The organism is Pseudomonas lactucae (assembly GCF_036688725.1).
Lineage (GTDB): Bacteria > Pseudomonadota > Gammaproteobacteria > Pseudomonadales > Pseudomonadaceae > Aquipseudomonas > Aquipseudomonas lactucae.
Window position 1 is genome coordinate 57672 of record NZ_JAQQPT010000023.1, and the last position, 55879, is coordinate 113550.

Sequence of the window (55879 nt, forward strand, 5' to 3'; positions counted from 1 at the left end):
GCCACTCATCCCGGCCGGCCGGGTTGTACTGTGCCGGGTTGATGAACAGGCAACGACCGAACAGGTTCTGCCAGGCAGTCTGGGTGGTCATTTTGACGGCCAGGTAGTGGTCTTCGGCAGCCCCTACGTGAACGTGGGAAACGAAGTGCTCTTGCGCGTTGTTGAAGGCTTCTACGCGGTTCCACAGGGCATCGAACTTGTCGGCCGGGAACTTGCGGTTGATCGGGCCCCAGGCGATGGCGTCCTGGGTGGAAGGCTCTTCAACGATGAAACGGTCAACCGGCGAACGACCGGTGCGGTGACCGGTTTCCACGACCAGCGCGCCAGTATCGGCAAGCACGCCTTCACCGCGCTGCAGGGCTTCTTTGACCAGATCGTCAACACTCAGATCGGTGTATACGGCGTTATTGGCTTGCGTCATGAGGTTCCCCGTCGGCCTGTGGCCGAGTGCTCCAAACGTTTTGTAGTAGAAAGTTGCGCACTACTACCGCGAAAAAAGTGGGCCGGATTATGCCAGAAAAGCCCAAAAAGAGTAGGGCCCTCCCGTCAGAACACCTCTAATCCGGCATTTGTCAGGTGATTTACCTGTGCTTAAACGTTTTAGTGGCGGGTGTCGGAAGGCGTGTCGATGCCAGCGCCGGCGAACAATTGAGCGACATCAGCCGCATCGAACAGGTAGCGCTCGTTGCAGAACTGGCAGTCGATCTCGATATGGCCACCGTGTTCCACCACCAGATTTTGCGCATCTTCCAGGCCCAGGCTGACCAACGCATTGGCCGAACGCTCGCGCGAGCAGCTGCACTTGAAGCGCAGGCCCTGTGCATCGAACAAGCGCACGGCTTCTTCGTGGTACAGGCGATGCAGGATGGTTTCGTTGTCCAGGCCCAGCAGTTCTTCGGCTTTCAGGGTGTCGGCCAGGGCAATGATGTGCCGCCAGCTTTCAGCACGGTCATCGTCGTCCTTGATACGGTCGGCCGGCAGCTGTTGGACCAACAGGCCACGGGCGCGCTTGCCGTCGGCGTTGAGCCAGAACTTGGTGCCCACCTGCTGGGACATCACGAAATAGTTGGTGAAGCAGTCCGACAGCGTTTCGCCGTCAAGGTCGACGATGCCCTGGTAACGCTGGCCTTCCGTCGGGTCGACCGTAATGGCCAATACACCATTGGCCATCAGGTCGCTGAGCGTGGCGTCCGGAGCGATCCGGTCGGCCTCATAACGAGCCAGTCCACGGATCTCACGCTCGCTGGAGCACTCGATCATCAGCATCGGCACCGGTCCTTCGGAGCGGGCCTGCAGGATCAGCAAGCCGTCGAATTTCATGGTGCCGACCAGCAGCGCGGCGGCCGCCATCAGCTCACCAAGCAGCTGTGCGACCGGCTCCGGATAGGGGTGCTTGGCAAGGACTTCGGCATAGCTGCGCTCCAACGAGACCATCTCGCCGCGGGCGTCGCTCTCGTCGAAAATGAAGCGTTGGGTGAAGTCGGTATCCGGTAAATCAGTCATAGGTCTGGTATCTGAATTGATGACAAATTGGTTACAGCGTTTATAAAATTAAACGCTTTAGCACCATTCTGGTGCGGTTTTCTCTTGGAAACAGAGAACTTAATAGAGCGAAGAGGGACAGTTTATGAACAATCCGGGTTTGTTCCAAGCCAAGTGGAACCTCCGGCGATGGGCTCTTTGCAATCTACTCGCTATCGGACTGCTGTGTTTTTGGCTGTGGCCCACGGGGCAGATGCTGTGTGTGATTTTCGACGAGTGGCTGTTTCATCTGCTCAACGACCCGCTGGCGACCAATGCAACATGGCTGCATCTGTGGGCTGTCGCCAGTTTGCGGCCGTTTGACGCGGTGGTCGGGGTGATTCTGCTGACCCTGCTGATTCGCGGCGACTGGGTATTCAAGGCCGTGCAGGTGCGCCAGGGGCTGTTAGGTTTTGTCGGCATTTTGTTGCTGCTGTTGTTCATTCGCATGCTGTTTTCCAAGCTGGCCGCGCAGATGGGCTGGCAACACAGCAGCCCCTCGATGGTGATCGGTGGGGCGGTGCAGATGAGTGACTTTTTCCCTGGCCTGGAAAAGACCTGGGAGCTGAAGGACCGTTCGAGCCAGAGCTTTCCGGGGGATCATGCGTCGGTGCTGTTGATCTGGGGAATGTTCATGACGGTATTTGCCCGGCGTGTCGGCCAGGTGCTGGTGATCTGGGGGCTGGCAGTGTTGTTCATGATGCCGCGCCTGGTGGCAGGCGCGCATTGGGGCCAGGACGATTACATCGGCGGGGTGCTGCTGGCGCTGTTGGCGTTGGGTTGGGGGTATTACACGCCGTTTGCGGCGGTGGTGTCGGGGGCGCTGCTGAGGGTGACGACGCCGATCTTCGAGTTACTCGGCAAGTTGCCGGTGATCGGACAATTGAGCATCGTGCGCACAGCCCCTTAACGCCCCCTCCCACAGGGGGATCTGCGCGATCAGTCATCATTGCCACTGCCGCGAAACTTGAACAGATCGCGGCGCTGCTTCTTGCTTGGCTTGCCATCGGTGGTCAGACCTGAAGCCCCCGCCTTGCGCATCGCCGCCGCATTTTCGCGCTTGGCGATGCTGGCTTCGGTCTCGGTGTACAACGCCTGCGCTTCAGGTGCGCCCCGGCGCACGATGGACAGCGCCTGGACCACAATGGTCTTTTCGTCGAAACCGGTACGAATCTGCAACTCGTCGCCGATGCGCGGCTCCTTGCCCGGTTTGCAGCGCTCACCGCGATGATGCACCTTGCCACTCTCAATGGCGGCCTTCGCCAGGGCACGCGTCTTGTAGAAACGCGCGGCCCACAACCACTTGTCCAACCGGACCTTTTCTTCCTCTTCCTGCTTTTGAGCCACTTGAATTCCTCGCTCTGAAAAATGTCGCAACTTTACCGTTGAAACCCTTCGACGCATAAACCCCAAGGCTCACCTAAGATACGCCAGGTAGCATTCTGTTTTCGCGAGGACATGCCGTGACCGACTTTCCGATTTCACTGACCTCGCCAAACCAGCGATGCGTGGGATGCCAGCAAAGCGAGCCCCTGGGGTTCGATTTTGCTTTCGCCTACCAGCCCATCGTAGACCTTCGTGACCATTCGATCTTCGCCAACGAAGCCTTGGTGCGCGGTGTCAACGGTGAAGGGGCGCTGTCGGTGCTCGATCAAATCACCGAAGCCAATCGTTACCGCTTCGACCAGCGCTGCCGTACCCAGGCGATCGCCGGCGCTGCGGCATTGGGGATGCAGACCTACCTTTCGATCAATTTCATGCCCAATGCTGTCTACCGTCCGGAGCTGTGTATCCGCAGCACGCTGGAGGCGGCCCGTGCACATAATTTCCCAGTGGACCGGCTGATTTTCGAGACCCTCGAAAGCGAGCATGTAGATAACTATCGCCATTTGACGAATATTCTGCGTGAATACCGCGAATTCGGTTTCAAGACCGCCATCGATGATTTCGGCGCGGGCTATTCGGGGCTGAATCTGTTGGCCGATTTCCAACCTGACCTGATCAAACTCGATATGGCGCTGATTCGCGATGTCGACCAGGACCGTGTCCGTCAGGTGATCGTCCGGGGGATTGTCACAATCTGTGAGCAGTTGGGCGTTACTGTCATTGCCGAAGGCGTCGAAACGGCCGGCGAGCGAGACTTTCTGTCCGGCTGTGGAATATTTCTGATGCAGGGTTACTGGTTCGCCAAGCCCGCATTCAATGCCCTGGCCAAGGTATCACCTCAGGCCTGGGCGAACTGATCGGTTACCCATATTGAAGACATTTGACCATTTGACCGTTGTGGGTCTGCGTGAGTGGGTGGCACTTCCCGACCTGGGAGTGGCAGGCCTGCGCGCGAAGATCGACACCGGTGCCAGCACCTCCAGTCTGCACGCCACCGATATCGAGCCCTTTGAGCGCGACGGTGAAAAGTGGGTGCGCTTTACCGCACACCTGGGCAGCGTGGTGCAGCTGCGTCATCGCCGCTGCGAAGCCCCACTGGTGACAATGAAAACCATCAAGAGCTCCAACGGCCATGCGCAGGTGCGCTATGTGATCAGCACCACCCTGGCGCTGGGGGATGGGGTATGGCGGGTGGAATTCACCCTCGCCTGCCGCAAGGCCATGCGTTACCGCTTATTGCTGGGCTCCAAGGCGTTGATTGACGGCCAGTTGGTAGTCAATCCCGGCCTCAAGTACGTTCAAGACAAGCCGGTGTTCCCGGTCTCTACTATTTCTGCCCCAGGTGCTGCATGAAGATTGCTGTGCTGTCGCGAAACCCGCGTCTGTATTCCACCCGCCGCCTGGTCGAGGCCGGCACCGAACGTGGCCACGAAATGGTGGTGATCGACACGTTGCGTGCCTACATGAACATTGCCAGCCACAAGCCGCAGATCCATTACCGCGGTAAGCCGCTGGAGGGCTTTGATGCGGTGATTCCGCGTATCGGCGCTTCGGTGACGTTTTATGGCTGCGCGGTGCTGCGCCAGTTTGAAATGATGGGGGTGTTCCCCCTGAATGAATCGGTCGCCATTGCGCGCTCGCGAGACAAGCTGCGTTCGCTGCAATTGCTGTCGCGTCGAGGCATCGGCCTGCCGGTCACCGGTTTCGCCCACTCCCCCGACGACATCCCCGACCTGATCGAAATGGTCAATGGCGCGCCCTTGGTGATCAAAGTGCTGGAAGGCACCCAGGGTATCGGTGTGGTGCTGTGTGAAACCGCGACGGCCGCCGAGTCGGTAATCGAGGCGTTCATGGGCCTCAAGCAGAACATCATGGTGCAGGAATACATCAAGGAAGCCGGGGGTGCGGATATTCGCTGCTTCGTGGTGGGCGACAAGGTGATTGCGGCGATGAAGCGTCAGGCCAAGCCTGGCGAGTTTCGCTCCAACCTGCACCGCGGCGGCAGTGCCAGCCTGATCAAGATCACCCCGGAAGAACGCATGACCGCGCTGCGGGCGGCCAAGGTCATGGGGCTGGCCGTGGCGGGTGTGGATATCCTGCGGTCAAACCACGGGCCGCTGGTGATGGAGGTGAATTCATCACCGGGCCTGGAAGGGATCGAGACCACCACGGGCAAGGATGTGGCGGGGATCATCATTCAGCATCTGGAGAAGAATGGTGGGCCGAATATGACCCGGACCAAAGGCAAGGGCTAGAAAAGCAGTGGGTAGCCTCAAGCTGTAAGCTGCAAGAAAGGGCAAAAGTGACATACCTTTCTCTTGCAGCTTTAAGCTTGCGGCTTGCAGCTGTTCCTAGACCGCGTCTCTAGGCAGCATCAAGCCTAACGGCAAGCGCACCCGCGCCTCCAGACCACCGCCCTCGCGGTTGCGCAGTTCGACATTGCCGCCATGCATCGAAGCAATCCGCCGCACAATCGCCAGCCCCAGGCCGGTGCCTTTGCCACCCCGCGCACGATCACCACGGGTGAACGGGTTGAAAATGCCTTCCAGCTCGGCCGGATCAATCCCCGCGCCACGGTCCATCACACTCAACACCACATAAGGTGCCGCATTGTCGCCGGATACATACGCCGCCACTTCCACATCGGAGCCGGCATGGTGCAAGGCGTTGCCAATCAGGTTGTTCAGCAGGCGCTTCATCGAGATCCGACGCAACGCAAACGGCTGAATCGGCTCAAGACGCATACGTACCTGTTCGCTACTCTGGTTGTAAGGCGCTACCACTTCACGCACCAGGTCGGTCAGGTCGACTTCTTCCACTACTTCGTCACGGCCATCGCGGATAAACGCCAGGAACTGGTCGAGAATCGCGTCCATGTCCTCGATATCGCGGACCATGTCGTCGGTCAGGTCGGTATGGTTGTCCATCAACTCCAATGACAGGCGCAAACGCGTCAATGGCGTACGCAGGTCATGGGACACGCCCGCCAGCATCAGCTCGCGTTCGCGCCCGGCCTGTTCGACGTCTTCCGCCATCTGGTTGAACGCGCCATACACCTCGGTCATCTCACTGGGCGTATCACTGACCGGCAGGCGCACGCTGCGCCCCTGGCCCAGCTGGCGCGCGGCAAACACCAGGCGTTTGAGCGGCTGGTTGAGCTGACGCACGAAAATCCAGGCGGAGGCCGTCGAGAGCAAGCCGATCGCCAGGAACCAGCCCAGCACGTTCCAGATCTTCTGCCCCCGCAACGGATGCGGATACAACGGCACCTTGATCCAGGCATCCCCCAGGCTCGGTGCCCTCACCCAGAGCGCGGGCGAAACATGCATGCGCAATCGCACCTCGGTATCCTCGCCCAGCTCGGCCTGCATCTGGCGCTGGTAAATCTCGCTGTAGGGCCAGTGCTGCTCGCCTTCGGGGACGCCGGCGCCGTCGACCCGGGTCAACGTCGACGCCTTGGCCACCTTTTCGCGGTTCTCGGGGTCTACGGCCCAATAACCACGCAACGTCAACGCGACACCATGGCTGTATTGCCGATCCACCAGCACGTCCTCGTTCATCAATAGATAAACCAGTGTGAGTGCCTTGGAAAACAGAACGACGATCAACACCAGCCAAAGGGTGCGCGAGAAGAAACTTTGAGGGAACCACAGCGGGGTTTTCATAGATGACAGCTGGACACCTTGCAGGAACGAGCGGTGCTCGCAGAATTGCAGACGCCGGGCATCGCGTCGACCCTTATAAAGTCAAACGCGAAAATGCCCGCCTCGGCAAATCATTGGTCACTTGGTTGCGGTGCCATCCGGCACAAACACATACCCCACGCCCCATACCGTCTGGATATACCGTGGCTTGGACGGGTCCGGCTCGATCATCCGGCGCAGACGGGAAATCTGCACGTCGATGGAGCGCTCCAGGGCGTCCCACTCGCGGCCACGGGCCAGATTCATCAGCTTGTCGCGGGTCAGCGGCTGGCGGGCGTTCATCACCAGGGCCTTGAGCACGGCAAATTCGCCGGTGGTGAGCATATGCACTTCGTCGCCACGTTTAAGCTCACGAGTTGCCAACGACAACTCGTAGTCGCCAAAGGTAACGCTTTCGTCTTCGCTGCCAGGTGCACCGGGAACCGGTGGTGCCTGGCGACGCAATACGGCCTTGACCCGCGCCATCAGCTCATCCGGATTGAATGGCTTGGCCAGATAGTCATCGGCGCCCAGTTCAAGGCCCTTGATACGGCTCAGCTCATCGCCCTTGGCGGTGAGCATGATGATCGGGATCTGGTTGTTCGCGCCGCGCAGACGCTTGCAGGCCGTAAGGCCGTCTTCGCCGGGCAGCATCAGGTCGAGCACGACCAGGTTGAATACTTCACGCCCCAGCAGGCGGTCCATCTGCTCGGTGTTCGGCACCGCGCGGGCACGGTAGCCTTTGGAATTGAAGAAACGCTCCAACAGGCTGCTCAGCCCCGGATCGTCATCAACGATGAGAATTTTTTCGCCTTCAGCAGTTTGTGCAGTGCTGCTCATTGGATGCTCCTCTTATCTCGGCGCGCATTATGGCCTAGCTGCCGTTATACGCACCGTGTGCATTGTTAGCAGATTTTTCCTCCACTGCCAGCGAACCCGCGCCCTACAACCCTGCGTGCAGTAGCCCTCAAGGACAGAACGCTGGTTATAATGCGGCGCCTTCGTGCAGGGCAACGTCAGATCGTTACCGTTTACTGCCGGGCTTTTTTTACCCGCTTGTCGTGATTTTTTCGATTTCGAGGGTCAATAGGCTGCCTCTTGACCCAGGTAGCGGCGCCAGTCGGGCCGCTCAACCAGCCGCGCAAGGCCTTGTTTTCCGGGCTTGCGAGCTGCTTTTCAGAATTTCAGGTGGTTTTATGGACAGCATCAACAGCCGCATCGCCGAGGAACTCGGCGTACGCCCACAACAGGTCGAAGCGGCCGTCGCTCTACTGGATGAAGGCTCCACGGTGCCCTTCATCGCCCGTTACCGTAAAGAAGTGACCGGCAGCCTCGACGACACCCAACTGCGTCACCTGGAAGAGCGCCTGCGCTACCTGCGAGAACTCGACGAACGGCGCATCAGCATCCTGGCCAGCATCGAGGAACAGGGCAAGCTGACCCCGCAACTCGAGCGCGACATCAAGCTTGCCGACACCAAGACCCGCCTCGAAGACCTCTACCTGCCGTACAAACAAAAGCGCCGCACCAAAGGCCAGATCGCCCTCGAAGCCGGCCTGGGCGAGCTGGCCGACGGGCTGTTCAACGACCCGTCGTTGACCCCGGAAGCCGAAGCCGCGCGTTTTGTCGATGCCGAAAAAGGCATCGCCGACGTCAAGGCCGCCCTCGAGGGCGCCAAGTACATCCTCATGGAGCGCTTCGCCGAAAACGCCAGCCTCCTGGAAAAACTGCGCACATACCTCAAGCAGGAAGCCATCCTCAGCGCCCGCGTCATCGCCGGCAAAGAGGAAGAAGGCGCCAAGTTCCGCGATTACTTCGAACACGACGAACCGCTGAAAAGTATGCCATCGCACCGCGCGCTGGCGATTTTCCGCGGCCGCAACGAAGGCATTCTCAGCTCTTCGCTGAAAGTCGGCGACGAGTTGCCGGGCACCATGCACCCGTGCGAAGGCATGATCGGTCAACAATTCGGCATCCAGAATCAGAACCGTCCTGCGGACAAGTGGCTCGGCGAAGTCGTGCGCTGGACCTGGAAGGTCAAGCTCTACACCCACCTGGAAACCGACCTGCTCGGTGAGCTGCGCGACGGCGCCGAAACCGAAGCGATCAACGTGTTCGCCCACAACCTGCACGACCTGCTGCTGGCCGCCCCGGCCGGCCCGCGCGCCACCCTGGGTCTCGACCCGGGCCTGCGCACCGGCTGCAAGGTCGCCGTGGTCGACGCCACCGGCAAGCTGCTGGACCACGCCACCGTGTACCCGCATGTGCCACATAACAAGTGGGACCAGACCCTCGCCATCCTGGCCGCGCTGTGCGCCAAGCATTCGGTGGACCTGATCGCCATCGGCAACGGCACTGCCAGCCGTGAAACCGACAAGCTGGCCGCCGAGCTGATCAAAAAATACCCAGCGATGAAAATGACCAAAGTCATGGTCTCCGAGGCCGGCGCTTCGGTGTACTCGGCGTCGGAGCTGGCGTCCAAGGAATTCCCGGACCTTGACGTCTCTATCCGTGGTGCGGTGTCCATCGCCCGCCGCCTGCAGGACCCGCTGGCAGAGCTGGTGAAAATCGACCCCAAATCCATCGGCGTCGGCCAGTACCAGCACGATGTGTCGCAGTTGAAACTGGCGCGCGGCCTGGATGCCGTGGTCGAAGACTGTGTGAACGCCGTCGGCGTGGACGTCAACACCGCCAGCGTGGCGTTGCTGGCGCGGATCTCCGGCCTCAACGCCACGCTGGCGCAGAACATCGTGACCCACCGTGACGAAAACGGCGCCTTCAAAACCCGCGCCGCGCTGAAAAAAGTTGCGCGCCTGGGCGAGAAAACCTTCGAACAAGCCGCCGGTTTCCTACGCGTCATGAACGGCGATAACCCGCTGGACTCTTCGGCCGTCCACCCGGAAGCCTACCCGCTGGTGCAACGCATCGCCGCCGAGACCGACCGCGATATTCGCTCGCTGATCGGCGACGCCGCCTTCCTCAAGCGCCTGGACCCGAAGAAGTACACCGACGAAACCTTCGGCGTGCCGACCATCACCGACATCCTGCAAGAGCTGGAAAAACCCGGTCGCGACCCTCGCCCCGAATTCAAGACCGCCGAGTTCCAGGACGGCGTCGAAGACCTGAAGGATTTGCAGCCGGGCATGATCCTCGAAGGCGTGGTGACCAACGTGACCAACTTCGGCGCCTTTGTGGATATCGGCGTGCATCAGGACGGTTTGGTGCATATCTCCGCGCTTTCGGAGAAGTTCATCAAAGACCCGCGCGAAGCGGTGAAAGCCGGTGACGTGGTCAAGGTCAAGGTCATGGAAGTCGATATCCCGCGCAAGCGCGTCGGCCTGTCGATGCGCATGAGCGACGAGCCCGGCGAGAAAATCGACGGTGCCCGTGGCGCACGCCCTGGCTCCGCACCGCGTCAGTCGCAGAACAACGCACCGCGCAAGGAAACCGCGACCGCAGCGCCAAGCAACAATGCCATGGCCTCGCTGTTCGCCAACGCCAAGCAATTGAAGAAACGCTGATGGAAATGCCCGCCGGGTTGACCCAGAGCGCGTTCAGCGAACTGATCGGCTGCCGCCTGCAACGCCTGGAAGACGGCGTTGCCGAGGTGGCCCTGACCCTGGAGCCGCACCTGCGCAACCGCGCGGGCAAGCTGCATGGCGGGGCTATTTTCAGTCTGGTCGATATCACCATGGGCCTGGCCTGTTCCAGTGCCCATGGCTTTGACCAGCAGAGCGCGACCATCGAATGCAAGATCAACTACATCCGCGCCGTCGAAGACGGTGACGTACTGTGCACCAGCCGGGTGATTCACGCCGGCAGGCGCACCCTGGTGGTCGAAGCCGATGTGTATCAGGACGAAAGACTTGTCGCAAAAGCGCAGGGCACGTTCGCTGTCCTATAGCTCCCCACCCTTGATTTGAGTTAATTTCGGCGCTGCGATAACAGCGTCGGAATTTTCCTGCTGTGCTGTAGCCCAATTCATGGAATGAAGTAGGCTTATTAGTAGCGGGTCAAATCGACTCAAAACCAGGCGATCACGCCAGTTTTAACTTCACCCTTGTAGACCGTCCTGCCCACCCCCATATTGGGGCGACTGACGCGTGAAGGAATCCAACTTGAGCGAACTTCTCAACCGCCGCCTGGCCCTGCTCGGCAAGCGCGAACACCTCTCCCTGCTAGAGCACTGCCTGCACGGCATCGAGCGTGAATGCCTGCGCGTCACCGGTGAGGGTCGCCTGGCACAAACGCCGCATCCCGAAGCCCTGGGCGCCGCGTTGACCAACGAATTGATCACCACCGACTACTCCGAATCGCTGCTGGAGTTCATTACCCCGGCCCTGCCCAACCCGGCCGATACCCTGAGCAGCCTGGACAAGATCCACCGTTTTGCCTATTCCAAGCTCGGCAGCGAATACCTGTGGAGCCCGTCGATGCCATGCCCGTTGCCGGCCGAGGAAGATATTCCGATTGCCTACTACGGCACCTCCAATATCGGCCAGCTCAAGTACGTGTACCGCAAGGGCCTGGCCCTGCGATACGGCAAGACCATGCAGTGCATCGCCGGCATCCACTACAACTTTTCCCTGCCGGAAACGCTGTGGCCGTTGCTCAAGGAGACTGAAGGATTTGTCGGCACCGACCGCGATTACCAGTCCAACGCCTATATCGCGCTGATCCGCAATTTCCGCCGCTACAGCTGGCTGCTGATGTACCTGTTCGGTGCCTCACCGGCGCTGGACGCGGGGTTCCTGCGCGGTCGCTCGCACCAGTTGGAAGTCCTCGACGCAGACACCCTGTACCTGCCCTACGCCACCAGCTTGCGTATGAGCGACCTGGGTTATCAAAGCAACGCCCAGGCCGGCCTGACGCCTTGCTACAACGACCTGGCGAGCTACACCGACAGCCTGCGCGAAGCGGTGGCAACGCCCTACGCGCCCTACGTCGAAGTCGGCACGCACAAGGACGGTGAGTGGGTGCAGCTCAACACCAACATCCTGCAGATCGAAAACGAGTACTACTCCAACATCCGCCCCAAGCGCGTGACCTACACCGGCGAACGGCCGATCCAGGCGCTGATGGCCCGCGGCATTCAGTACATCGAAGTGCGCTGCCTGGACATCAACCCGTTCCTGCCGATGGGCATCGACCTGCCGGAGTCGCGTTTCCTCGATGCGTTCCTGCTGTACTGCGCTCTGAATGACAGCCCGCTGTTCGCCAATAACGAATGCGGTAACGCCACGTCCAACTTCCTCAGCGTGGTCAAGGAAGGTCGGCGTCCGGGCCTGGAGTTGCAGCGTGACGGTGCGTCGGTGGACATGAAGGCCTGGGCCACCGAGCTGCTGGAGAAGATCGCACCGTTGGCCGCGCTGCTTGACCAGAGCCATGGCATCGGCGAACACAGCCAGGCGCTGGACGCCCAGTTGGCCAAGGTCCAGGACCCGTCCTTGACCCCGTCGGCCCAGGTGTTGGCGGCGATGGCCGAGCGTAAGGAGAGTTTTGCGCAGTTCTCCCTGCATCAGAGCCAGCTGCACGCCGAGCATTTCCGCAAGGAGCCGCTGGCGGCCGAAGAGCAGGCACGCTTTGAAGAACTGGCGCGCGCGTCGCTGGCGCAGCAGGCGGAGCTGGAGCAAAACGAAGTAGGCGATTTCGATGTGTTTGTCGGGTCGTACCAGGCGAGCATTCTGGCCATCAGCAACTAAGGACCTACACGGTCTCCTATGGGAGGGGGCTTGCTCCCGATAGCAGAGTGTCCGTCACCCAATCAGTGACTGAACCACCTATATCGGGAGCAAGCCCCCCCCCACATTTAATCCTCCATCAGGCTCAAGATTTGCTTCAACCTTTCGCCCATAAGCTAATTCGAAAAAGTTATTTATTTTCGAATTCTTAGATCATTTAGTCTCCTCGCATGCCGACCCTCGGCCGCACGATTGAGGAGCTTCCCCTTGAAACTGTTAACCCCTCTGCGCCTCTTGGCCGCATTGTCCCTGGCCGGTGCCAGCCTGTTTGCCCAGGCAGCGGATGTGACCATCGCTTACCAGACCACCGTAGACCCGGCCAAAGTCGCCCAGGCCGACGGCGCGTACGAAAAAGCCACTGACGCCAAGATCGACTGGCGCAAATTCGACAACGGCGCCGACATCATCGCCGCCATTGCTTCCGGCGATGTGCAGATCGGCTACCTCGGTTCCAGCCCGTTGACCGCCGCCATCACCCGCAAGGTGCCGGTGGAGACGTTCCTCGTCGCCACCCAGATCGGCGGTGCCGAGGCTCTGGTAGCGCGCGACGGTTCGGGGATCAACAGCCCTCAGGACCTGATCGGCAAAAAAATCGCCGTGCCCTTCGTGTCCACCGGACACTACAGCCTGCTGGCCGCATTGAAGCACTGGAACATCGACCCTTCGAAAGTCACCATCCTCAACCTCGCGCCGCCGGCGATCATCGCCGCCTGGAAGCGCGGTGATATCGACGCCACCTACGTGTGGGACCCGGCCCTGGGCGTGGCCAAGGAAAACGGCAAGGTGCTAATCACCTCTGGCGAGCTGGCCAAGTTCGGTGCGCCGACCTTCGACGCGTGGATCGTGCGTAAAGACTTTGCCGAGAAACATCCGGAGATCGTCACGGCCTTCGCCAAGGTCACTCTGGATGCCTACGCCCAATACCGCAAAGACCCACAAACCTGGCTCGCCGACAAAAGCAACGTCGACAAACTGGTGAAGCTCTCCGGCGCCAAGGCCAGTGATATACCGCTGCTGCTGCAAGGCAATGTCTACCCGCTGGCCACTGACCAGGTGACCCTGCTGGGCGCACCCACCACCAAGGCCGTGACCGACACGGCTGCGTTCCTCAAGGAACAAGGCAAAGTCGACGCCGTGCTGCCGGACTACGCCCCTTACGTCAGCGCCAAGTTCATCACTCACTGATTCAGGAGTTCATCGCGATGGCCTTGCTACAACTGGAGCGCATCAGCGCACAGTACCCAGGCGCCCCGGAACCGGTACTGGCGGATATTTCACTCGAACTTGGGCCCCGGCAATTGCTGGTCGCCCTCGGCCCGTCCGGCAGCGGCAAGACCTCGCTATTGAATCTGATTGCCGGTTTTGTCGAACCCTGCGCCGGGCGCATCACCCTCGATGGCGTGCCGGTCAAGGGCCCGAGCGCCGAGCGTGGCGTGGTGTTCCAGGACGACGCATTGCTGCCCTGGCAGGACGTCCTGGCCAACGTCGGTTTCGGCCTGGAACTGGCAGGCGTGCCCAAGGCGCAGCGGGAAGTACGCGCACGGGAAATGCTCGCCCTGGTGGACCTGGCCGGCTTCGACAACCGCCGTGTCTGGCAGCTTTCGGGCGGCCAGAAACAACGTGTCGGCCTGGCCCGCGCCCTGGCGGCCGACCCGCGCGTATTGCTGATGGACGAACCCTTCGGCGCCCTCGATGCGTTCACCCGCGAGCAGATGCAGGAATTGCTACTGCAAGTCTGGCGACGCACGGCCAAGCCGGTATTGCTGATTACCCATGACATCGAAGAGGCCGTGTTCCTCGCCACCGAGCTGATCCTGCTGGCGCCCAACCCCGGCCAGATCGTCGAGCGCCTGCAGCTGGACTTCGGTCAACGCTACGCGGCCGGTGAGTCGGCGCGGGCGATCAAGTCCGACCCGCGCTTTATCGAAACCCGCGAACACGTACTGGGCAAGGTGTTCTCGCAACGGCAGGTGTCCGCATGAGCAGCTATGAACTCCCCGCCACTGCCGTCAAGCCGGCGGCGCGCACAGTCATTCCCGTACGGCGCAGCCTGAGCACACGCTGGATCAGCGTGTTGACCCTGGTCGTGTTATTGGCGATATGGTGGGCCGTGACCGCCACCGGTTTGATCGAACCCCTGTTCCTGCCACCGCCGTCTGCCGTGCTGCAAAAAGGCTGGCTGCTGGCGACCACCGGTTATATGGACTCAACCTTGTGGCAGCACCTCGGCGCGAGCCTCAGCCGGATCGGCCTGGGTTTGGGCTTTGCGGTACTCACCGCGGTACCGGTGGGGATTGCCATCGGCTCCAACCGCATCGCCCGCGGCATTCTCGACCCGTTGATCGAGTTCTACCGGCCGATTCCACCGCTGGCCTATCTGCCATTGATCGTGATCTGGTGCGGCATCGGCGAGCTGTCCAAGGTACTGCTGATTTACCTGGCGATTTTTGCGCCAATCGCCATCGCCACCGCGACCGGCGTGCGCACCGTCGACCCGGCCAAACTGCGTGCGGCGCAATCGCTGGGCGCGAGCCGAGCCCAGTTGATTCGCCACGTGATCCTGCCCAGCGCCCTGCCCGACATCCTCACCGGTGTGCGCATCGGCCTGGGGGTGGGCTGGTCGACACTGGTGGCCGCCGAACTGATCGCCGCCACCAGCGGCCTGGGCTTCATGGTGCAGTCGGCGGCGCAGTTCCTGGTCACCGACGTGGTGGTGCTGGGGATTCTGGTGATCGCCCTGATCGCCTTCGCCATGGAAATGGGCCTGCGCGCCCTGCAGCGTAAACTGGTGCCCTGGCATGGCCAGGCACATTGAGTGATGGACATTAAATGACCCGCCTGACCGTTACGCCATTAAGCACCGCCCTGGGCGCCCAGATCAGTGGCGTCGATATCACCCAGCCGCTCAGTGTCGAACACCGCGATGCCATTGAGCAGGCGTTGCTCAGCCACTCGGTGCTGTTCTTTCGCGACCAAGCCATCACGCCGCAGCAACAGGCGCGATTCGCCGCGAATTTCGGCGACCTGCACATCCACCCGATCTACCCCAACGTGCCGGAACAGCCCGAAGTACTGATCCTCGACACCGCCGTCACCGATGTACGCGACAACGCCGTGTGGCACACCGACGTGACCTTCCTGCCAACCCCGGCGCTCGGCGCGGTGCTCAGCGCCAAGCTGCTGCCGGCGTTCGGCGGCGATACGCTGTGGGCCAGTGGCATTGCGGCGTATGAGGCGTTGTCCGAGCCGTTGAAGCGTTTGCTCGATGGGTTGACGGCTACCCACGACTTCACCAAATCCTTCCCGCTGGAACGCTTCGGCAACACTGCCGAAGACCTGCTGCGTTGGGAAGAAACCCGCAGTAAAAACCCGCCATTGTCACACCCGGTGGTGCGTACGCATCCGGTGAGCGGGCGTAAGTCGCTGTTTGTCAGTGAAGGGTTTACTACCAAAATCAATGAGCTTGAACCGGCGGAAAGTGAAGCGATTCTCAAGCTGCTGTTCGCCCACGCGACGCGCCCGGAATTCACCATCCGCTGGCGCTGGCAGGAGAACGACGTGGCGTTCTGGGATAACCGCGTGACCCAGCATTACGCGGTGGACGATTACCGGCCGCAGCGGCGGGTGATGCATCGGGCGACGATTCTTGGGGATGTACCGTTCTGACGATCCGATAAGCGGGCTCGCGGCACTCGAAAAGAAGCCGCTATGCTATCAATGATTTCATTGAGAGCAGGAGGGCATTCACATGGCGAGCCTTACCATTCGTAATTTAGATGACGGTATCAAAGAGCTTCTGCGCATTGAAGCAGCCCACAATGGGCATTCCATGGAAGAAGAGGCTCGTATTATTTTGCGCAAATCACTCGTGAGCGTCGGTAAAGGCCGGGGGTTGGGCAGTAGGATTCAAGCACGCTTTGCACAGGCGGGAGGGCTGGATGTGGACTTGCCGGCACGTAATTCCCCCATCAGGACGGTGGAGTTCGATGAATGATCGTACTCGACACCAATGTCTTATCTGAATTGATGCGACCCGAGCCGGCAGCAGCGGTGCTTCGTTGGATTGACAGCCATGCCGCCGAAGATTTGTTCACCAGTTCAATTACGATGGCAGAGATTCTTCATGGCATTGAGCGGTTGCCCGACGGGAAGCGTAAGCACAGCCTACATAATCATGCATTAGCAATGTTTGAAGACGACTTTGCCGATCGCATCCTTGCGTTCGATGCTTACGCAGCCGTCCACTACTCAAAGCTAGTGACCGCTCGCGAACAATCTGGAAAGCCCGTTGGACTCGCAGACGCTCAGATAGCCGCAATCTGTCGTGCCCAGAAGGCAAAACTCGCAACAAGGAACGTTAAGGACTTTGAAGGCACAGCGGTGGATATCATCAATCCCTGGACGGCAGCAATGGCTAGTTAACCGCGTGCCGACATAGCTCCCCTGCCAGCAATCAAATGTGGCAGGGACTTCTCCCTCCCACATTGACCCAGTGCTATCAGGTTATTCAGCGGTCGATGGCTTTTCCCACAGGTTAATCCCGCCTTCCTGCGCAAACCGATCGATCTCCGCCAGTTCTTCGGCACTGAAGCTCAGGTTCTTCAACGCCCCGACGTTCTCGATAATCTGCTCCGGCCGACTCGCACCGATCAGCGCGCTGGTCACCCGTGGGTCACGCAGCGTCCACGCCAGCGCCAATTGCGCCAGGCTCTGGCCACGGCGCTGGGCGATTTCGTTCAGCGCGCGCACGTGGGCGATGTTGGTTTCAGACAGGTGCCTGGCCTGCAACGAACCGCCGCCCGGGCGGTTGACCCGTGCGTCGGCCGGCACGCCGTTGAGGTATTTGTCGGTCAACAAACCCTGGGCCAGCGGTGTGAATGCGATCACTCCGGCGCCCAGCTCCTCGGTGGTGTCGAGCAGGTCTTTTTCCACCCAACGGTTGAGCAGGTTGTAGGCCGGTTGGTGGATCAGCAACGGTACTTTCCATTCCTTGAGCAGCGCCGCCATTTCACGGGTTTTTACTCCGGAATACGAAGAGATGCCGATGTACAACGCCTTGCCCTGTTGCACGGCGGTGGCAAGGGCGCTGGCGGTTTCTTCCAGGGGCGTGTCGGCATCAAAACGGTGGGAGTAGAAGATATCCACATAGTCGACGCCCAGACGCTGCAGGCTCTGGTCCAGGCTTGCCAGCACGTATTTGCGTGAGCCGCCGCCCTGGCCGTAAGGCCCCGGCCACATGTCCCAGCCAGCCTTGCTGGAGATGATCAATTCGTCGCGGTAATGCTTGAAGTCTTCGCGCAGCAAACGACCGAAATTGATCTCGGCGCTGCCGTAGGGTGGGCCGTAGTTGTTGGCCAGGTCGAAGTGGTTGATCCCCAGGTCGAACGCGGTGCGCAGCAGGGCGCGCTGGGTGTCGATCGGCGTGCTGTCGCCAAAGTTGTGCCACAGCCCCAGGGACAGTGCTGGCAGCACCAGTCCACTGCGGCCTACGCGGCGATAAGGGATAGATTCATAGCGGTTTTCGGCAGCAATGTACGTCATCGAATCCTCTCTGGGCTTGGGGCAAATAAGGCCTGGGAATAAGGTTATTCCCAGACCTTTTAACCCGCTGAATCGCTTAAGTCTGCCCCTTCCTTTTACAGCAAAGACCTACTTGAGAGGAACGGTACGACGCACATCCATGAGCCATTTGCTCAACGCACCAAGTGCAGGAACTGCAGGTGACGCTCGTACTGGTCGAGGATGTCGTTGATGATCTGCTCCTTGGTGTAGCCCACCAGGTCGTAGTCCTGGCTGCCTTCGCTCAAGTGCACTTCCGCACGATAATAGCGGCGGTTGTTGATCTCTTTGGAGCCCATGCCGCCACGGGCGAACGACGGCGTGAAGTAACCGCGCATCTGCACTTGGTAGATGAACGGATGCTCCTCGCCATGGCCGATTTCCAGGCTGACACTGTCGTTGGACGGGTCCGGCTGGGTGACCACGCTCAGGCCCTTTTCGACGAACACGGCGGTCACTTCTTCAATCGCCGGGCGCACTGTCGATTCGAGGAAACGATACACCTCATCGCGCGACGGGAAGTGCACCGCCTGGCTCAGGCGCTGGCGCCAGCCGCCCTTGCCTTTGCGCGAGGCCGAGATCGGCGCCAGCGAATGCAACTGCGCGATCTGCTTTTGCGATTCAAGGTAGAAGGCTTTATGCAGGCCCCACATCATCAGCAGCAGGATCAACGAGAACGGCAATGAAGTCAGCACCACCGCCGATTTCAGCGAGTCGATACTGCCGGCAAACAGCAAGGCACTGGTGACCAGCGCGGTCATTGCGCCCCAGAACACGCGCAGCCATTTCGGCCCGTCTTCATCGGCGTTGCCGCCCTTGGACGACAAGGTCGACAGCACAACGGTGCCCGAATCCGCCGAGGTGACGAAGAACACAAAGCTGATAAACACCGTCACCGCGATGACGGTTTTGCTCCAGGGGTAGGTTTCCAGCAGCAGGTAGAGGCTCATCGAGGGATCATCGATAGCCGACTGACCGAGCGCCGCCATGCCGTGGTTGAGCACCTGGTCGATGGCGCTGTTGCCGAAGATCGACATCCACGCCAGGGTGAAGCCCAACGGGATCAGGAGTACGCCGAACACGAATTCGCGGATGGTACGACCACGAGAAATCCGCGCGATGAACAGGCCCACGAACGGCGACCATGCGATCCACCAGGCCCAATAGAACACCGTCCAACCGCCCAGCCAGTCGCTGGGTTTGTCGTAGGCGTACACATCGAAACTCTTGGTCGGCAAGGCGCCGAGGTAGTCGCCGATGTTCTGGATCAAGGTGTTGAGCAAATGCTGGGTGGGCCCGGCGAACAACACGAACAGCAGCAGCGCACAGGCCAGCAGCATGTTGATGTCGGACATCACCCGCACGCCCTTGTCGACGCCGGCCACCGCGACCAGGATCGCCGCGCCCATCATCAGGGTGATCAGGCCGACCTGGATCCACTGGGTGTGGGCGATGCCGAACAGATAGTCCAGCCCCGAGTTGAGGTGCAGCACCCCAAAGCCCATGTCGGCACCCAGACCGAACACCGTGGCGATGATGCCGAAGCCATCCACCGCGTAGCCGATGGGGCCGTTGATGCGCTTGCCGATCAGCGGGTACAGCGCCGAGCGCAACGCCAGCGGCAGGTTATGCCGGTAGGCGAAATACGCCAGGGCCATGCCGACAAACGCAAACACGCCCCAGCCGTGCAGGCCCCAGTGCAGGAACAGGACCTGCATGGCCTGGCGCGCGGCGTCGGCGTTGAGTGGCGCGCCCTGGGGCGGTTGCACCAGGTGCGTCAGCGGCTCGGACACACAGAAGAAAAACAGCGTGATGCTGATCCCGGCGGCGAACAGCATGCCGGCCCAGGACAGGTAACTGAATTCGGGCTCGTCGTGGTCGGCACCGAGTTTTATCTTGCCGTAGCCCGATAACGCGGTGACCACCACGAAGACCAGATACAGGGTCATCGCCAGCATGTAGTACCAGCCGACCGTATTGGCCGCCCAGTTTTGCGCGGCCAGCAGCCAGGCGCCGGCCTGTTGCGGGATAGCGATGACGGTGATGCCGAACAGCAGGATGAAGGTAGCGGCAAAGTAGAAGACCGGCGCATTCATGCGCACCAGGCCGCTGGCAGGGGTGGACGATGCACTCATGAACGATGCACCCCGAGGTTGAAGGATGTGGCTGTAAAAAACGGACTCAGCAAAGGTAAGCCTCCTGTTGTGAGCGGGCAGCGAACCACCGGGTTTAACTTGAACGAACGTTCAAGTTAAACATGAATAGGCAGTTTTGGACTAATCGCAGGGCTGAGCGGTAGACAATTCCTACGCTAGCTCAAGGATTGGTATGACGGGCGGGGGAGGACAATCGTTCAGCGATTGCAGGGAGAAATCCGGTAAAAATCTGCAATGCAATCAACTGTGGAAGGGAGGCTTGCCCCCTCCCACAGGGGATTTGTGCAGGATCCTTACTTCTGCGCCCCATCATCATGCTGCAAATTCGCCTGGGTAATATTCGCCTCGGCCGGCACGCTGCGGGTCAGCCACACATTGCCGCCAATGGTCGAGCCCTTGCCGATGGTGATACGCCCCAGGATCGTCGCCCCGGCATAGATCACCACATCATCCTCGACGATCGGATGCCGCGGATGGCCCTTCTGCAACTGCCCGTCCTCATCCGCCGGGAAGCGCTTGGCGCCCAATGTCACGGCCTGGTAAATGCGCACCCGCTCACCGATGATCGCGGTCTCGCCGATCACCACACCGGTCCCGTGGTCGATGAAAAAGCTCGGGCCGATCTGCGCGCCGGGGTGGATATCGATGCCGGTGGCCGAGTGGGCGATTTCCGCGATGATCCGCGCCAGCAGCGGCAAGCCGGCGCGGTACAGGTGATGGGCCAGGCGATGGTGAATCACCGCCAGGATCCCCGGATAGCACAGCAGCACTTCGTCCACGCTGCGCGCAGCCGGGTCGCCGTGGTAGGCGGCCAATACATCGGTATCCAGCAGGCTGCGCAGCGACGGCAAGGCCAGGGCGAAATCCTGGATCAGGCGGATGGCATGAGCGCCGATCCGGCTGTCGTCCTCGCCACCCTGGCGCGCGGCGTAGCGCAGTTCCAGGCGGGCCTGGGCGAGCAAGGCATTGAGCGCCACATCGAGAGTATGGCCCACGTAGAAGTCTTCACTTTCTTCGCGCAAGTCCACCGGCCCCAGGCGCATCGGGAACAGCGCACCGCACAACGCTTCAAGGATCTGCGCCACCGCTTCACGCGACGGCAACTCCCGGCCGCCGTGCTCGCCACTCAAGCGTCCATTGCGCGTTCGCCACTGGTCACGGGCGCCGCGCAGCTGGCTGACGATGGTCTGTAATTGCCAATGACTGGAACGCTCACTCACGGTTTTCACTCCTGACGAAATGCCCATCACTCTACGGTATCCACCCAGGCCGGCCTTAAGAACCAATGGTGTGATGCTCAGAACCATCGGGCATAAGCGATTGACGGTTGCCCGATGAAAAGTGCCTGCCTATAGTCGCTCCATCCCTTCAACAACCGTGCGTAGCCATGATCAAGCAACAGCTCGACCGCTTTAACCGTCTGGAACTGCTGGGCGGCGCCACTGCCCTGGAAAAACTCGAACGGCTGTCGACCTGGCTGGGCCGGGACATTTACGTCAAGCGCGATGACACTACGCCCCTGGCCATGGGCGGCAACAAGCTGCGCAAACTCGAATACCTGGCGGCCGATGCCATCGCCCAGGGCGCCGACACCCTGGTGACCGCCGGCGCCATCCAGTCCAACCACGTACGCCAGACCGCCGCACTGGCGGCCAAGCTTGGCCTGGGCTGCGCCGCCCTGCTGGAAAACCCCACCGACACCGACGACGCCAACTACCTGCACAACGGCAACCGCCTGCTGCTGGAGTTGTTCGACGCCAAGGTGGAGCTGGTGGAAAACCTCGACAACGTCGACGACCAGCTCAACGCTCTCGCCGATCGCCTGCGCAGCAGCGGCAAGAAGCCTTACCTGGTGCCCATCGGTGGCTCCAATGCCCTCGGTGCATTGGGGTATGTGCGCGCGGGCCTGGAGCTGGCCGCGCAGATCGAAGACAGCGGCCTGGAATTCGCTGCGGTGGTCCTGGCCTCCGGCAGCGCCGGCACCCACAGCGGCCTGGCACTGGCGTTGAGCGAAGCGCTGCCGAATCTGCCAGTGGTGGGCATCACCGTGTCGCGCACCGACGAAGCCCAGCGCCCGAAAGTGCAGGGGCTGGCCGAGCGCACGGCCGAGTTGCTGGGTGTGGATATCCCCGAAGCGTTCAAGGTAATCCTGTGGGACGAATACTTCGGCCCGCGCTATGGCGAACCGAACGCCGGCACCTTGGCCGCGATCAAACTGTTGGCCAGCCAGGAAGGCCTGCTGTTGGACCCGGTCTATACGGGCAAGGCCATGGCCGGTCTGCTGGACGGCATCGGGCGTCAACGCTTTGAAGATGGGCCAATCATTTTCCTGCACACCGGTGGGACGCCGGCGTTGTTTGCTTATGACTCGGTTTTCAAGTGAATAAACGCGGGCTGAATGGACCTTCTTATATTCATAAAAAGAATATGAATTAAGATTTATATTATTTTCAAGTCTTAAAAACCGCCTTTATCATCGCGCCGAAGGCGAAGACGCGCTTCGCGCTTTAAGGCAGGATACGCCTACCGCGTCACCTGCTTCGCTCAACATAAAAACACAGGGGCTCCTCATGACTATTTCCGCATTCCGTCGCACATTGCTGGTTGGCACATTGGGTCTGGCGCTCGGCGCCGGGTGGTTGGGCCAGGCGGTTGCCGGTGAGCAACTGGGCAACATCAAGAAGGCCGGCGAGATCAAGATCGGCCTGGAAGGCACCTACCCGCCGTTCAGCTTCGTCGATGAGAGCGGCAAGCTCAGCGGTTTCGAAGTGGAGTTGTCCGAAGCCCTGGCCAAGGAGCTGGGCGTGAAGGTCAAGCTGCAGGCCACACCATGGGACGGCATCCTCGCGGCCCTGGAATCCAAACGTCTGGACGCGGTGGTCAACCAGGTGACCATTTCTGAAGAGCGCAAGAAGAAGTACGACTTTTCCAAGCCTTACACCGTCTCCGGTATCCAGGCACTGGTGCTGAAGAAAAACGTCGATACCATCAAGACCGCCGATGACCTGGCCGGCAAGAAAGTCGGCGTAGGCCTGGGCACCAACTACGAACAATGGCTCAAGGACAACCAACCCAAAGCCATCATCAAGACCTATAACGATGACCCGACCAAGTTCCAGGACCTGAAAGTCGGCCGTATCGACGCCATCCTGATCGACCGCCTGGCCGCTCTGGAATACGCCAAGAAAGCCCCGGACACCGCGGCTGCCGGCGACGCCTTCTCGCGTCAGGAATCCGGTATCGCCCTGCGCAAAGGCGAGCCTGAGCTGCTGGACGCGGTGAACAAGGCCCTCGACAAGCTGCGCGCCGACGGCACTTTGAAAAAGCTCTCCGAGAAGTACTTCAACGCTGACGTCACTCAATAATGGAAGCAAGTTTCCAACTCGCGCTGGACTCCGCGCCCTTTCTGCTCAAGGGCGCGTATTACACGGTGATCCTGAGCCTGGGCGGGATGTTTTTCGGTTTGCTGCTGGGCTTCGGCCTGGCCTTGATGCGCCTGTCGCGCTTCAAGCTGCTGCGCTTGCCCGCCCGCGTCTACGTGTCGTTCTTTCGCGGCACGCCCTTGCTGGTACAGCTGTTTTTGATCTACTACGGCTTGCCGCAAGTGGGCATCGAGCTGGATCCGATCCCGGCGGCCATGATCGGTTTTTCGCTGAACATGGCCGCCTACGCCTGTGAAATCCTGCGGGCCGCCATCGCCTCCATCGAGCGCGGCCAGTGGGAAGCCGCCGCCAGCATCGGCATGACCCGCGCGCAAACCCTGCGCCGGGCCATCCTGCCGCAGGCCATGCGCACTGCCCTGCCACCGTTGGGCAACAGCTTTATTTCGCTGGTCAAGGACACGGCGCTGGCCGCCACCATCCAGGTGCCCGAGCTGTTTCGCCAGGCGCAACTGGTGTCGGCGCGCACCTTCGAAATTTTCACCATGTATCTGTCCGCCGCCCTGATCTACTGGGTGCTGGCGAGCATCCTGGCGTATTTTCAAAATCGTCTGGAAGACCGGGTCAACCGGCATGACCTGGAGCCTTGAAGCATGATCGTGGTTGAAAAGCTGACCAAACAATTCAACGGTCAGGTGGTGCTCAACGGCATCGACCTTGAGGTCAAGGAAGGCGAAGTCGTCGCCATCATCGGCCCCAGCGGTTCCGGCAAGACCACCTTCCTGCGCTGCCTCAACTTCCTCGAAGAACCCACCAGCGGTCGCATCAAGGTGGGCGACATCCAGATTGACGGCAGCAAACCGCTCAACCAGCAGCAAAGCCTGGTGCGGCGCTTGCGCCAGCATGTGGGCTTTGTGTTCCAGAACTTCAACCTGTTCCCACACCGCACCGCGCTGGAAAACGTCATCGAAGGCCCCACCGTGGTCAAGAAGATGCCACGCGAGGCCGCCCTCGCATTGGGTCGCACCCTGCTGGCCAGGGTTGGCCTGGCGGGTAAGGAAAACGCCTACCCACGACGCCTGTCCGGAGGCCAGCAACAGCGCGTGGCGATCGCCCGTGCATTGGCCATGGAGCCAGAGGTGATTCTGTTCGATGAACCCACCTCGGCGCTGGACCCGGAACTGGTCGGCGAAGTGCTGGCGACCATCCGCAGCCTGGCCGAAGAGAACCGCACCATGGTCATCGTCACCCACGAAATGAGCTTTGCCCGGGACGTGGCCAACCGGGTGATCTTCTTCGACAAGGGCGTGATCGTCGAACAGGGCGAAGCCAAGGCGCTGTTTGCCAACCCCAGGGAAGAACGCACCCGGCAGTTTTTGAGCAAATTCCTCGCCCACTGAAGCGCCTCCGAGTAGCAGCTGTCGAGCCCTGCGAGGCTGCGTCGGCGGTGTGTCAGGCACGCCGCAAACGCAGCCTCGCCAGGGCTCGACAGCTGCTACGGATGTCGTGTCGACAGGCATGCTCCCACACAAGCGCGTTCCTACAGGAAGTCCTCATTCCACACTGTAAAACATCCCGCCATCTGCGTCTGAAACGCCCCGGCCCAGTCAGAACCTTCTGAATCTTCTCCAACTCGCCGTTTAGCCCTTGGCCGCCATTGACGCCCCCGCGCCAACGCTCTTATCTAACGCCCAGAGGATTGGATCCTATCCCGGCTACTCACTGAATCGTTCCTTTCAGCCCCTGCGCGCACCCGCGCCGAAGGGCTGGAACGATGGCTGCTGGCTGCATCAAGGAGATTACTTATGACGCGCACTGAAACCCCGGCGATGCTCACCGCACCGACGCTGCCCCAGGCCCTTCGAAACGGCATCAATGCCCTGGCCGCCACCCAGTTGCAAGTCGACATCGCCCCCTACCCCGGCATGGATGAGGGCGACCTGATCGAGCTGTTCTGGAACAACTGCTTTGCTGCCTCGCGCCGAGTGACCGCGGGCAAAGTCGGCACGGCCACCCACCTGCGCGTGCCGGAAAGCTTTGTGCAGGATGGCCAGGCGCGGATTCACTACCAGGTCATGCAGATAGGCTATGGCCCCGCGCGCTCGGCGGTGACCACGGTGCGGGTCAAGACCAACTACCCGGGCGGCCAACCTGCGGCGTTGTGCGGCGATGAGAACCAGAACCTTGCCCCTGTCGGCCTGCCCGAAACCATCCGCCGTTATGGCGTCAACAGTCGCCAGGTGCAGCGGGGTATCCCGCTGACCATCGGCCCGTACCTGAACATGACGCGCGGCGACGCCATCACATTGCGCTGGGGTGACATACGTATGGACTTGCCCAGGATCCAGGCCAAAGCGGTTGGCATGGCGGTGCAGGTCTGGGTGCCTTCGAGCGTGATTGTCGACGCTGGCGACGACTGCCGGCTGGAGGTGACTTACTGCATCCTGGACCGCGTCGGCAACAATTCGCGCTGGGCGCCGGCCCGCATGCTCCGTATTGCCGCGTGCGCGCCAACGCGCCCGGCCCAGGCCGCGGCGGTGTATCAACCCCGCCCTCTCGGCTCCCCCTGCGAACCAGGGTGATCGTCCTTCTATGTATATTCCCAAAAGTTAGTTTATTTAATTATTTAACACGTTTAGGGTATATAAACCGGACCACCGGACATCTCTGATTTTTCTGTTTTTATTTCATTGAATGCGAGGTCGGTATGGTCAGGATTACCCCGGTGCACAACGCCAGGGCATTACGTGCAGCCAAGGAGCGGCGCTGATGTCTAACTTGGCTCTAACACCCCCCCAGAGTGATCTGGATATCGCCCCCCTGCTGTTGCCGGCCACCGTGCTGCGCAACGATGCAGAGGCGCTCGACGCAGCCCATGCGCTGGCCCAGGCCGCACGCCTGCAGGCCGCCAAGCGCGACCAGCAACGCCAGTTGCCGTGGGCGCAGCTTGAACAGTTCACCCGCAGTGGGCTGGGCAGTATTTCCATCCCCCGCGAGTACGGCGGCCCACAGGTTTCGTTCGTGACCCTGGCCGAGGTGTTCGCGATCATCAGCGCGGCAGACCCGGCCCTCGGGCAGATCCCGCAGAACCATTTCGGCATCCTGCACCTGTTGCAGGGCACTGCCACCGAACGCCAGAAAAAGCAGCTGTTCCAGAGCGTGCTCGACGGTTGGCGCATCGGCAACGGCGGCCCGGAGCGCGGCACCAAAAACACCCTGCAGCTCAAGGCGCGCATTACCGCCCAGGGCGATGGTTATGTGGTCAGCGGCCAGAAGTTCTACTCCACCGGCGCCCTGTTTGCCCATTGGGTGGCGATCAAGGCGTTGAACGATGACGGCAAGCAGGTCATGGCCTTTGTGCGCCGTGGCACCCAAGGCCTGCGCATCGTGGATGACTGGTCAGGCTTCGGCCAACGCACCACCGCCAGCGGCACCGTGCTGCTGGACCGAGTGCCGGTGGACGCCGAACTGGTGGTCGACAACTGGCGCATCGGCGAAAGCCCGAACATCCAGGGCGCCGTCTCGCAATTGATCCAGGCCGCCATCGATGCCGGCATCGCCCGTGGTGCGCTGGATGACACCCTCGCCTTCGTGCGCGAACGTTCACGGCCATGGATCGACGCCAAGGTCGAACGCGCCAGCGATGACCTGTATGTGATCGCCGATATCGGCAGGCTGAAGATCGAACTGCACGCCGCCGAAGCGCTGTTGCGCAAGGCCGGCCAGGTGCTGGACCAGGTCAGCGCCGCGCCGATCACCGCGCAGTCCGCGGCCCGTGCATCCATCGCGGTGGCCGAGGCCAAAGTGCTGACCACCGAAGTGTCGTTGCTGGTCAGCGAAAAGCTTTTCGAGCTGGCCGGCAGCCGCGCCACCCTCGCCGAATTCAACCTCGACCGTCACTGGCGCAACGCCCGGGTGCACACGCTGCATGACCCGGTGCGTTGGAAATACCACGCAATCGGCGCCTATCGGTTGAACGGCACGCTGCCGGCTCGCCATTCCTGGATCTGACCGACCAGAACACTTTTCCACGAGATTCTGGAGAACACACATGACTTTCTCTGCAAACGTCGCGGTCATCACCAGCGATGAACACGCCCTCGTTGTCGCCAGCGACCTGACCGAAGACTTGCGTCGCGACAGCGCCCAGCGCGACCGCGAGCGGCGCCTGCCACTGCCCGAGCTGGATGCGTTTTCCCGCTCCGGCCTGTGGGGCATCAGCGTGCCAAAGGCCTTCGGCGGCGCCGGCGTGTCCAGCGTCACCCTGGCCAAGGTCATCGCGCTGATCGCCCAGGCCGACGCGTCGCTGGGGCAGATCCCGCAAAACCATTTCTATGCGCTGGAAGTACTGCGCGTGAACGGCAGCCCGGCGCAGCAACGACGCCTGTACGCCGAAGTACTCGCCGGCCAGCGTTTCGGCAATGCCCTGGCGGAGCTGGGGACCAAGACCGCCCATGATCGCGTCACCACACTGACCCGCGACGGCGACGGATTCCGTATCAGCGGCCGCAAGTTCTACGCCACCGGCGCGCTCTACGCGCAGCGCATCCCCACCTCGGTGGTGGATGAACACGGCGTGCAGCAACTGGCCTTCGTGCCGCGCGACAGCGCAGGCCTGAGCGTGATCGACGACTGGAGCGGCTTCGGCCAGCGCACCACCGGCAGCGGTTCGGTGGTGTTCGATAACGTGTGGGTCGCCGCCCACGACGTGATCCCCTTTCAGAGCGCCTTCGAACGCCCGACCACCGTCGGCCCGCTGGCACAGATCCTCCATGCCGCCATCGACACCGGTATCGCCCGCGCCGCCTTTGAGGATGCGCTGCACTTCGTGCGCACCAAGACCCGTCCGTGGATCGACTCCGGCAGCGACCAGGCCACCGAAGACCCACTGACGCTCAAGAGCTTCGGCCACCTGAGCATCCGCCTGCACGCCGCCGAAGCCTTGCTGGAGCGCGCCGGTGAATTTCTTGACCTGGCCCAAGCCGACAGCAATGCCCAAAGCGTCGCCGCCGCCTCGATTGCCGTGGCCGAAGTCCGCGCCTTGAGCACCGAAATCTCCCTGGCCGCCGGCAGCACCCTGTTCGAACTCGCCGGCAGCCAGGCGACCCTGGCCGAGCATGGCCTGGACCGCCACTGGCGCAATGCGCGCGTGCACACCCTGCATGACCCGGTGCGCTGGAAGTACCACGCCGTGGGCAATTACTACCTCAACGATGAACACCCGCCGCTGCGGGGGACGATCTGATGGCGCAGCCTTTGAAAACCAAAAAAAAGATCCTGCTCAATGCTTTCAACATGAATTGCATCGGGCATATCAACCACGGATTGTGGACCCATCCACGGGACACCTCGACCCGGTACAAAACCATCGAGTACTGGACCGACCTGGCGCAAACCCTGGAGCGCGGGCTGTTCGACGGTTTGTTCATCGCCGACATCGTCGGCGTGTACGACGTCTATCAGAACTCCATCGACGTGCCGCTCAAGGAGTCGATCCAACTGCCGGTCAACGATCCGTTGCTGCTGGTTTCAGCGATGGCCGCCGTGACCAAAAACCTCGGTTTCGGCCTCACCGCCAACCTCACCTATGAGCCGCCGTACCTGTTCGCCCGGCGCATGTCCACGCTGGATCACCTGAGCCGTGGCCGGGTGGGCTGGAACATCGTCACCGGCTACCTCGACAGCGCCGCCAAGGCCATGGGCCTCACCGAACAGGTCGAACATGATCGGCGCTACGACCAGGCCGATGAGTACCTGGAGGTGCTGTACAAGCTCTGGGAAGGCAGCTGGGAAGACGACGCCGTCATCAACGACCCGACGCAACGGGTCTACGCGCAACCAGGCAAGGTGCACAAGGTGCAGCACCACGGCGAGTTCTACCAGGTGCAGGGTTATCACCTGTGCGAACCCTCGCCGCAGCGTACGCCGGTGCTGTTCCAGGCCGGCAGTTCGGACCGCGGTTTGCTGTTCGCCGGGCGACATGCCGAGTGCGTGTTCATCAGCGGGCAGAACAAGGCCGCTACCAAGGTACAAGTGGACAAAGTACGCGCCAGCGCGGTCGAGGCCGGGCGCAACCCGGACGACATCAAGCTGTTCATGGGCCTTAACGTGATCGTCGCCGCCACCGAGGAACTGGCCTGGGCCAAGCACGCCGAGTACTTGAGCTACGCCAGCGCAGAGGCCGGCGTGGCGCATTTCTCGGCGTCCACCGCGATTGATTTTGCCCAGTACGCGCTGGACGAACCGATCCAGTACGTCAAGAGCAACGCCATCCAGTCGGCCACCAAGAACCTGCAGAACAATGACTGGACCCGGCGCAAATTGCTCGAACAGCACGTCCTGGGCGGGCGCTATATCACCCTGGTGGGTTCGCCCGAGCAGGTGGCCGATGAGCTGGAGTCCTGGATCAGCGAGACCGGCCTGGATGGCTTCAACCTGACGCGCATCGTGACGCCGGAAAGCTATGTGGATTTTATCGATCTGGTGGTGCCGCAGTTGCAGAAGCGGGGGTCGTACAAGACCGAATATGCGTCCGGAACGCTGCGCGAAAAAGTCTTTCATGGCACGGCGCGATTACCCGAACAACACACCGGCTCAACTTACCGACGCTGATCAGAAACATTGAATCTCCACGGCTTGCACTAATAACTTATGACTGGAAATCAACCATGAAAAAAATACTGCTCTCTCACCCAGTCAAAGCACTGGCCATGGCCCTCGGTCTGTTCAGCTCGGCGGTGTTCGCCGCTGACGCGCCGCTCAAGGTCGGCACCACCGCCGCCTTCGCGATTCCCCTGGAAGCCGCCGTGGCCGAAGCCGACAAGCAAGGCCTGAAGGTCGAACTGGTGGAGTTCACCGACTGGATCGCGCCCAACGTCAGCCTGGCGGCCGGCGATATCGATGTGAACTACTTCCAGCACATCCCCTTCCTGGAAAACGCCAAGGCCGCCGCCGGGTTTGACCTGGTGCCGTTCGCGCCGGGCATCATCAACAACGTCGGGCTGTATTCGAAGAAGTACAAAAGCTTCAACGACCTGCCCGAAGGCGCCAGCGTGGCGATTGCCAACGACCCGATCAACAGCGGTCGCGGCCTGCAACTGCTGGCCAAGGCCGGGCTGATCACGCTCAAGCCGGGCGTAGGCTACAAGGCCACCGAAGAAGACATCGTCGCCAACCCGAAAAAGATCAAGATCCTGCAAGTGGAAGCCGTGCAACTGGTGCGCGCCTATGACGACGCCGACCTGGTGCAGGGCTACCCGGCATACATCCGCCTGTCCAAGACCTTCGATGCCGAGTCGGCGCTGCTGTTCGATGGCCTCGACCACCCGGAATACGTGATCCAGTTCGTGATCCAGCCCAAGAGCAAAACCGACCCGCGCGTGATCAAGTTCGTCGACATCTACCAGCATTCACCAGTGGTGCGCGCGGCATTGGATAAATCCCTGGGCAAGCTCTACCAGGTCGGTTGGGAAGCTAAAAAATGAGCGCCGCCAACGCCCGACTGCGTGACCTGGACACCGCGCCCAGGGACGCCGAGCAGACTGAACTGCATCCGGACTTGAACCGTGCCCACGTGCGCTTTATCAATCTGGGCAAAACCTACGACGGCCAGGTGCACGCGCTGCAAGGCATCGACCTGGCGATCCAGCGCGGTGAAGTGTTCGGCATCATCGGCCGCAGCGGCGCCGGGAAATCCTCGCTGATCCGCACCATCAACCGCCTGGAACAACCCAGCAGCGGGCGTGTGCTGATCGATCAGGTGGACATCGGCGACTTTGACGAAGACCACCTGGTGGCGCTGCGTCGACGCATCGGCATGATCTTCCAGCACTTCAACCTGATGTCGGCCAAGACGGTGCGGCAGAACGTTGAGCTACCGCTCAAAGTTGCCGGCGTGCCCAAGCCCCAGCGTGAACAAAAGGTGCGCGAACTGCTGGAACTGGTGGGCTTGCAGGACAAGCACAAGGCTTACCCGGCACAACTCTCCGGTGGGCAGAAACAACGCGTGGGCATCGCCCGTGCGCTGGTGCACGACCCGGAGATTCTGCTGTGCGACGAAGCCACGTCGGCGCTGGACCCGGAAACCACGCAATCGATCCTCGGCCTGCTGCGTGAGATCAACCAGCGTCTGGGCCTGACCATCGTGTTGATCACCCATGAGATGGCGGTGATCCGCGACATCTGCGACCGCGTGGTGGTGCTGGAGCACGGGCACATCGTCGAGCAAGGCCCGGTGTGGGAAGTGTTTGGCAACCCGCAGCACGACGTCAGCAAAACCCTGCTGGCACCGTTGCAACATGGGCTGCCGCAAGAGCTGCAAAGCCGTCTGCATCCCACGCCGCCGTCGCCTGACGCGGCCGTGGTGCTGCGCCTGCAACTCACCGGCAATGGCCGCGACGAACCGGACCTGGCCGCGCTGTTCGGCGCCCTGGGTGGGCGCGTCCGCCTGCTGCAAGGTGGTGTGGAACGTATCCAGGGGCATGCGCTTGGGCAACTGTTGCTGGCGGTGAATGGCTCAACACACAGCGCCGAGGAATTGCGCACGCGCGCGGCGAACTGGGCACAACAGGTGGAGGTGCTGGGCTATGTGGTTTGATCGTTTAGTACAGGGCGCCATCGATACCTTGTTGATGGTCGGCGTGTCGTCGCTGATCGCGTTGCTGGTGGGGATTGCGCTGGCGGTGTTTCTGGTCACCAGCGACAAGGGCGGCATCTACCAGGCACCGGCGTTGAACCGCGTGCTGGGGGCGTTCGTCAATCTGTTCCGTTCGATTCCATTTCTGATCCTGATGGTGGCGCTGATCCCGTTCACCCGCCTGATCGTCGGCACCACCTATGGCGTGTGGGCGGCCGTTGTACCGCTGACCATCGCCGCCACGCCGTTCTTCGCGCGCATTGCCGAGGTTAGCCTGCGCGAGGTCGACCACGGCCTGATCGAAGCCGCGCAAGCCATGGGTTGCCGGCGCTGGCACATTATCTGGCATGTGCTGTTGCCCGAGGCGCTGCCGGGGATTGTCGGCGGGTTCACCATCACCCTGGTGACCATGATCAACTCGTCGGCCATGGCCGGCGCGATTGGCGCCGGTGGCTTGGGCGACATAGCCTACCGCTACGGCTACCAGCGCTTCGATACGCAGATCATGCTCACAGTGATTGTGCTGCTGGTGGTGTTGGTGGCGGTGATTCAACTGGGCGGCGATCGCCTGGCGCGAGTGCTGAACAAGCGCTGAGCTCCACAAGGTATAGTCGGGCCATCTCCGCATTCGGTATTGCCCGTCATGACCCTGAAACCCGACGACCTCGACCAGATCACCTCCACCACCCTCGGCCACTACAACAAGGTGGCCGAGGACTTTCGCGAAGGCACCCGCGACCACGATGTGAGCCAGAACATCGACGCGTTGCTGCGGCATATCCAAGGCACGCCACCGTTTACCGTGCTGGACTTTGGCTGCGGGCCAGGGCGGGATTTGCAGACCTTCACCCGCATGGGTCACGTTGCCGTGGGCCTCGATGGCTCCGAGCGCTTTGCGCAGATGGCACGCGAAGACAGCGGCTGCGAGGTGTTGCAGCAGGACTTTCTCAAACTGGAATTGCCCGCCGAACGCTTCGACGGGATCTTCGCCAACGCGGTGCTGTTTCACATTCCCAAACAGGAACTGCCGCGTGTGCTCAAGCAACTGCACGCGGCGTTGAAGCCTGGAGGCGTGCTGTTCAGCTCCAACCCACGGGGTGAGAACCAGGAAGGCTGGAATGGGCCACGGTATGGGTCGTATCACGACCTGGCGGCGTGGCAGGCATTGCTGACGACGGCGGGGTTTGTGGAGTTGGAGCACTACTACCGCCCCGCCGGATTACCGCGTGAGCAGCAGCCATGGTTGGCCAGCGTGTGGCGCAAACCTTAGAGACAACGCATTACAAATGTGGGAGGGGGCAAGCCCTAATGCCAGTCAGTTAAGGCTTTGAAGGAGTAAAAAGTGACCTGTGGCGAGGCCGCTTGCTTCCGTTGGACTGCGCAGCAGTCCCATTCTTTATAAACAAAGAGCGGGGCCGCTTCGCGGCCCAACGGGAGCAAGCTCCCTCGCCACAGATACAGTGTTGTCCCTCAACTGACTGGCATTAGGGCATGCCCCCTCCCACATTTTTAACCGCGGGTTTGCTGTTGCTCCTGCTTGGGCTCGCGAATCTTGTACCAGGCCACATACAGCGCCGGCAAAAACAACAGCGTCAGCAAGGTGGCAATGATGATCCCGCCGATCATCGCGTAGGCCATCGGCCCCCAGAACACCTCACGCGCGATAGGAATCATGCCCAGGCTCGCCGCAGCCGCCGTGAGCAGGATCGGTCGGCGCCGGTGCTCGGTCGCTTCCACCACCGCATCCCACGGGGTGTAGCCTGCCAGCTCGTATTCATGGATCTGCGTCACCAGGATCACCGAGTTACGGATGATGATGCCGATCAGCGCCAAAATACCCAGGATCGCCACGAAGCCCATCGGCGTGCCCGTCGGGATCAGCGCCAGCACCACGCCAATCAGGCCCAGCGGCGCAACACTTGCCACCAGGAACATCTTCTGCACGCTGTGCAATTGGATCATCAGGAAGGTCGCCATGAGGAACAGCATCAACGGCACCACGCTGGCAATCGGGCCCTGGGCCTTGCCGCTTTCTTCCACGGTGCCGCCGGTAGCGACTTTGTAGCCCACCGGCAGGCCCGCGCTGAACCTGTCGATATCCGGCTGGAGTTGCTTCACCAAGTCCGTCGGCTGCATCTCATCGCGCACCGACGCCTTGATGGTGATGGTCGGCTTGCGGTCGCGGCGCCACACCAGCGGCTGCTCCAGCTCATAACGCACGGTGGCGAAGGCCAGCAGCGGGATCGAGCCGCCGTTGGGCGTCACGATCTGCAGGTTCTGCAAGGTTTCCGGGGTGCCACGCTCGGCGTCTTCGGCGCGGCCAACCACGTTGATCAGGTAGATATCGTCGTGCACCTGGGTCACCGAGGCACCGCTGACCACGCTGTTCATCAGCTGCGCCACGTCTTCCGACGACAGCCCCAGTTGGCGCGCCTTGTCTTGGGCGATGTCGATACGCAGCACTTTGCCCGGCTCGTTCCAGTCGTAGATGATCTCGCCCAGGTGGGTGTTTTTATCCAGCATGGTCGCCAGCTCGATGGCGTGTTTGCGCACCTGGTCGGTGTCTTTGCCGGACACCCGGTATTGAATCGGACGCCCCACCGGCGGGCCCATTTCCAATGGCTGCACAAAGCTGCCGATGCCGACAAAATCATCACGCAGGCGTTTTTGCAGGCGCGCAATCAAGGCGCCGCGTTCTTCCAGGCCCTTACTCACGATGACCAGTTGCGCGTAGTAGGGATTTTCCAATTGCTGATCGAGGGGCAAGTAAAAGCGGATCGCGCCCTGGCCGATGTAAGTGCTCCAACGGACGATGTCCGGGTCGTCCTTGATGATCGCTTCCAGGCGGTCGACGGCCTTGCGCGTCTCGTTGATCGAGGCGTTTTGCGGCAGGTTCAGGTCGACCAGGATTTCCGGGCGGTCCGACGACGGGAAGAACTGGTTCTGCACGAACTGCATGGAGAACACCGACGCCGCGAACAGCGCCACGGTGATGCCGATGGCCCACCAGCGGTTGCGCATGGCCCACAGCATGCCGCCATTGAAGACCCGGCCAATGCGCCCCGGCTCGGCGTTGTGCGGTTTCACATTGGCGCTGAGGATATGCACGCCGATCACCGGCGCAAACAGCACCGCCACCACCCACGACACCAGCATCGCCACCGCGATGACCGCGAACAGGGTGAAGGTGTACTCGCCCGCCGAACTGGCGTTGAGGCCAATCGGCACAAAACCGGCGACGGTCACCAAGGTACCGGTGAGCATCGGGAACGCCGTCGAGGTGTAGGCGTAAGTGGCCGCCTGTTCCTTGGTTTCGCCTTTTTCCAGGCGTGTGATCATCATCTCCACGGTGATCATCGCGTCGTCCACCAACAGGCCGAGGGCGATAATCAACGCGCCCAGCGAGACCCGCTGCATGGTGATACCGCTGTATTCCATGAACACGAACACCAGCGCCAGTACCAATGGGATCGAGCACGCCACCACCAGCCCGGCACGCATGCCCAGGCTGATAAAACTCACCACCAGCACGATGATCACCGCTTCGAACAAGGCGCTGGTAAAGCCGCCGACGGCCTCTTCCACCACTTCGGCCTGGTCGGACACTTTGTGCACACCGACGCCCACCGGCAGGTCAGCGGTCAGCTCATCCATGCGCGTGTGCAGGGCCTTGCCGAACGACTGGATATTGCCGCCCTTCTGCATGGCGATGGCCAAGCCGATGGCCGGCTTGCCATTGAAACGAAACATCGGCCGCGCCGGGTCGACGTAGCCACGGCTGATGTCGGCGATATCCGCAAGCCGATAGAAGCGATCATTGAGACGCAGATTGACGTTGGCCAAGTCCTTCTCCGAGGCGAACTGCCCCGAGGTGCGCACGGAAATCCGCTCCGGCCCGGCTTCGATCACCCCGGCCGGCGTCACGGCATTCTGCGATTGCAGGCTCTGCACCACTTGGCGCTGATCCACACCCAGCGCCGCCAGTTTGCGCGTGGAGAAGTTCAGGTAAATCACTTCGTCCTGCTGGCCGATCATCTCGACCTTGCCCAACCCCGGCACCGAGCGGATTTCGGCGCGGACCTGCTCCACGTAGTCGCGCAGCTGGCGCATGGACAGACCATCACCGGTAAAGGCGTACACCGAGCCGAACACGTCACCGAATTCATCGTTGAACGATGGCCCTTGCAAGCCCTGGGGGAAGCTGCCGCGAATATCGTCGATCTTCTTGCGGACCTGGTACCAGATCTCCGGGATGGCCTTGGCGCTGGTGGTGTCCTTGAGGAACACAAATACCGTGGACTCACCCGGCCGGGTGTAGCTTTTCACGTAATCGAGGGCATCGAGCTCTTCGAGTTTTTTCTCGATGCGGTCGGTGACCTGCTTGAGGGTTTCTTCCTGGGTCGCGCCCGGCCAGCGAGTCTGGATGACCATGGTCTTGATGGTGAACGAGGGGTCTTCCTCGCGGCCCAGGTTCATGTACGAGAACACGCCCATCAGCAGCGCGACGAACATCAGGTACCACACGAAGGACTGATGTTTGAGGGCCCAGTCGGATAAGTTGAAGCTGCGTTTCATCGCGGACTGTCCTCGTCGATTTTGACTTTCTGCCCGGGTTTCAGGCTGTTCACGCCGGCGGTGACTATCCGTTCGCCGGGTTTGACCCCGGCGTTGAGCAAGGCGTTGCTGGTGTCACGGCTGACCACGCTGACGTCACGCGGTTGCACGGTCTGGCTCTGGGTGTCGAGAATCCAGATGCGGGTCTTGCCGTCGACTTCCTGCAAGGCGCTGACCGGCACCTCAAGGCGCGGCGCGATGGCGCTGCTCAAGGTCACGCTGATCGCCGTGCCCAAGCGAAACGCGGCGGGCGTCTCGCTCAGGCTCAGGCGCGCGCGCCGGGTACGCGTGGCGCTCTGGGCCTGGGGTTCGATCTCGCGCACGATGGCGGTGGTGTTGACGCTGGGGTCCAGTTGCCCGGCAACAAGGAACACCACGTCCGGCGGCAAGCGCTCGGCGAGGCCGGCGGGCAGATCGATCACCGCTTCCTTGATGTCCGGGCGGGCCAGGGTCACCACTTGCTGGCCGGCGCTGACCACCTGGCCGGCCTCGGCGTTCCAGGCAGTGACGATGCCGGCGTGGTCGGTGCGCAGTTCGGCGTAATTGAGCTGATCCTTGGCCTGGTTGACCGAAGCTTGGGCCTGGTCGAGGCTAGCCTGGGTGGTTTTCAGGTCGGTCTGGGCCACATCCAGCTGGGCCTGGGCGCCGACACCGCGATTGAACAATTCCTGCTGGCGCCGCGCGTTGGCCTGGGCATTGATGTACTGCGCCTGGACGCGGGCGAGGTCGCCCTGGGCGGCGCGCAACTGGTTTTGTTGATCGGTGGGATCCAGCACCGCGAGCAAGGCGCCCTTCTCCACTTCGGCGCCCACATCCACGGCGCGGCGGGCGATACGCCCTGGCACACGAAAGCCCAGGTTGCTTTCGTAGCGCGCCTGGATGGTGCCGGCGAAACGGCCAAGGGTTTCCTGGTCTTCGGATTTCACTTCCATGGAGAGCACCGGGCGCACGGGCTCGGGCGGCGGTTCCTGCTTCGAACAGGCAACCAGCAACAGACTGGCCGCCAGTAACACCGTCAGGCGCTTCATGGCTGGGCTCCTGGCTGAGCGATCTCGACGATCATGCCGGGGTGCAGCAATTGCCCACCGGCCACCACGACTTTTTCGCCGCCCTTGAGGCCGTCGCCGATGATGACTTTACCGGTCAGGTAGCGCGCCACGCTGACCTTGTGCAGTTGCGCCTTGCCGTCACCGTCCACCAGCCACACAGCAGGTTCGCTGAGGTCCTTGGTGAGTGCCGACCACGGCAATTCGATGCTCGGTTTGGCCGGCCCATTGGCGGTGGCGCTCACCACCGAGCCCAACTCCATGCCCTTGGGCAAGGCTTGCAGAGCGATCTTCACTTGCACGGTGCCGGTGTTGGCGGCCACGGCGGGGGTGACTTCCCGCACTTTGCCTTGGGCCGTGATCGCAGGGTTATCCAGCAGGCTGACGGTGATCGGCGCGTCGGTCGGCGGTTCCACCAGCAGCGACTCATAGACGTTGAACACCGCATCGCGCTCGCCATCGCGGGCCAGGCTGAAGATCGGCACGGTGGCCTGCACCACCTGGCCGACCTCGGCCTGGCGCGCGGTGATCACACCGGGGGCTTCGGCGATCAACGCGGTATAGCCCAGTTGTTCGCGGGCGTTGGCGAGTTGGGCCTGCGCCGCGGCCAGCGCACTTTGGCTGCTGCGCAAGGCGGCCTGGGCCGAATCGTATTCGCTGCGACTGGTGTAGCCCTTGGGCAGGAGTTTTTGCTGGCGCACAAAGGCCGCAGCCGTCTGCTTGACCCGCGCCTGCTCGGCCACCACCTGGGCCTGGGCGGAATCGACGTTGGTCTGCAAGTCCTTGGGGTCGAGCTTGGCCAGCACTTGCCTGGCGCTGACGCGGTCGCCCACGTCCACCATGCGCTGGATGATCTTGCCACCCACGCGAAACGACAGATCGGTTTGCACGCGGGCCTGGATATCCCCGGTCAGCGTGACGGCCGCGGCGAAATCCGCCGGCTGCACGGTTTGCACAAAAACGCGTGAATGCTGCTTGGGCTCGGTCTTTTCCTGACCGCACGCGCTCAGCAGCATCAACAAGCCAAATCCGAAAATACAAGTGCAAATACGACCGCCCATGCAGGCTCCTTTTGCGCGATGCGATTGTGCCAGTGTGTATGCGACTGTGAGCTTAGTTCAGGGTTCCTTATCTGCATGGAGACTCCCATACTCCAAGGGTTCCCAAACCGACTGAATGCTCATGCTCAAAACCCTCGCGGTGGCCAATTACCGCTCAATCAATAAATTGGTGGTGCCCCTGGGTCGCTTGAATCTGGTGACCGGACCCAATGGCAGTGGTAAGTCCAACCTGTACCGAGCGTTGCGCCTGCTGGCCGAAACCGCACAGGGCGGGGTGATCAATGCACTGGCCCGTGAGGGCGGTCTGGACTCGACCTTCTGGGCTGGCCCGGAAACCATCAGTCGACGCATGCGCAACGGCGATGTGCCGGTGGAGCCCATCGTGCGTCACGGCGTGAAGCGCTTGCGCCTGGGCTTTGCCGGCGAAGATTTCAGCTACGCGATCTCCCTCGGCCTGCCGGAGAAGACCCTGTCCTACTTCTCCCTGGACCCGGAGGTGAAAAAAGAGTGCATCTGGGCCGGCCACCTCTACCGCCCGGCCAGCCTGTTGGTGCAACGCTCGGGCCCTATGGTGCGCGCCCGCGATGGCCGTGCCTGGGACGTACTGGCCCAGCACACCCCGAACTACCACAGCCTTTTTGACCAGGTCGGCAGCCTGCGCGGTTCGCCGGAAGTGCTGCTGCTGCGCGAAAGTATCCGCGGCTGGCGTTTTTATGATCACTTTCGCAGCGATGTGGATGCACCGGTGCGCCAACCCCAACTGGGCACGCGCACGCCGGTGCTGCATCACGATGGCCGCGATCTGGCCGCCGCGTTGCAGACCATTCGCGAAATCGGTGACCCCGAAGCGTTGCAGCGCGCAGTGAGTGATGCGTTTCCTGGGGCGCGGTTGAATATCGAGCCCTTGCAGGGTGGACGCTTCGCCATTGAGCTCTATCAAGAGGGTTTGCTGCGGCCGTTGTCGGCGGCCGAACTGTCGGACGGCACCTTGCGCTACCTGCTGCTGATCGCCGCGCTGCTGACGCCAAGACCGCCAACCATGATGGTGCTCAACGAACCGGAAACCAGCCTGCATCCGGATCTGCTGCCGGCGTTGGCGCGCTTGATCATCCAGGCGTCACAGCAGTGCCAGGTATGGGTGGTGTCCCATGCCAGTCGGTTGATTGCGGCGTTGCAGCAGGATGAGGCGTGCAATTCGATTGTGCTGGAGAAGGTGATGGGCGAGACGCAGATCGTCGGGCAGGGGATTCTGGATGCGCCGGCGTGGCAGTGGCCGGAATAAGGGCTGACCGGGCCGGCCTCATCGGGAGCAAGCCCCCTCCCACATTTGAATGTATTCACAAATCAAAATGTGGGAGGGGGCTTGCTCCCGACAGCGGTATGAGATCAGTTGGGAGTCAGCCCTGCCATTTACCGCCTTCAACAATCACACTCTCAGGCTTGGTCTCATCGCTCAGCTCTTTACGCACATATTGGTCGTACAGCTTGAGCAAAAACTTTTCTTCGCCCAACTTCGCCAACTCGGCATTCACCCAGTCGCGCAGCTCGATATTGCCCTTCTTCACCGCTGGCGCAATCGGTGCTTCGTCGCCGAGTTTTTCTTCGAGCACACGGTAGCCAGGGTTCTGCTTGGCCCAGCTGAACAGCACCAGATTGTCCTGCGCATAGGCGTCGCCACGCCCGGCCGACAGCGCTTGCAGCGACTCGGAGTTTTTCTCGAATTTGAGCAGTTTCCAATCCGGGTGGTTCTTGGTCAGCCAGATATCGGCAGTGGTGCCGGTGGTGACAATGGTGGTACGGATGGCCAGGTCGTTCAGGCTTTTGACCGCGCTGTTATTCGGCACCAGGGCCTGTACCGCGACTTTCAGGTTGGGGTTGGTGAAGTCCACCGCTTCCTTGCGCTCCGGCGTGACGGTCATGTTGGCGAGGATCAGGTCGACCTTGTCGCTTTGCAGGAACGGAATACGGCTGGCCGGCTCCACCGCGACGAATTCGACTTTGTTCTCGTCGCCCAGCAGGTCCTTGGCGAATTGGCGGCCGATGTCGGTATCGAAGCCGACGTAGCGACCGGCCTCATTCACAAAGCCGAACGGCGGTTTGTCGGTGAACACGCCGACAATCAGCTTATCGCGCGCCTTGATTTTATCGATGTAGCTGACAGCCGCAGGTTTAACCGGCTCTTCGGCCTTTTTATCGCAGCCGGCCAGCAAGGCGACGGCCAACAGTGGCAGCAGTAACTTTTTCATATCAGTTCCAGTTCCTTAATCTTTTTGGGCAGTGTTGAAACAAAGGAGAACTTCTCCAGGAACTGCTGCGCGCGTGCGGTTTGCGGGTTCGTAAAGAATGCCTCGGGGGTGTTGTGTTCGAGGATGCGGCCGGCCTCCATAAACACCACGCGGTCGGCGACGGCGCGGGCGAAGGCCATTTCATGGGTGACGATCAGCAGGGTCATGCCCTCGCGGGCCAGGCCCTGGATCACCTCCAGCACTTCCTTGACCATCTCCGGGTCGAGGGCGGCGGTGACTTCGTCAAACAGCATGACCTGCGGGTTCATGCACAACGAGCGGACGATGGCGATGCGTTGCTGCTGCCCGCCGGAGAGCTGGCGCGGGAAGGCGTCGCGCTTGTCGGCCAGGCCCACGCGTTCAAGTAGTTTTTCGGCCTGGGCACGCGCTTCACGGGGGTCGCGCTTTTGCACTTTGAGCGGGCCGAGCAGGATGTTGTCGAGCACGCTCATGTGCGGGAACAGGTGGTAGCTCTGGAATACCATGCCGATGTCCTGGCGCACCTGGCGCCAGTCGGTGGTTTTATCCAGCAGCTCTTTCCCTGCAAAGCGCAGGCTGCCGCTGTGGGCGACTTCCAACCCATTGAGGCAGCGCAGCAAGGTGCTTTTGCCGCAGCCGCTGGGGCCGAGGATCACCACCACCTCGCCGCTGTGCACGCTCAGGTCGATGCCCTTGAGCACCTGCTGCTCGCCAAAGAATTTGTTGAAACCCTGAAACTCGATCAATGCGCTCATGCTTGGGCCCAGCGCCGTTCCAGCACCTTGGAGGCAGCCGACAACGGGTAGCAGATAAAGAAGAAGAACAGGAACAGCGCGCCGTAGATCAACACAGACTCATAGGTACGCTCGATGATTTGCTGGCCGACCTTGATCACGTCCACCACGCCGATCAACACCGCCAGGGAACTGGTCTTGATGATGCGCGTGTAGACGTTGATGGTCGGCGGCGTCATACGCTTGAGGGCCTGGGGCAGCAGCACATAACCGTACAGCTGCGGGTCCGACAGGCCAATCGACAAGCCGGCTTCACGCTGGCCACGGGGCAGCGAGTGCAGGGCGCCGCGTACCACCTCGCCGACCTCGCTGGCACCCCACAGCGACAGCACCAGTACCGCGCACCAGAAGCTGGGGATGCTCAAGCCAAAGAAAATCGGCATCCCGAAGAACAACAGGTACAACCACACCAGCACCGGAATGGCGCGGAACAGCTCCAGATACACCCGCAGCACGGCGTTGATCAGCTTGCTGTTCAGCGTGCGCAAGACGCCATACAACACACCGCCCACCGTACTGAAGGCGATGCTCAGGAAAGAAATCGACAGGGTTTGTGCAGCGCCCTTGCCCAGTTGCGGCAACGACACCCACAACAATTCAAGACCCGAACTGGCCATGCTGGAGCCTCCTTTCCAGGCGGCTGAGCAGCAGCGACAGCGGCAGGAACAACAGCACGCAAATCAGCGTCAGCACGGCGAGCATCTCGTAGGTTTTGTAGTAGAGAGCGATGTAGCTCTTGGTGGTGTAGAGAATTTCCGGCACCGCCACGGCGGACACCACGGTGGTTTCCTTGAGCAGGAAGATGAAATTGGCGAACAGCGCCGGCAGGCTGAGGATGCCGGCCTGGGGCAGGATCACATGGCGCAGTAACTGCCAGTCGGACAGGCCGATGGACTTGCCCGACTCGATCTGTGCCAGCGGCACCGCTTCCACCCCGGCGCGCAGCACTTCGGTGAGGTAGGCACCGCCGAGAAAGGTCATGGTGATGATCGCCGCCCAGAACCCGGAGATATTCAAACCCAGGGCCGGCAAGGCGAAGTACACGAAGAACAGTTGGATCAGCAGCGGTGTGTTACGCGCCAGCTCCACGTACAGCGCCACCAGGCGCGACAGGTAGGGCGTGCGAAACACCAGCAGCGCGGCGTTGATCAGTGCCACCAGCAGCGAGGTGGCAATGGCGATCAGGCCCACTTGCAGCGTCACCCCCACGGCGTTCAGAAACGCCGGCAAGGTGCTGAGGATAAAAGCGAAATCGAAGGTCATGGGTAGTCCATATCGCCGCATGGGTAATGCCGCGAGCGCAGTCCGTTCCGACGTGGGTAACGTCGGGTAGCGCGAACTTTAAAGGTATAAAAAGTAAAATTTAAATACCAAAATAGCATATTGATATCACCCAAAAAGATAACCTCGGAATTCGCGGGATTGGCGGGTGACGGCTATGGTTGGGGGGTCTGCTTTTCGAAGGATTGAACCATGAACAAAGCGAAACCGATTGATCCGCAGGAGTTGGTGAAATGGTTGGTGGCGTTGCGTCGGGCGATCAATAGCCGGGGTCTCTAAACCACCGAAATCGAATATGAGATGAAAATAAAATGTGGGAGGGGCGGTGCGACGATTCGACTTGCTCCCTCCCACATTTTTATTGCATTCCAAATTTCAGGCATAAAAAAACGCCGACGCTATACCAGCCGTCGGCGTTGAAACCTTGAAGGGGTTTTACCGCTCGATCAGAACGCCGGCACGACCGCGCCTTTGTACTTCTTCTCGATGAAGGCTTTGACTTCCGGGCTGGTCAGGGCCTTCGACAGTTTCTGGATCGCGTCGCTGTCCTTGTTGTCCGGGCGGGCCACCAGGAAGTTCACGTATGGCGACTTGGCGTCTTCGATGATCAGCGCATCCTTGGCTGGGTTCAGGCCGGCTTCCAGGGCGTAGTTGGTGTTGATCAGGTCCAGGTCAACCTGGTCCAGAACACGTGGCAGCAGTGCCGATTCCAGTTCCTTGAATTTCAGGTTTTTCGGGTTGCTGGCAATGTCTTTTGGCGTGGCCAGGGCATTGGTCGGGTCTTTCAGGGTAATGACACCGGCCTTTTGCAGCAGCAACAGGGCGCGGCCGCTGTTGGAGCCTTCGTTGGGAATGGCAACGGTGGCGCCGTCCTTGAGCTCAGAAATATTTTTGATCTTTTTCGAGTAACCACCGAAAGGTTCAACGTGCACGCCGACCACGGTCACCAGGTTGGTGCCCTTGCCCTTGTTGAAGTTTTCCAGGTACGGCAGGGTCTGGAAGTAGTTGGCGTCCAGACGCTTTTCGGCGACTTGCACGTTGGGCTGCACGTAGTCGGTGAAGACCTTGATCTGCAGGTCCACGCCTTCTTTGGCCAAGGTCGGCTTGATCAGCTCAAGGATCTCGGCATGCGGGATCGGAGTGGCAGCCACCACCAGTTTCTCGTTGGCTTGGGCGAAGCCGGCAGTCAGGGCAGCAGCCAGTGCGGTAAACAACAGAACCTTTTTCATACAGTGTCCTTATCGGAATTCCGGGTCGTCTGTGACGGCCCTTGTTATGTGGGGTGCCAGCGAAGTGCTATCGCGGCGTGAAGCGGACAATACCTAGATTTTTTATTCCCGAACAATATCTTTTATTCACGTTGATATTCCAATTTGCTCATGTAGGAATTTGCGCAGGCTTTCCTGCTCCGCAGGGCTGGCAGTGTTAAAGAGGCGCTGCACCTGCTCCAACGGCGAACCGGCCACCGGCAGGTTCAAATGTTCGGGCAAAATCTCGTCGCCACTGCTCACCAGCAAGGCAAAGTGAATGACGTTTTCCAGTTCACGGGTATTGCCCGGCCAACTGTGACGCTCCAGTACACGCTGGGCATCGTCGCTGATCAGCGGCACCGGCAGGTCCAGGCGCTGGCTGTAGATGCCGAGGAAATACTCGGCCAGCGACAGAATATCGCCGACCCGCTCGCGCAGCGCCGGCAGATCCAGTTGCCCTTCACTCAAGTAATGGAACAGGCGCTCATTGAATTTGCCCGCCGCCACCGCCTGGGCCAGGTCGATGCTGGTGGCCGCCACCAGGCGCACGTCCACCGGGCTGGGTTGATGGGCGCCAACGCGGGTGACTTCGTGATTTTCCAGCGCGGCGAGCAACTTGACCTGGATCGGCAGCGGCAAGTCGCCGATTTCGTCCAGGTAAAGCGTGCCGCCATTGGCCGAACCGAACCATCCGGCGCGGCTGCTGGCCGTGCCACTGTGGCTACCGGCGGCATAGCCGAACAACTCGGCATCGGCATACGTAGGGCTGATCGCGCCGCAATTGACCGAGACAAACAAACCGGTACGGTCACTGCCACGGTGGATATGCCGCGCCAGCAATTCCTTACCGCTGCCGGTCTCGCCACGAATCAACACGGGCAAGGCGCGGGGTGCAAGGCTTTCGAGGTCTTCGCGCAACTGGCGGGAGCGGGGATCGACGAACACCAGCGCCTTGGCGCGGATGCTCAAAGGGCTTTTTTCGGCGTCGGGAAAGGTCAGCAGTGGCTGGCCGAAGGTTTCATGCAGACTCATGGCAGGCTCCCGCCCCAATCCACTCAGGGACGGGGCGTTGAAAGAAGGTTACGCACTACGCCGGGCGTGATGCTCAAGGCGGTGTTGCAGACGATAGAGGTAGGCGAACCCCTGCTCCCAGCGCTGATGACCGGACTTCACATTGATATGCCCGGCGCCGGAAAGGATGCCGGCTTCGGCGCCCCAGTTACGCGCCAGTTCCAGCGCACGCGGGGTGCTGACGGCACTGTCGTTGTCGGAGCTGACCACCTGGCTGGGAAACGGCAGCAGGTCGGTCGGGATGGGGGCGAAGTTGCGCAAGGCAGGCGAGCAGGCTGGCCGTTCGACATCCGCCGGCGCCACCAACAGGGCGCCGCGCACCTGGCGCAGCACGTGCGCCGGCGCGGTGGCCGCCCAATGTGCCACGGTGATGCAACCCAGGCTGTGGGCGATCAGGATGACCGGCGTGCTGTCGGCGGCGATGGCCTCGGCCAGCGCCGCCACCCAATCTTCGCGGCGCGGCGTCAGCCAATCGGCCTGCTCCACGCGCGCACTGTTGGGCAGGCTGTTCTGCCAATGGGTTTGCCAATGATCTTCTGGCGATCCTTGCCAGCCCGGCACGATCAGGTAACGAATCGACTCGCTGTGCATGGGTGTGCCCTCCTGCAGCGTTTAACGTTGTTGATCAGTATAGGGAGGAGGATTATGTTCGTTAAGGAATAAGAAGCTATTTATTAATAACCAAAAAGAAGCTTCAAGTTTTCAGCGGCAAGCGGCAAGTCAGAAGCAAAAAAAAGGCCGCACCCTGCCAAGGAGACGGCCTGAAAAACAGCTTAACTATTAGCTGCACGCTACAAGCACGAAGCAAATCGGCTTTTACTCGCAGCTTGCAGCCCAAAACTCACAACTGAGCGCTACCGTGCCGTAATCACCGACAACTTGGTGATGCCCGCGCGCTCGATAGACGCCATGGCTCGCGCCACTTCGCCGTAATTCACACCGTTGTCGGCCTGCAGTTGCACCCGTACATCGGGGTCCTTGGCCTTGGCCGCCTGCAGGTTGAATTCCAGCAGGCCGGGCTGGATTTCGTCCTTGTTGATAAACAGCTTGCCGGCGCCGTCGATGCTTACCACCAGCGGGTCCTTCTGCTCCACCGGCGCCACGGCTTCGGTCTTGGGCAGGCTGATCGGGATGGCGTTGGTCAGCAGCGGCGCGGTGACGATAAACACCACCAACAGCACCAGCATCACGTCCACCAGGGGCGTGACGTTGATCTCGCTCAGTACCTCATCACTGTCTTGCGTGGAGAAGGCCATTTCAGGACGCCTCCTTCACTTTTTGCGGGTTGCCGGCGCCGGCTTTGTTCAGCGTGGGATGCAGCAGCACGCGGAACGAGTTTTTCTGCGCGAGGCTGTAGAAATCGTGGGCAAAGTCGTCAAGGTCCGCGGCCGTCAGCTTCAAGCGACGCAGGAAGTAGTTGTAAACCAGCACTGCCGGTACCGCGACCGCGATCCCCACGCCCGTGGCGACCAGCGCCGCGCCAATCGGCCCGGCCACGGTTTCCAGGCTGGCGGACCCGGCGGCGCTGATGCCCTTGAGCGCCTCCATGATCCCCCACACCGTGCCGAACAGACCGATAAACGGCGAGGTGCTGCCGATGCTGGCGACCACGGCCAGGCCGGTTTCCAGTGAACGACGCTCGCGCACGATTTGCTGGCGCAGGGCACGCTCGAGGCGGTCCTGGTGGTTGATCGCCTGGCTCAGGTCGGCAGCGTGGGGCGCATCGCCCACCTGGATCGCCGCGTAACCGGCCTGCGCCACGCGGGCGGCGGCGCCGGGTTGGGTCTCGGCCAGTTCGGCCGCGGAGTCAAGGCTCGATGCCGCCCAGAACTGTCTGTGGAACTTGCGATCCTGGGCCTTGAGGCGACCGAACTGCACGCCCTTGAGCAGCGCCAGGCCCCAGGTAACGACCGAAAAGACCACCAGCAGCCAGATCACCGTGCTTTCGATGGATTCAAGTGGAGATGCCAATGCCATGATGTTTTCCCTCTGTGCAAGTCGCGGCGCGTGCAACACCCCGCAGCGCAATAGTTAGTGAATCTTGAAATCGATCGGTACGCTGACCCAGCCGTTCTGGGCCACATCGCCCTGCTTGGCCGGCACAAAGCTCCAACGCTTCACGGCGGCCAGGGCGGCGTCGTCGAGTTGCTGGCGGCCGCTGCTTCTCTGGATCTGGATCTCGCCCGGCTTACCGCTGGCCAGCACCTGTACCCGCAACACCACCGTGCCCTCCCAACCCCGGCGCTGGGCCAGTGAGGGGTATTCGGGCGCCGGGTTCTTCAAGTAGGCGGCGTTGGCCGAAGCAGGCGTTACCGGGGCCGGCGCAGGCGGTGCGGCGGGCGCGGGAGCAGGTGGCGCAGGCGATGGCGGCGCAGGTGGCTGCTCCACCGGTTTGGCGACCGGCTTGGGCACGGGTTTAGGCACCGGCTTGGGTTTCGGTATTTTTTTCGGCGCCGGCTTGGCGGCCACTTCATCCACAACCGTTGGCGGTGGCTCGACCACAGGCGGTGGCGGCGGCACGTGCGGTAGCGGTTCCACCACAGGTGGCGCGGGCCTGGAGAATTCGATGGTCATCGGTGGAATTTCCGGCGGCACAATCGGCAGCACGGGGGTGGGCTTCTGGCTCACCCAATAAATCACCGCACCGTGCAGGGCCAACACCAGTAACCCCAACAGAACGCCTTCGCGCCGACTCGAAAAGCGCTTGGGAGTTCGCTGCAAACGCAGTTGCCCCAACGGCGCGCGGTGCGGCCGGCCAAGGTCGACCAACTCGCCACCCGGTGCCTGGCGCCATGGCGCCTCGTGTGCACCGGCGGCGGTCTGGACATTGCCCATTGATTCACTCCCTACGGTGTTTGAAACAAAAACCGACGGGCCTGCGTGGAAGGCCGTCCAGGGCTGAATCATCGACGCCGCACACTTATCTCTTAAAGTAATCTTTAAAGTTATACATAGACAAAAATCGAATAAATAAAAGCCATGCACACGGCGAAGCCACGACCTGCGCGGCCTGGCGTAAAGGCGGCGTTTTTCAATGCATTTCAGGCATTCAAAATATTCAGTAGAGGCATGGCTCAACGGGGCTGTTTGCGCACAAATCGAACAGTTCAGCCTGTAAACACTGCCCCGCCGCGCTCAGACCGCCGCGTGCATACAACGCCAGGCGCACGCCCTGCACCACGGGCAAACCGCTCTCTGCGCCGACTATTACATGTCCGGCCTGCACCACCCTCAGCGGCAATAGACTCACACCCAACCCCGCCGCCACCGCCGAACACACGCTGGCCAGGCTTGCGCTGGAATAGCCGATACGCCAGCGCCAGCCGCTCACTTCCAGGTGGTGCAGCATTTCATTGCGGTACAGGCCGCCCACGGGGAATGCCACCAACGGCAAAGGATCGCGCCCCAGGCACGGCGTGCTGCGGCTGTCTACCCAGCACAACGGCTCGGGCCACGACGCCAGGCAGTCATCGCTGCTGCCCATCTGCTTGACCAGCAACACGTCGAATTCACCATTGCGGTACTGGCGCTGCAACTCGGGCCCCAGGCCGCTGGTGACCTCCAGGCGCACCCGTGGATACGCCAGCACAAACGCCGACAGCAACGGCATCAGTCGCTGCGCCGCAAAGTCTTCCGGCACGCCCAGGCGCAGCACACCGTCACTTTGCTGGTTGATCAACACATCGGCGGCCTCTTCGTGCAGCGCCAGAATGCGTCGCGCGTAAGCCAGCAAGCGCTCGCCCTCGGCGGTGGCGACGACGCGCCGTTGATCGCGGTCCAGCAACTGGCACGCCACTGCGTCTTCCAGGCGGCGGATCTGCTGGCTCACGGTGGACTGGGTCAAGTGCAGGCGCTCGGCGGCGCGGGTGAAGTTGCCGCAATCCACCACGGCGACGAAGCTGCGCAGCAATACGGGATCGAACATGATCATTCTCGTTGCCACTGGTTGGCATGGTTATATTTAATTTCAGAATACCGGGGGCGCTGGCCATACTCACGCCTCTTTTACCGATGTGCAAAGGCGCTGCATGACCCTCAATAAATCCTTCGCCGGCTGGGGCCTGCTGGTGGTGCTGGGCCTGAACCTGCGGCCGATCCTGAGTTCCATCAGCCCGTTGCTCGGCGAGATCCGCCAGGCCACCGGCCTGAGCTTCCAGAGCAGCGCCCTGCTCACCAGCCTGCCGGTGGTGTGCATGGGCCTGGTGGCGCTGGTAGGCGTGCGCGTGGAAGCGCGGTTGGGTGAACGACGCGGTATCGCCCTGGGCTTGATGCTGATTCTGCTGGCTTGCCTGGCGCGTTGGTGGATGGGCCAGGGCTCGGCATTGCTGGTTACGGCCTTGCTCGGTGGCGCCGGTGTGGCGCTGATCCAGGCCTTGGTGCCAGCGATGATCAAGCGCGAATTCCGTCATCGCGTGCCGGTGGCGATGGGTGTGTACTCGGCCTCACTGATGGCCGGCGGCGGGCTGGCAGCGCTGCTCAGCCCGCTGGTGGCCACGCATTTCCAGCAATGGCAGGCGGGGTTGGGCGTGTGGCTGTTGCCGGCGCTGGGCGCCTTGTTGTTGTGGGCCTGGCTGCCGCTGGGCGCGGCGAGGAATCCACAGGTGGTGCCCGCGTTCAAAGGCCTGCGCAATCGGCGCGCGTGGCTGCTGGCGGTGTATTTCGGGCTGGTGAACTGCGGCTACATGAGCCTGGTGGCGTGGCTGCCGGCCTACTATCAGCAATTGGGTTGGGACGTGTTGCCCAGTGGCTCGTTACTGGCCTTCATGACGATCTTCCAAGTGATCGCCGCGCTCTTGATGCCCGTGCTGGCGCAACGCGGCATCGACCGTCGGCCGTTGCTCGGTATCAGCCTGCTGGCCCAGACCATCGGCTACCTCGGCCTGCTGCTGGCGCCGCTGCAATTTCCCCACCTGTGGGTGGCCTTGTGCGGCTTCGGCCTGGGTGCCTGTTTTGCCCTGAGCCTGCTGCTGACCCTAGACCATCACCGCGACCCTCGCCAAGCCGGGCAACTGGCGGCCTTCGTGCAGGGCGTGGGCTTTCTGATCAACGCGGTTTCGCCATGGATGACCGGCTGGCTGCGCGAACTCACCGGCCACTTCACCAGCGCCTGGGTGGTGCTGACGGTGACCGCGCTGGCGATGCTGGTGGTGACGCGGGTGTTCAGCCCGGCTACCTATCGCAGCGCACCTGCTCTATAGATATGCATTTTAGGTCTACTTAAATTAATAGAGCTTCGTTGACGGAATAAGCCAGACCCCTAAAATCCCTATTCTTCCCAAGGACGCCGGCATGCCATGGATCTTCGCCAACTGCGCTACTTCATCGCGCTGAATGAGCACCGCAGCTTTGTGCGCGCCGCCGACGCCATGGGTATTACTCAACCGGCGTTCAGCCGCAGTATTCAGGGGCTGGAACAGGAATTCGGCTGCGTGCTGGTCGACCGCGCCCACAAGGATCTGCGCCCCACGCCAGAAGGCGAGGTGGTGTTGCGACATGCCTTGAGCCTGGTGCAAGGCGCCGCCCGGCTCAGCCATGAGGTCACATGCATGACCAAGCTCGACGCCGGTGAAGTGCGCTTCGGCAGCGACGCGGTGGCGGCGGTCAATCTGGTTCCACAGGCCATGGCGCGATTTATCACGGCCTATCCCAAGGTACGCAGTGCGTTGCAGGTGGATAACTGGGAGAGGCTCGGGCACAGCCTCAATCGTGAAGAGATCGAGTTTTTTATCGCCGACGTGCGCCACTTCGAGGCCGATCCGAATTTTCGTACCCAAACACTCATGCCTCGGCGCAGTGTGTTTTTCTGCCGCGCGGGTCATCCGCTGCTGGCCAAGGACAGCCTGTCCACCAATGACCTGTTCGACTACCCGTTGGCCACGCCATTGATCGCGCCAGGCATTCGTAAATTGCTCGCCAACCTCAGCGGGCGTATCGACTTTGCGCCCGCTATCGAGCTGGAACAGTTCACCGCACTGGCGAGCATCGTGCGCCAGTCCGACACCATTGGCCTGGGGGCCGAAGAAGCCTTTGTCGACTCATTGGCCAGCGGCGAACTCAAGGCGCTGCACTGGCGCAACCTGCCCCATACACTCGACAGTTTGAACAACCGCTGCGGCGTGATCAGCCGCGCTGGGGGTCGCTTGTCGCCAGCGGCGAAGGCGCTGATCGAGAGCTTGCGGGCGGTGGAAAACCGAACCGATTGGCCCGTGCAAACGTCCCGAAGTCATTGAAGCGCACGCCCATCTCGGCCATGACCTTATGCGCCACCCTGGTCGTCATCTGGCGAATGTAGAACGGCTCCTTCACCACAAAATGATGAATCCCGTGGGTGCTGCCGAAGTTGAAGCAGAACGCCTGCAGCGGCCACAGCCACCAAGGGTTGAGCACTTGGGTTTGCTGGATCACATTGCCCAGTTCCACATCGCCGTAGTAGTGCATGTTGGAGCTGACAAAGTGCAGGCAAAAGGTGCGCAGCACGTTGGGGCCGATGATCACCACGGCGGCGATGTCGATCATCTGCATCATCTGCAAGGTGCCGGCGGACCAAGCGATTGGCGCGCCCAGCAGGCTGGCGATGCCATTGGCGACGTGGAAGCCGAGAAACACGTACCACGCGCCCCAATGCAGCAGCGCCAGCGGTGCGTAGACCAGCAGCGAGCGTTTGAGAATCTTGAGTTTGTGGCTCCAGGTCCTGGCGCGCAGCATGCGGATAAACGCCGACATCACGTTATCGCCCACCATCAGCAAGCGCGCAAACCCCCAGGGTTCGCCGTTGGTGATCGCACGTTCCTCCATATCGGTTTCGGTGCCGGAGACTTTGTGATGGTTGAGGTGCAAATGGCGGCGGATCCACGGGTTGATGGTGCTCGGCCGCGCCAGCCACACCAGGCCCATCATCAGGTTGTGCGGCAGGCGCTGCTTGCGAAAGTACATGCTGTGGATCAGGTCGTGTTCCAGCTCGTGGGTCAGTGAGGCGAGGAACGCATTGAGCAGCAGGCAGGCCCACCAAGCCATGTGACCGGTGATATAGAGCGCCGCCGAGCCCAGCATACCCAGCAAGGCGAACGCCAGGATGCCCGCGCCCAGAGCGTCCTGATGCAGCAACCAGGGGTGTTGCTGGCGCAGGCGCGCACCTTCGGCGAGCACCACTTCGCGGATATGCGCCGAACGCTGTTGCGCGTTCATCTGCTGGGGACTTGCAGAAGTACCGTCCATGCTCCCATCCTCTTGTTCAATGAAGGGTTACATCCTGCCTCAGGTCACGCGGCAGGACGCTAGCCCCACACGCCAACCTGTTGACCGCAAGCGCCAATCGCCATGACCGAACCCACGTCCCTCGCCAGTTGGACCCGTGCCCTGCGCAAGCAGCTCGACGCTCTGGGCCTCGACAGCGCCGCACTGTGCGCCCAGGCCGGGCTCGACCCGCAGCAGATGGACGACCCCAATGCACGCTATCCACTGTCGGCGACCACGCGTTTGTGGGCGCTGGCCGTGCAGGCCAGTGGCGATCCGGCGATTGGGTTGCGCGTGTCACGGTTTGTCAGCCCGACGACGTTTCATGCGCTGGGGTATGCGCTGGTGGCCAGCGGCAGCCTGCGGGAAGTGTTCGAGCGCATCGTGCGTTATCACCAGGTGGTCAGTGATGCGCTGACGCTGGAGCTTATTCGCGACGGCGAACGCTATCGTTTTCGCCTGCTGCAACCCGAAGGCAGCCCGGCGCCGGCCTTGGAAGCCATCGATGCGTTTGCAGCGATCTATGTGCGCACCTGCCGCAACCGCCTGGGCCGGGATTACGCGCCCTTGGCCGTGCACTTGCGGCGCCCGGAACCGGCCGATCCCAAACCCTGGCACACGGTGTTCCGCGCGCCGGTATTTTTTGGCGCCGATGAGGACCGCCTGGAGTTCGCGGCCCAGGACTTCGACAGCCACCTGGACGACGCCAACCCGGAGCTGGCCGAGCACAACGAAACCGTGCTCAAGCGCACCCTCGCCCAGCTGCAACCGCTGACCTGGGAGCGCAAGGTGCGCGCGGCGATCGAAGCGCAACTGCCCGAAGGCGAGCCGAGCGCCGAACGGATTGCCCAGGCGCTGCACTTGAGTCTGCGCAGCTTGCAGCGGCACCTGGCGGATGAGGGATGCCGGTTCGATGCGCTGCTCAATGAATGCCGGCAGAACCTGGCGCTGCTGCACTTGCGCGACCCGCAGTGCTCATTGGCCGAGATCAGCCATCTGTTGGGGTTTGCTGATACCAGCAGCTTTAATCGGGCGTTCAAGCGGTGGACGGGGATGACACCGGGGCAGTTTCGGGATGGGTTGCGGTAGGCCGATGTGGGGGGGCTTGCTCCCGATAGCGAGGGTACAGGCACTGCAAATTCCGAATCCATCAGCGCCCGCGATCGCGCCGCAACAACTTCCTCACCCGCGCCACCAACGCCTTGGCCTCGAACGGCTTGAGCAGGTAATCATCCTCATGCAACTCCAACCCGCGCAGGCGATCCTCGATCCCGCCCGGCGTGGTCAGGAACAGCACTGGCGTGTCGCCCTTGTGCCGAATCGCCTGCTGCAACTTCCAGGCGTTCAAGCCCGGCAGCATCACGTCCAGGATCACCAGGTCGTACGCGGTGCTTTCCACAAAGCGCTGCGCCGCCATGCCGTTGGCCGCGACTTCCACGCCGAAACCGGCCTCGCTCAAGCCTTGGGCCATGAGCTGCGCCAATTGCGGCTGGTCTTCCACTAACAACACCTGCATGCCTTACCTCTGGGTTCGATTACAAACCTGTCATCAAATTGTGCGGTTTCTGACCACGTTCACTGACTACCGTGACGGCCTGCCGTATGGAGCCTTCACCATGTCTCGCCCTGCCTTGTTCTTGAGTCTCGCCTTGTGCACCGCCGCACAGGCCACACCGCAATTGCCCCGCCATGCCGACCTGGATCTGCGCACGGCCCGCCAACTGGCCGATGCCGGCCTTGCCCACTGCAGTGCCGCGCTGACCGTGTTGGACCGCGGCGGCAACTTGTTGCTGAGCCTGCGCGCCGATGGCGTCGGCCCGCATAACAGCCTCGCCAGCCAGCGCAAAGCCTACACCGCGCTGTCGAGCAAAACCGCGACGCGGCTGTTTGCCGAACGTGCGCGCAACAACCCCGAGGCCGCCAACCTTAACAGCTTGCCCGAGTTGCTGTTGCTCGGTGGCGGCGTACCGCTGTTTGCCGACGCCGAGCTGGTCGGCGCGCTGGGGATCGCCGGTGCCGGCGGCGCCGCGCAGGACGACGCCTGCGCCACCCAGGCCGCCGAGCAGTTGGGCCTGAAAACTTCTCTCTGATTCCCCTCTGGAAAGGACCTGTCGATGAAAACCCTCAGCATGACCCTCGCCGCCCTCAGCCTCAGCGGCCTGTGCAACCTGGCCCTGGCCGCCGGCAACCCCCTGAGCGTGCATGTGCTCAACCTGGAAAATGGCCTGCCGAGCGCCGGTGTCGGCGTTACCCTGGAGCAACAGGTAGGCGATAAATGGCAGCCACTCGCCAAAGGCGTCACCAACGAGCAGGGACGCATCGCCGAACTGTTCCCAGCCAACCAAACCCTGCAACCGGGTGAGTACCGCGTGGTGTTCAAGACCGGCGACTACTACAAAAAGGCCAACCGTGAAACGTTCTTCCCCGAAGTGCCGGTGATCTTCCAGGTGAAACAGGCCGACCAGCATTACCACATTCCGCTGTTGCTCAGCCCTTATGGGTTCTCCACGTATCGCGGTTCATAGGCCCGCGGCCTGCCGCAGACGCTTGAGGTCAAGTATCTCAATCGCGCCGTAACTCAGGCCGATGATGCCCTGTTGTTCCAACGCCTTGAGCAGGCTGTTGGCGGTCTGGCGCGACAGGCCCAGCATCGCCGCCAAGTCCTCCTGGGGCAGTTGCAACGTGCGACGCGCCTGGTCTATTTCGCCGTAGCCCTGGGCGATCATCAGCAACCGATGGGCCAGGCGCGCCGACGCGGGCATCAGGCTCATCTGCTCGATATTGATCAACGACAGGCGCAGTTTGTGGCTCATCAACAGGGCCACGTCGCGCCAATACGCCGGATGGGTTTCGAGGATGTCGAGCATGGCTGCCTGCGGCACCTGCAACAGCGTGCACGGCCCCGAGGCCTGGGCATCGTGGGTGCGCGGCAGGTTGTCGAACAGGCAGATTTCGCCGAACCAGTAAGGCGTTTCCACCAGGCTCAACACCGCCTCCTTGCCCTGCGCGTTCACCGCGCTGATGCGCACCGCGCCTTCCAGCACCGCATACAGCCCACACGGCGGGTCGCCGCGCTTGAACAGATACTGCCCCGCCGTCAGCGCGCGCAGCCGTGCGGCCGCCAGCAAACGATGCTGTAGCTCGACCGGCAGGTGGCTGAACCAGTGGCCGTTGGCCAACCGGGCATACCATTGCTCTGCGTCC

Annotated in this window: 56 protein-coding genes (2 of these 56 only partly in view); 31 read left to right on the forward strand and 25 right to left on the reverse strand. The window is 61.6% G+C overall.

Annotated features, from left to right (window positions below; genetic code table 11):
- Window positions 1-421: the 5' portion of a phosphoenolpyruvate carboxykinase gene (locus tag V6M90_RS24050; protein WP_078731105.1), read on the reverse strand. It extends 1121 nt beyond the left edge of the window; 421 of the gene's 1542 nt are visible here — the first part of the coding sequence; its start codon is at window positions 419-421; its stop codon lies off the left edge, out of view.
- A gap of 179 nt (window positions 422-600) precedes the next feature.
- A complete protein-coding gene (hslO, locus tag V6M90_RS24055) occupies window positions 601-1503 on the reverse strand; it encodes an Hsp33 family molecular chaperone HslO (protein WP_003171027.1) in 903 nt (300 codons plus the stop codon).
- Between the two features lie 124 nt (window positions 1504-1627).
- On the opposite strand from hslO, the gene V6M90_RS24060 reads away from it, so the two are divergent.
- A complete protein-coding gene (locus V6M90_RS24060; RefSeq protein ID WP_141064628.1) occupies window positions 1628-2431 on the forward strand; it encodes a phosphatase PAP2 family protein in 804 nt (267 codons plus the stop codon).
- A 29-nt stretch (window positions 2432-2460) separates the two neighbouring features.
- Here V6M90_RS24060 and V6M90_RS24065 read toward each other — a convergent pair whose 3' ends face one another.
- Complete coding sequence (locus V6M90_RS24065) at window positions 2461-2868, reverse strand: RNA-binding S4 domain-containing protein (RefSeq protein WP_042944030.1); 408 nt, start codon at window positions 2866-2868, stop codon at window positions 2461-2463.
- Window positions 2869-2984: 116 nt separating this feature from the next.
- Between V6M90_RS24065 and rimA the strand changes: the two genes are divergently transcribed.
- The 3 genes from rimA to rimK are packed head-to-tail and all read left to right on the forward strand — an operon-like array spanning window position 2985 to window position 5162.
- A complete protein-coding gene (gene rimA, locus V6M90_RS24070) occupies window positions 2985-3764 on the forward strand; it encodes a S6 modification regulatory phosphodiesterase RimA (RefSeq protein ID WP_332847250.1) in 780 nt (259 codons plus the stop codon).
- A 13-nt stretch (window positions 3765-3777) separates the two neighbouring features.
- Window positions 3778-4260 (forward strand): retropepsin-like aspartic endopeptidase RimB, encoded by a 483-nt coding sequence (rimB, locus tag V6M90_RS24075; RefSeq protein ID WP_078731101.1) that lies wholly within the window; start codon window positions 3778-3780, stop codon window positions 4258-4260.
- Complete coding sequence (rimK, locus tag V6M90_RS24080; protein ID WP_003171022.1) at window positions 4257-5162, forward strand: 30S ribosomal protein S6--L-glutamate ligase; 906 nt, start codon at window positions 4257-4259, stop codon at window positions 5160-5162. The genes rimB and rimK overlap by 4 nt, the downstream gene beginning before the upstream one ends.
- Window positions 5163-5258: 96 nt before the next feature.
- Here the strand turns inward: rimK and V6M90_RS24085 are convergent, their stop codons facing one another.
- Both V6M90_RS24085 and ompR read right to left on the reverse strand, forming a co-directional pair.
- Window positions 5259-6572, reverse strand: a complete 1314-nt coding sequence (locus tag V6M90_RS24085) for an ATP-binding protein (RefSeq protein WP_003171021.1) — start codon at window positions 6570-6572, stop codon at window positions 5259-5261.
- A 117-nt stretch (window positions 6573-6689) separates the two neighbouring features.
- Complete coding sequence (gene ompR, locus V6M90_RS24090; RefSeq protein WP_015373500.1) at window positions 6690-7430, reverse strand: osmolarity response regulator transcription factor OmpR; 741 nt, start codon at window positions 7428-7430, stop codon at window positions 6690-6692.
- Between the two features lie 356 nt (window positions 7431-7786).
- Here ompR and V6M90_RS24095 point away from each other — a divergent pair, with 356 nt between their 5' ends.
- The 9 genes from V6M90_RS24095 (at window position 7787) to V6M90_RS24135 (ending at window position 16753) form a co-directional block, all read left to right on the forward strand.
- Window positions 7787-10111, forward strand: a complete 2325-nt coding sequence (locus tag V6M90_RS24095) for a Tex family protein (RefSeq protein ID WP_003171019.1) — start codon at window positions 7787-7789, stop codon at window positions 10109-10111.
- A complete protein-coding gene (locus tag V6M90_RS24100; protein ID WP_003171017.1) occupies window positions 10111-10494 on the forward strand; it encodes a PaaI family thioesterase in 384 nt (127 codons plus the stop codon). The genes V6M90_RS24095 and V6M90_RS24100 overlap by 1 nt, the downstream gene beginning before the upstream one ends.
- A gap of 214 nt (window positions 10495-10708) precedes the next feature.
- Complete coding sequence (gshA, locus tag V6M90_RS24105) at window positions 10709-12292, forward strand: glutamate--cysteine ligase (RefSeq protein ID WP_141064631.1); 1584 nt, start codon at window positions 10709-10711, stop codon at window positions 12290-12292.
- Between the two features lie 246 nt (window positions 12293-12538).
- Entirely contained in the window at window positions 12539-13516 is a 978-nt protein-coding gene (gene tauA / locus V6M90_RS24110) for a taurine ABC transporter substrate-binding protein (protein WP_141064632.1), read from the forward strand.
- A 17-nt stretch (window positions 13517-13533) separates the two neighbouring features.
- Window positions 13534-14313 (forward strand): taurine ABC transporter ATP-binding subunit, encoded by a 780-nt coding sequence (gene tauB, locus V6M90_RS24115; RefSeq protein ID WP_003171013.1) that lies wholly within the window; start codon window positions 13534-13536, stop codon window positions 14311-14313.
- On the forward strand, window positions 14310-15146 hold the full coding sequence (tauC, locus tag V6M90_RS24120; protein WP_003171011.1) for a taurine ABC transporter permease TauC: 837 nt from the start codon (window positions 14310-14312) through the stop codon (window positions 15144-15146). Before tauB ends, tauC begins: the two co-directional genes overlap by 4 nt.
- Before the next feature lie 14 nt (window positions 15147-15160).
- A complete protein-coding gene (gene tauD / locus V6M90_RS24125; RefSeq protein ID WP_141064633.1) occupies window positions 15161-15997 on the forward strand; it encodes a taurine dioxygenase in 837 nt (278 codons plus the stop codon).
- 82 nt (window positions 15998-16079) lie between these two features.
- Window positions 16080-16325, forward strand: coding sequence for a FitA-like ribbon-helix-helix domain-containing protein (locus V6M90_RS24130; RefSeq protein ID WP_003171009.1), 246 nt, complete (start codon window positions 16080-16082; stop codon window positions 16323-16325).
- A complete protein-coding gene (locus V6M90_RS24135; RefSeq protein WP_332847251.1) occupies window positions 16322-16753 on the forward strand; it encodes a type II toxin-antitoxin system VapC family toxin in 432 nt (143 codons plus the stop codon). The genes V6M90_RS24130 and V6M90_RS24135 overlap by 4 nt, the downstream gene beginning before the upstream one ends.
- A gap of 81 nt (window positions 16754-16834) precedes the next feature.
- Here the strand turns inward: V6M90_RS24135 and mgrA are convergent, their stop codons facing one another.
- From mgrA to epsC, 3 genes are all read right to left on the reverse strand, one after another.
- Window positions 16835-17872 carry an L-glyceraldehyde 3-phosphate reductase gene (gene mgrA / locus V6M90_RS24140; protein ID WP_003171008.1) on the reverse strand — a complete coding sequence of 346 codons (1038 nt, stop codon included), beginning with the start codon at window positions 17870-17872 and terminating at the stop codon, window positions 16835-16837.
- Between the two features lie 152 nt (window positions 17873-18024).
- Window positions 18025-19986 (reverse strand): choline transporter BetT, encoded by a 1962-nt coding sequence (betT, locus tag V6M90_RS24145; protein ID WP_179119871.1) that lies wholly within the window; start codon window positions 19984-19986, stop codon window positions 18025-18027.
- 353 nt (window positions 19987-20339) lie between these two features.
- On the reverse strand, window positions 20340-21266 hold the full coding sequence (gene epsC, locus V6M90_RS24150) for a serine O-acetyltransferase EpsC (protein WP_003171006.1): 927 nt from the start codon (window positions 21264-21266) through the stop codon (window positions 20340-20342).
- 167 nt (window positions 21267-21433) lie between these two features.
- Here epsC and V6M90_RS24155 point away from each other — a divergent pair, with 167 nt between their 5' ends.
- The 12 genes from V6M90_RS24155 to V6M90_RS24210 all read left to right on the forward strand — a co-directional run bounded on the left by V6M90_RS24155 (window position 21434) and on the right by V6M90_RS24210 (window position 33331).
- Window positions 21434-22429, forward strand: a complete 996-nt coding sequence (locus V6M90_RS24155; protein ID WP_042944026.1) for a D-cysteine desulfhydrase — start codon at window positions 21434-21436, stop codon at window positions 22427-22429.
- A gap of 187 nt (window positions 22430-22616) precedes the next feature.
- Entirely contained in the window at window positions 22617-23411 is a 795-nt protein-coding gene (gene tcyJ / locus V6M90_RS24160; protein WP_003171004.1) for a cystine ABC transporter substrate-binding protein, read from the forward strand.
- Entirely contained in the window at window positions 23411-24076 is a 666-nt protein-coding gene (tcyL, locus tag V6M90_RS24165) for a cystine ABC transporter permease (protein ID WP_003171003.1), read from the forward strand. The genes tcyJ and tcyL overlap by 1 nt, the downstream gene beginning before the upstream one ends.
- 3 nt (window positions 24077-24079) lie before the next feature.
- A complete protein-coding gene (gene tcyN, locus V6M90_RS24170) occupies window positions 24080-24826 on the forward strand; it encodes an L-cystine ABC transporter ATP-binding protein TcyN (RefSeq protein WP_003171002.1) in 747 nt (248 codons plus the stop codon).
- Window positions 24827-25231: 405 nt separating this feature from the next.
- On the forward strand, window positions 25232-26008 hold the full coding sequence (locus V6M90_RS24175; protein ID WP_003171001.1) for a hypothetical protein: 777 nt from the start codon (window positions 25232-25234) through the stop codon (window positions 26006-26008).
- Window positions 26009-26195: 187 nt separating this feature from the next.
- Window positions 26196-27437 (forward strand): SfnB family sulfur acquisition oxidoreductase, encoded by a 1242-nt coding sequence (locus V6M90_RS24180; RefSeq protein WP_003171000.1) that lies wholly within the window; start codon window positions 26196-26198, stop codon window positions 27435-27437.
- Window positions 27438-27477: 40 nt separating this feature from the next.
- Window positions 27478-28671 carry an SfnB family sulfur acquisition oxidoreductase gene (locus tag V6M90_RS24185; RefSeq protein ID WP_332847252.1) on the forward strand — a complete coding sequence of 398 codons (1194 nt, stop codon included), beginning with the start codon at window positions 27478-27480 and terminating at the stop codon, window positions 28669-28671.
- Window positions 28671-30038 (forward strand): LLM class flavin-dependent oxidoreductase, encoded by a 1368-nt coding sequence (locus V6M90_RS24190; RefSeq protein ID WP_141064638.1) that lies wholly within the window; start codon window positions 28671-28673, stop codon window positions 30036-30038. The genes V6M90_RS24185 and V6M90_RS24190 overlap by 1 nt, the downstream gene beginning before the upstream one ends.
- A 56-nt stretch (window positions 30039-30094) precedes the next feature.
- On the forward strand, window positions 30095-30910 hold the full coding sequence (locus V6M90_RS24195; RefSeq protein ID WP_003170997.1) for a MetQ/NlpA family ABC transporter substrate-binding protein: 816 nt from the start codon (window positions 30095-30097) through the stop codon (window positions 30908-30910).
- Window positions 30907-32022 carry a methionine ABC transporter ATP-binding protein gene (locus tag V6M90_RS24200; RefSeq protein ID WP_305428229.1) on the forward strand — a complete coding sequence of 372 codons (1116 nt, stop codon included), beginning with the start codon at window positions 30907-30909 and terminating at the stop codon, window positions 32020-32022. The genes V6M90_RS24195 and V6M90_RS24200 overlap by 4 nt, the downstream gene beginning before the upstream one ends.
- Window positions 32012-32656 carry a methionine ABC transporter permease gene (locus V6M90_RS24205; protein WP_003170995.1) on the forward strand — a complete coding sequence of 215 codons (645 nt, stop codon included), beginning with the start codon at window positions 32012-32014 and terminating at the stop codon, window positions 32654-32656. The genes V6M90_RS24200 and V6M90_RS24205 overlap by 11 nt, the downstream gene beginning before the upstream one ends.
- Before the next feature lie 48 nt (window positions 32657-32704).
- Complete coding sequence (locus V6M90_RS24210; RefSeq protein WP_141064640.1) at window positions 32705-33331, forward strand: class I SAM-dependent methyltransferase; 627 nt, start codon at window positions 32705-32707, stop codon at window positions 33329-33331.
- A 239-nt stretch (window positions 33332-33570) separates the two neighbouring features.
- Here the strand turns inward: V6M90_RS24210 and V6M90_RS24215 are convergent, their stop codons facing one another.
- From V6M90_RS24215 to V6M90_RS24225, 3 genes are read right to left on the reverse strand one after another with little or no spacing between them, the layout of a single operon-like run.
- Entirely contained in the window at window positions 33571-36636 is a 3066-nt protein-coding gene (locus V6M90_RS24215) for an efflux RND transporter permease subunit (RefSeq protein ID WP_003170993.1), read from the reverse strand.
- A complete protein-coding gene (locus V6M90_RS24220) occupies window positions 36633-37703 on the reverse strand; it encodes an efflux RND transporter periplasmic adaptor subunit (RefSeq protein ID WP_332847253.1) in 1071 nt (356 codons plus the stop codon). The genes V6M90_RS24215 and V6M90_RS24220 overlap by 4 nt, the downstream gene beginning before the upstream one ends.
- Window positions 37700-38782 (reverse strand): efflux RND transporter periplasmic adaptor subunit, encoded by a 1083-nt coding sequence (locus V6M90_RS24225; protein ID WP_141064643.1) that lies wholly within the window; start codon window positions 38780-38782, stop codon window positions 37700-37702. Before V6M90_RS24225 ends, V6M90_RS24220 begins: the two co-directional genes overlap by 4 nt.
- Before the next feature lie 121 nt (window positions 38783-38903).
- On the opposite strand from V6M90_RS24225, the gene V6M90_RS24230 reads away from it, so the two are divergent.
- A complete protein-coding gene (locus V6M90_RS24230) occupies window positions 38904-40064 on the forward strand; it encodes an AAA family ATPase (protein WP_042945533.1) in 1161 nt (386 codons plus the stop codon).
- 115 nt (window positions 40065-40179) lie between these two features.
- Here V6M90_RS24230 and V6M90_RS24235 read toward each other — a convergent pair whose 3' ends face one another.
- The 11 genes from V6M90_RS24235 to V6M90_RS24285 form a co-directional block, all read right to left on the reverse strand.
- Window positions 40180-41028, reverse strand: coding sequence for a transporter substrate-binding domain-containing protein (locus tag V6M90_RS24235; protein WP_332847254.1), 849 nt, complete (start codon window positions 41026-41028; stop codon window positions 40180-40182).
- Window positions 41025-41801: an amino acid ABC transporter ATP-binding protein gene (locus V6M90_RS24240; RefSeq protein WP_141064644.1), complete on the reverse strand. Its 777-nt coding sequence runs from the start codon at window positions 41799-41801 to the stop codon at window positions 41025-41027. The genes V6M90_RS24235 and V6M90_RS24240 overlap by 4 nt, the downstream gene beginning before the upstream one ends.
- Complete coding sequence (locus V6M90_RS24245) at window positions 41798-42457, reverse strand: amino acid ABC transporter permease (RefSeq protein WP_078731074.1); 660 nt, start codon at window positions 42455-42457, stop codon at window positions 41798-41800. The genes V6M90_RS24240 and V6M90_RS24245 overlap by 4 nt, the downstream gene beginning before the upstream one ends.
- Window positions 42438-43103, reverse strand: a complete 666-nt coding sequence (locus V6M90_RS24250; RefSeq protein ID WP_065941074.1) for an amino acid ABC transporter permease — start codon at window positions 43101-43103, stop codon at window positions 42438-42440. Before V6M90_RS24250 ends, V6M90_RS24245 begins: the two co-directional genes overlap by 20 nt.
- A 464-nt stretch (window positions 43104-43567) precedes the next feature.
- Entirely contained in the window at window positions 43568-44350 is a 783-nt protein-coding gene (locus V6M90_RS24255; RefSeq protein WP_003170980.1) for a MetQ/NlpA family ABC transporter substrate-binding protein, read from the reverse strand.
- Window positions 44351-44476: 126 nt separating this feature from the next.
- Window positions 44477-45403, reverse strand: a complete 927-nt coding sequence (locus V6M90_RS24260) for a sigma 54-interacting transcriptional regulator (protein WP_332847255.1) — start codon at window positions 45401-45403, stop codon at window positions 44477-44479.
- Window positions 45404-45451: 48 nt separating this feature from the next.
- The gene (locus tag V6M90_RS24265) at window positions 45452-46033 is read right to left on the reverse strand and encodes an alpha/beta hydrolase (RefSeq protein WP_141064646.1); all 582 of its coding nucleotides are present in this window, start codon (window positions 46031-46033) and stop codon (window positions 45452-45454) included.
- 263 nt (window positions 46034-46296) lie between these two features.
- Complete coding sequence (locus V6M90_RS24270; RefSeq protein WP_141064647.1) at window positions 46297-46698, reverse strand: ExbD/TolR family protein; 402 nt, start codon at window positions 46696-46698, stop codon at window positions 46297-46299.
- A gap of 1 nt (window position 46699) precedes the next feature.
- A complete protein-coding gene (locus V6M90_RS24275) occupies window positions 46700-47419 on the reverse strand; it encodes a MotA/TolQ/ExbB proton channel family protein (RefSeq protein WP_003170976.1) in 720 nt (239 codons plus the stop codon).
- Between the two features lie 54 nt (window positions 47420-47473).
- Window positions 47474-48277, reverse strand: coding sequence for an energy transducer TonB (locus V6M90_RS24280; RefSeq protein ID WP_003170975.1), 804 nt, complete (start codon window positions 48275-48277; stop codon window positions 47474-47476).
- 223 nt (window positions 48278-48500) lie between these two features.
- On the reverse strand, window positions 48501-49367 hold the full coding sequence (locus V6M90_RS24285) for a LysR family transcriptional regulator (protein WP_003170974.1): 867 nt from the start codon (window positions 49365-49367) through the stop codon (window positions 48501-48503).
- 103 nt (window positions 49368-49470) lie between these two features.
- Between V6M90_RS24285 and V6M90_RS24290 the strand changes: the two genes are divergently transcribed.
- Both V6M90_RS24290 and V6M90_RS24295 read left to right on the forward strand, forming a co-directional pair.
- Window positions 49471-50640, forward strand: coding sequence for a CynX/NimT family MFS transporter (locus V6M90_RS24290; RefSeq protein ID WP_332847256.1), 1170 nt, complete (start codon window positions 49471-49473; stop codon window positions 50638-50640).
- Between the two features lie 96 nt (window positions 50641-50736).
- A complete protein-coding gene (locus V6M90_RS24295) occupies window positions 50737-51672 on the forward strand; it encodes a LysR family transcriptional regulator (RefSeq protein ID WP_332847257.1) in 936 nt (311 codons plus the stop codon).
- Here V6M90_RS24295 and V6M90_RS24300 read toward each other — a convergent pair.
- Window positions 51563-52657 (reverse strand): fatty acid desaturase, encoded by a 1095-nt coding sequence (locus V6M90_RS24300; RefSeq protein ID WP_332847258.1) that lies wholly within the window; start codon window positions 52655-52657, stop codon window positions 51563-51565. The two genes, V6M90_RS24295 and V6M90_RS24300, sit on opposite strands and share 110 nt — an antisense overlap.
- 102 nt (window positions 52658-52759) lie before the next feature.
- Here V6M90_RS24300 and V6M90_RS24305 point away from each other — a divergent pair, with 102 nt between their 5' ends.
- Window positions 52760-53764 carry an AraC family transcriptional regulator gene (locus V6M90_RS24305; protein ID WP_332847259.1) on the forward strand — a complete coding sequence of 335 codons (1005 nt, stop codon included), beginning with the start codon at window positions 52760-52762 and terminating at the stop codon, window positions 53762-53764.
- 61 nt (window positions 53765-53825) lie between these two features.
- On the opposite strand, the gene V6M90_RS24310 is transcribed toward V6M90_RS24305, so the two are convergent.
- Complete coding sequence (locus tag V6M90_RS24310) at window positions 53826-54191, reverse strand: response regulator transcription factor (protein WP_003170968.1); 366 nt, start codon at window positions 54189-54191, stop codon at window positions 53826-53828.
- Window positions 54192-54291: 100 nt separating this feature from the next.
- Here V6M90_RS24310 and V6M90_RS24315 point away from each other — a divergent pair, with 100 nt between their 5' ends.
- Together V6M90_RS24315 and uraH are read left to right on the forward strand one after the other, a co-directional pair.
- Window positions 54292-54765 carry a GlcG/HbpS family heme-binding protein gene (locus tag V6M90_RS24315; RefSeq protein ID WP_003170967.1) on the forward strand — a complete coding sequence of 158 codons (474 nt, stop codon included), beginning with the start codon at window positions 54292-54294 and terminating at the stop codon, window positions 54763-54765.
- Between the two features lie 24 nt (window positions 54766-54789).
- Entirely contained in the window at window positions 54790-55200 is a 411-nt protein-coding gene (gene uraH, locus V6M90_RS24320) for a hydroxyisourate hydrolase (RefSeq protein ID WP_003170966.1), read from the forward strand.
- On the opposite strand, the gene V6M90_RS24325 is transcribed toward uraH, so the two are convergent.
- A protein-coding gene (locus V6M90_RS24325) for a Crp/Fnr family transcriptional regulator (RefSeq protein ID WP_003170965.1) crosses the window boundary here: on the reverse strand, window positions 55195-55879 show its 3' portion. 2 nt of this gene lie beyond the right edge of the window; only the last 685 of its 687 coding nucleotides appear in the window; the start codon is cut by the window's right edge — 1 of its three bases falls inside, at window position 55879; it ends in the stop codon at window positions 55195-55197. The genes uraH and V6M90_RS24325 overlap by 6 nt on opposite strands.

Bases quoted from the DNA above. Each gene is read 5' to 3' on its own strand.
- hslO (WP_003171027.1), bottom strand. From the start codon at position 1,503: ATGACTGATTTACCGGATACCGACTTCACCCAACGCTTCATTTTCGAC.
- V6M90_RS24060 (WP_141064628.1), top strand. From the start codon at position 1,628: ATGAACAATCCGGGTTTGTTCCAAGCCAAGTGGAACCTCCGGCGATGG.
- rimK (WP_003171022.1), top strand. From the start codon at position 4,257: ATGAAGATTGCTGTGCTGTCGCGAAACCCGCGTCTGTATTCCACCCGC.
- V6M90_RS24085 (WP_003171021.1), bottom strand. From the start codon at position 6,572: ATGAAAACCCCGCTGTGGTTCCCTCAAAGTTTCTTCTCGCGCACCCTT.
- ompR (WP_015373500.1), bottom strand. From the start codon at position 7,430: ATGAGCAGCACTGCACAAACTGCTGAAGGCGAAAAAATTCTCATCGTT.
- V6M90_RS24095 (WP_003171019.1), top strand. From the start codon at position 7,787: ATGGACAGCATCAACAGCCGCATCGCCGAGGAACTCGGCGTACGCCCA.
- V6M90_RS24100 (WP_003171017.1), top strand. From the start codon at position 10,111: ATGGAAATGCCCGCCGGGTTGACCCAGAGCGCGTTCAGCGAACTGATC.
- tauB (WP_003171013.1), top strand. From the start codon at position 13,534: ATGGCCTTGCTACAACTGGAGCGCATCAGCGCACAGTACCCAGGCGCC.
- tauC (WP_003171011.1), top strand. From the start codon at position 14,310: ATGAGCAGCTATGAACTCCCCGCCACTGCCGTCAAGCCGGCGGCGCGC.
- tauD (WP_141064633.1), top strand. From the start codon at position 15,161: ATGACCCGCCTGACCGTTACGCCATTAAGCACCGCCCTGGGCGCCCAG.
- V6M90_RS24130 (WP_003171009.1), top strand. From the start codon at position 16,080: ATGGCGAGCCTTACCATTCGTAATTTAGATGACGGTATCAAAGAGCTT.
- V6M90_RS24135 (WP_332847251.1), top strand. From the start codon at position 16,322: ATGATCGTACTCGACACCAATGTCTTATCTGAATTGATGCGACCCGAG.
- mgrA (WP_003171008.1), bottom strand. From the start codon at position 17,872: ATGACGTACATTGCTGCCGAAAACCGCTATGAATCTATCCCTTATCGC.
- betT (WP_179119871.1), bottom strand. From the start codon at position 19,986: ATGAATGCGCCGGTCTTCTACTTTGCCGCTACCTTCATCCTGCTGTTC.
- V6M90_RS24155 (WP_042944026.1), top strand. From the start codon at position 21,434: ATGATCAAGCAACAGCTCGACCGCTTTAACCGTCTGGAACTGCTGGGC.
- tcyJ (WP_003171004.1), top strand. From the start codon at position 22,617: ATGACTATTTCCGCATTCCGTCGCACATTGCTGGTTGGCACATTGGGT.
- tcyL (WP_003171003.1), top strand. From the start codon at position 23,411: ATGGAAGCAAGTTTCCAACTCGCGCTGGACTCCGCGCCCTTTCTGCTC.
- tcyN (WP_003171002.1), top strand. From the start codon at position 24,080: ATGATCGTGGTTGAAAAGCTGACCAAACAATTCAACGGTCAGGTGGTG.
- V6M90_RS24175 (WP_003171001.1), top strand. From the start codon at position 25,232: ATGACGCGCACTGAAACCCCGGCGATGCTCACCGCACCGACGCTGCCC.
- V6M90_RS24180 (WP_003171000.1), top strand. From the start codon at position 26,196: ATGTCTAACTTGGCTCTAACACCCCCCCAGAGTGATCTGGATATCGCC.
- V6M90_RS24185 (WP_332847252.1), top strand. From the start codon at position 27,478: ATGACTTTCTCTGCAAACGTCGCGGTCATCACCAGCGATGAACACGCC.
- V6M90_RS24190 (WP_141064638.1), top strand. From the start codon at position 28,671: ATGGCGCAGCCTTTGAAAACCAAAAAAAAGATCCTGCTCAATGCTTTC.
- V6M90_RS24195 (WP_003170997.1), top strand. From the start codon at position 30,095: ATGAAAAAAATACTGCTCTCTCACCCAGTCAAAGCACTGGCCATGGCC.
- V6M90_RS24200 (WP_305428229.1), top strand. From the start codon at position 30,907: ATGAGCGCCGCCAACGCCCGACTGCGTGACCTGGACACCGCGCCCAGG.
- V6M90_RS24205 (WP_003170995.1), top strand. From the start codon at position 32,012: ATGTGGTTTGATCGTTTAGTACAGGGCGCCATCGATACCTTGTTGATG.
- V6M90_RS24210 (WP_141064640.1), top strand. From the start codon at position 32,705: ATGACCCTGAAACCCGACGACCTCGACCAGATCACCTCCACCACCCTC.
- V6M90_RS24215 (WP_003170993.1), bottom strand. From the start codon at position 36,636: ATGAAACGCAGCTTCAACTTATCCGACTGGGCCCTCAAACATCAGTCC.
- V6M90_RS24220 (WP_332847253.1), bottom strand. From the start codon at position 37,703: ATGAAGCGCCTGACGGTGTTACTGGCGGCCAGTCTGTTGCTGGTTGCC.
- V6M90_RS24225 (WP_141064643.1), bottom strand. From the start codon at position 38,782: ATGGGCGGTCGTATTTGCACTTGTATTTTCGGATTTGGCTTGTTGATG.
- V6M90_RS24230 (WP_042945533.1), top strand. From the start codon at position 38,904: ATGCTCAAAACCCTCGCGGTGGCCAATTACCGCTCAATCAATAAATTG.
- V6M90_RS24235 (WP_332847254.1), bottom strand. From the start codon at position 41,028: ATGAAAAAGTTACTGCTGCCACTGTTGGCCGTCGCCTTGCTGGCCGGC.
- V6M90_RS24240 (WP_141064644.1), bottom strand. From the start codon at position 41,801: ATGAGCGCATTGATCGAGTTTCAGGGTTTCAACAAATTCTTTGGCGAG.
- V6M90_RS24245 (WP_078731074.1), bottom strand. From the start codon at position 42,457: ATGGCCAGTTCGGGTCTTGAATTGTTGTGGGTGTCGTTGCCGCAACTG.
- V6M90_RS24250 (WP_065941074.1), bottom strand. From the start codon at position 43,103: ATGACCTTCGATTTCGCTTTTATCCTCAGCACCTTGCCGGCGTTTCTG.
- V6M90_RS24255 (WP_003170980.1), bottom strand. From the start codon at position 44,350: ATGAAAAAGGTTCTGTTGTTTACCGCACTGGCTGCTGCCCTGACTGCC.
- V6M90_RS24260 (WP_332847255.1), bottom strand. From the start codon at position 45,403: ATGAGTCTGCATGAAACCTTCGGCCAGCCACTGCTGACCTTTCCCGAC.
- V6M90_RS24265 (WP_141064646.1), bottom strand. From the start codon at position 46,033: ATGCACAGCGAGTCGATTCGTTACCTGATCGTGCCGGGCTGGCAAGGA.
- V6M90_RS24270 (WP_141064647.1), bottom strand. From the start codon at position 46,698: ATGGCCTTCTCCACGCAAGACAGTGATGAGGTACTGAGCGAGATCAAC.
- V6M90_RS24275 (WP_003170976.1), bottom strand. From the start codon at position 47,419: ATGGCATTGGCATCTCCACTTGAATCCATCGAAAGCACGGTGATCTGG.
- V6M90_RS24280 (WP_003170975.1), bottom strand. From the start codon at position 48,277: ATGGGCAATGTCCAGACCGCCGCCGGTGCACACGAGGCGCCATGGCGC.
- V6M90_RS24285 (WP_003170974.1), bottom strand. From the start codon at position 49,367: ATGTTCGATCCCGTATTGCTGCGCAGCTTCGTCGCCGTGGTGGATTGC.
- V6M90_RS24290 (WP_332847256.1), top strand. From the start codon at position 49,471: ATGACCCTCAATAAATCCTTCGCCGGCTGGGGCCTGCTGGTGGTGCTG.
- V6M90_RS24295 (WP_332847257.1), top strand. From the start codon at position 50,737: ATGGATCTTCGCCAACTGCGCTACTTCATCGCGCTGAATGAGCACCGC.
- V6M90_RS24300 (WP_332847258.1), bottom strand. From the start codon at position 52,657: ATGGACGGTACTTCTGCAAGTCCCCAGCAGATGAACGCGCAACAGCGT.
- V6M90_RS24305 (WP_332847259.1), top strand. From the start codon at position 52,760: ATGACCGAACCCACGTCCCTCGCCAGTTGGACCCGTGCCCTGCGCAAG.
- V6M90_RS24310 (WP_003170968.1), bottom strand. From the start codon at position 54,191: ATGCAGGTGTTGTTAGTGGAAGACCAGCCGCAATTGGCGCAGCTCATG.
- V6M90_RS24315 (WP_003170967.1), top strand. From the start codon at position 54,292: ATGTCTCGCCCTGCCTTGTTCTTGAGTCTCGCCTTGTGCACCGCCGCA.
- uraH (WP_003170966.1), top strand. From the start codon at position 54,790: ATGAAAACCCTCAGCATGACCCTCGCCGCCCTCAGCCTCAGCGGCCTG.